The organism is Sphingomonas sp. Leaf20 (assembly GCF_001421535.1).
Classification (GTDB): Bacteria; Pseudomonadota; Alphaproteobacteria; order Sphingomonadales; family Sphingomonadaceae; genus Sphingomonas.
Genome location: NZ_LMKN01000013.1, coordinates 1 through 57,663, shown reverse-complemented (window position 1 = coordinate 57,663; position 57,663 = coordinate 1). Strand labels below are relative to the sequence as shown.

General features: G+C 61.3%; 51 protein-coding genes and 2 pseudogenes. 25 read left to right on the top strand and 28 right to left on the bottom strand.

What is annotated here, in order from left to right; all coding sequences use genetic code 11:
* The 9 genes and pseudogenes from ASE72_RS20470 to ASE72_RS18960 form a co-directional block, all read right to left on the bottom strand.
* A pseudogene (locus ASE72_RS20470) lies at positions 1 to 93 on the bottom strand (IS5/IS1182 family transposase); the annotation flags it as partial.
* Positions 94 to 167: 74 nt separating this feature from the next.
* Positions 168 to 665, bottom strand: coding sequence for a methyl-accepting chemotaxis protein (locus tag ASE72_RS18990; RefSeq protein ID WP_056025445.1), 498 nt, complete (start codon positions 663 to 665; stop codon positions 168 to 170).
* 18 nt (positions 666 to 683) lie between these two features.
* Positions 684 to 1,100 carry a globin family protein gene (locus ASE72_RS18985; RefSeq protein WP_056025441.1) on the bottom strand — a complete coding sequence of 139 codons (417 nt, stop codon included), beginning with the start codon at positions 1,098 to 1,100 and terminating at the stop codon, positions 684 to 686.
* A gap of 77 nt (positions 1,101 to 1,177) precedes the next feature.
* Positions 1,178 to 4,201, bottom strand: coding sequence for a MobF family relaxase (gene mobF / locus ASE72_RS18980; protein WP_056025439.1), 3,024 nt, complete (start codon positions 4,199 to 4,201; stop codon positions 1,178 to 1,180).
* On the bottom strand, positions 4,198 to 5,007 hold the full coding sequence (locus ASE72_RS18975) for a hypothetical protein (RefSeq protein WP_156350681.1): 810 nt from the start codon (positions 5,005 to 5,007) through the stop codon (positions 4,198 to 4,200). Before ASE72_RS18975 ends, mobF begins: the two co-directional genes overlap by 4 nt.
* Positions 5,004 to 5,321, bottom strand: coding sequence for a hypothetical protein (locus ASE72_RS18970; protein WP_056025433.1), 318 nt, complete (start codon positions 5,319 to 5,321; stop codon positions 5,004 to 5,006). The genes ASE72_RS18975 and ASE72_RS18970 overlap by 4 nt, the downstream gene beginning before the upstream one ends.
* 1,136 nt (positions 5,322 to 6,457) lie before the next feature.
* A complete protein-coding gene (locus ASE72_RS20465; RefSeq protein WP_156350680.1) occupies positions 6,458 to 6,631 on the bottom strand; it encodes a hypothetical protein in 174 nt (57 codons plus the stop codon).
* 345 nt (positions 6,632 to 6,976) lie between these two features.
* A complete protein-coding gene (locus ASE72_RS18965; protein WP_156350679.1) occupies positions 6,977 to 7,195 on the bottom strand; it encodes a hypothetical protein in 219 nt (72 codons plus the stop codon).
* Between the two features lie 273 nt (positions 7,196 to 7,468).
* A complete protein-coding gene (locus tag ASE72_RS18960; RefSeq protein WP_156350678.1) occupies positions 7,469 to 8,236 on the bottom strand; it encodes a hypothetical protein in 768 nt (255 codons plus the stop codon).
* Positions 8,237 to 8,677: 441 nt separating this feature from the next.
* On the opposite strand from ASE72_RS18960, the gene ASE72_RS20460 reads away from it, so the two are divergent.
* The 5 genes from ASE72_RS20460 to ASE72_RS18940 all read left to right on the top strand — a co-directional run bounded on the left by ASE72_RS20460 (position 8,678) and on the right by ASE72_RS18940 (position 13,985).
* Positions 8,678 to 8,869: a hypothetical protein gene (locus tag ASE72_RS20460; protein WP_156350677.1), complete on the top strand. Its 192-nt coding sequence runs from the start codon at positions 8,678 to 8,680 to the stop codon at positions 8,867 to 8,869.
* Between the two features lie 760 nt (positions 8,870 to 9,629).
* Entirely contained in the window at positions 9,630 to 10,778 is a 1,149-nt protein-coding gene (locus ASE72_RS18955) for a replication initiation protein (RefSeq protein WP_200916404.1), read from the top strand.
* Positions 10,779 to 10,940: 162 nt separating this feature from the next.
* On the top strand, positions 10,941 to 12,143 hold the full coding sequence (locus ASE72_RS18950; protein WP_056025422.1) for an AAA family ATPase: 1,203 nt from the start codon (positions 10,941 to 10,943) through the stop codon (positions 12,141 to 12,143).
* A 78-nt stretch (positions 12,144 to 12,221) separates the two neighbouring features.
* Entirely contained in the window at positions 12,222 to 13,235 is a 1,014-nt protein-coding gene (locus ASE72_RS18945; RefSeq protein ID WP_056025419.1) for a ParB/RepB/Spo0J family partition protein, read from the top strand.
* Between the two features lie 528 nt (positions 13,236 to 13,763).
* Entirely contained in the window at positions 13,764 to 13,985 is a 222-nt protein-coding gene (locus ASE72_RS18940) for a hypothetical protein (protein ID WP_056025416.1), read from the top strand.
* A 209-nt stretch (positions 13,986 to 14,194) separates the two neighbouring features.
* Here the strand turns inward: ASE72_RS18940 and ASE72_RS18935 are convergent, their stop codons facing one another.
* Positions 14,195 to 15,751 carry an MFS transporter gene (locus tag ASE72_RS18935; protein ID WP_056025413.1) on the bottom strand — a complete coding sequence of 519 codons (1,557 nt, stop codon included), beginning with the start codon at positions 15,749 to 15,751 and terminating at the stop codon, positions 14,195 to 14,197.
* A 638-nt stretch (positions 15,752 to 16,389) separates the two neighbouring features.
* On the opposite strand from ASE72_RS18935, the gene ASE72_RS18930 reads away from it, so the two are divergent.
* On the top strand, positions 16,390 to 17,367 hold the full coding sequence (locus ASE72_RS18930; protein ID WP_055876917.1) for a TerC family protein: 978 nt from the start codon (positions 16,390 to 16,392) through the stop codon (positions 17,365 to 17,367).
* Positions 17,368 to 17,528: 161 nt separating this feature from the next.
* Positions 17,529 to 18,362, top strand: a complete 834-nt coding sequence (locus ASE72_RS18925; RefSeq protein WP_268795919.1) for a MipA/OmpV family protein — start codon at positions 17,529 to 17,531, stop codon at positions 18,360 to 18,362.
* 346 nt (positions 18,363 to 18,708) lie between these two features.
* Here ASE72_RS18925 and ASE72_RS20980 read toward each other — a convergent pair whose 3' ends face one another.
* Positions 18,709 to 19,143 carry a hypothetical protein gene (locus ASE72_RS20980; protein ID WP_056025410.1) on the bottom strand — a complete coding sequence of 145 codons (435 nt, stop codon included), beginning with the start codon at positions 19,141 to 19,143 and terminating at the stop codon, positions 18,709 to 18,711.
* 190 nt (positions 19,144 to 19,333) lie between these two features.
* Positions 19,334 to 19,618, bottom strand: coding sequence for a hypothetical protein (locus ASE72_RS20455; protein ID WP_156350676.1), 285 nt, complete (start codon positions 19,616 to 19,618; stop codon positions 19,334 to 19,336).
* Positions 19,619 to 20,028: 410 nt separating this feature from the next.
* Between ASE72_RS20455 and ASE72_RS19920 the strand changes: the two genes are divergently transcribed.
* From ASE72_RS19920 to ASE72_RS18905, 4 genes are all read left to right on the top strand, one after another.
* On the top strand, positions 20,029 to 20,196 hold the full coding sequence (locus ASE72_RS19920) for a DUF465 domain-containing protein (RefSeq protein ID WP_082446302.1): 168 nt from the start codon (positions 20,029 to 20,031) through the stop codon (positions 20,194 to 20,196).
* A 92-nt stretch (positions 20,197 to 20,288) separates the two neighbouring features.
* Positions 20,289 to 20,738 (top strand): hypothetical protein, encoded by a 450-nt coding sequence (locus ASE72_RS18915; protein WP_056025407.1) that lies wholly within the window; start codon positions 20,289 to 20,291, stop codon positions 20,736 to 20,738.
* A complete protein-coding gene (locus ASE72_RS18910; protein WP_056025404.1) occupies positions 20,735 to 21,478 on the top strand; it encodes a TorF family putative porin in 744 nt (247 codons plus the stop codon). Before ASE72_RS18915 ends, ASE72_RS18910 begins: the two co-directional genes overlap by 4 nt.
* Positions 21,479 to 22,265: 787 nt before the next feature.
* Positions 22,266 to 23,195 (top strand): sensor domain-containing diguanylate cyclase, encoded by a 930-nt coding sequence (locus tag ASE72_RS18905; protein ID WP_162235506.1) that lies wholly within the window; start codon positions 22,266 to 22,268, stop codon positions 23,193 to 23,195.
* Between the two features lie 590 nt (positions 23,196 to 23,785).
* On the opposite strand, the gene ASE72_RS20730 is transcribed toward ASE72_RS18905, so the two are convergent.
* The 7 genes from ASE72_RS20730 to dctA all read right to left on the bottom strand — a co-directional run bounded on the left by ASE72_RS20730 (position 23,786) and on the right by dctA (position 32,907).
* The gene (locus tag ASE72_RS20730) at positions 23,786 to 24,091 is read right to left on the bottom strand and encodes a response regulator (RefSeq protein ID WP_235532460.1); all 306 of its coding nucleotides are present in this window, start codon (positions 24,089 to 24,091) and stop codon (positions 23,786 to 23,788) included.
* Positions 24,092 to 24,122: 31 nt separating this feature from the next.
* Positions 24,123 to 25,241, bottom strand: a complete 1,119-nt coding sequence (locus ASE72_RS19915; RefSeq protein ID WP_200916400.1) for a PAS domain-containing hybrid sensor histidine kinase/response regulator — start codon at positions 25,239 to 25,241, stop codon at positions 24,123 to 24,125.
* A gap of 432 nt (positions 25,242 to 25,673) precedes the next feature.
* On the bottom strand, positions 25,674 to 26,489 hold the full coding sequence (locus ASE72_RS18890; RefSeq protein ID WP_156350675.1) for a 2-keto-4-pentenoate hydratase: 816 nt from the start codon (positions 26,487 to 26,489) through the stop codon (positions 25,674 to 25,676).
* Positions 26,486 to 28,759, bottom strand: a complete 2,274-nt coding sequence (locus ASE72_RS18885) for an NADP-dependent malic enzyme (RefSeq protein ID WP_056025454.1) — start codon at positions 28,757 to 28,759, stop codon at positions 26,486 to 26,488. Before ASE72_RS18885 ends, ASE72_RS18890 begins: the two co-directional genes overlap by 4 nt.
* A gap of 36 nt (positions 28,760 to 28,795) precedes the next feature.
* Positions 28,796 to 30,073 carry an alginate export family protein gene (locus tag ASE72_RS18880; protein ID WP_235532459.1) on the bottom strand — a complete coding sequence of 426 codons (1,278 nt, stop codon included), beginning with the start codon at positions 30,071 to 30,073 and terminating at the stop codon, positions 28,796 to 28,798.
* A gap of 316 nt (positions 30,074 to 30,389) precedes the next feature.
* Entirely contained in the window at positions 30,390 to 31,553 is a 1,164-nt protein-coding gene (locus ASE72_RS18875; protein WP_055876890.1) for a mandelate racemase/muconate lactonizing enzyme family protein, read from the bottom strand.
* Positions 31,554 to 31,590: 37 nt separating this feature from the next.
* Positions 31,591 to 32,907: a C4-dicarboxylate transporter DctA gene (dctA, locus tag ASE72_RS18870; RefSeq protein WP_055876886.1), complete on the bottom strand. Its 1,317-nt coding sequence runs from the start codon at positions 32,905 to 32,907 to the stop codon at positions 31,591 to 31,593.
* Positions 32,908 to 33,068: 161 nt separating this feature from the next.
* On the opposite strand from dctA, the gene ASE72_RS18865 reads away from it, so the two are divergent.
* Positions 33,069 to 33,950, top strand: coding sequence for a LysR family transcriptional regulator (locus tag ASE72_RS18865; protein ID WP_056025394.1), 882 nt, complete (start codon positions 33,069 to 33,071; stop codon positions 33,948 to 33,950).
* Between the two features lie 46 nt (positions 33,951 to 33,996).
* Here ASE72_RS18865 and ASE72_RS18860 read toward each other — a convergent pair whose 3' ends face one another.
* The 3 genes from ASE72_RS18860 to ASE72_RS18850 form a co-directional block, all read right to left on the bottom strand.
* Positions 33,997 to 35,025 (bottom strand): alpha/beta hydrolase, encoded by a 1,029-nt coding sequence (locus tag ASE72_RS18860; protein WP_056025391.1) that lies wholly within the window; start codon positions 35,023 to 35,025, stop codon positions 33,997 to 33,999.
* A 622-nt stretch (positions 35,026 to 35,647) separates the two neighbouring features.
* Positions 35,648 to 36,352, bottom strand: coding sequence for a nitroreductase (locus tag ASE72_RS18855; RefSeq protein WP_056025388.1), 705 nt, complete (start codon positions 36,350 to 36,352; stop codon positions 35,648 to 35,650).
* Positions 36,353 to 36,378: 26 nt separating this feature from the next.
* Entirely contained in the window at positions 36,379 to 37,698 is a 1,320-nt protein-coding gene (locus ASE72_RS18850) for an NtaA/DmoA family FMN-dependent monooxygenase (RefSeq protein WP_055876875.1), read from the bottom strand.
* A gap of 52 nt (positions 37,699 to 37,750) precedes the next feature.
* Here ASE72_RS18850 and ASE72_RS18845 point away from each other — a divergent pair, with 52 nt between their 5' ends.
* From ASE72_RS18845 to ASE72_RS18830, 4 genes are all read left to right on the top strand, one after another.
* Complete coding sequence (locus ASE72_RS18845; protein WP_082446300.1) at positions 37,751 to 38,458, top strand: TetR/AcrR family transcriptional regulator; 708 nt, start codon at positions 37,751 to 37,753, stop codon at positions 38,456 to 38,458.
* A gap of 65 nt (positions 38,459 to 38,523) precedes the next feature.
* Positions 38,524 to 40,140 (top strand): MFS transporter, encoded by a 1,617-nt coding sequence (locus ASE72_RS18840; RefSeq protein ID WP_056025385.1) that lies wholly within the window; start codon positions 38,524 to 38,526, stop codon positions 40,138 to 40,140.
* 4 nt (positions 40,141 to 40,144) lie between these two features.
* On the top strand, positions 40,145 to 41,311 hold the full coding sequence (locus tag ASE72_RS18835; protein ID WP_056025382.1) for an HlyD family secretion protein: 1,167 nt from the start codon (positions 40,145 to 40,147) through the stop codon (positions 41,309 to 41,311).
* The gene (locus ASE72_RS18830) at positions 41,311 to 42,429 is read left to right on the top strand and encodes an efflux transporter outer membrane subunit (protein ID WP_235532458.1); all 1,119 of its coding nucleotides are present in this window, start codon (positions 41,311 to 41,313) and stop codon (positions 42,427 to 42,429) included. The genes ASE72_RS18835 and ASE72_RS18830 overlap by 1 nt, the downstream gene beginning before the upstream one ends.
* Before the next feature lie 1,038 nt (positions 42,430 to 43,467).
* On the opposite strand, the gene ASE72_RS18820 is transcribed toward ASE72_RS18830, so the two are convergent.
* On the bottom strand, positions 43,468 to 44,076 hold the full coding sequence (locus tag ASE72_RS18820) for a TetR/AcrR family transcriptional regulator (protein WP_200916396.1): 609 nt from the start codon (positions 44,074 to 44,076) through the stop codon (positions 43,468 to 43,470).
* Positions 44,077 to 44,199: 123 nt separating this feature from the next.
* Between ASE72_RS18820 and ASE72_RS18815 the strand changes: the two genes are divergently transcribed.
* Complete coding sequence (locus ASE72_RS18815; protein WP_162235505.1) at positions 44,200 to 45,342, top strand: FAD-dependent monooxygenase; 1,143 nt, start codon at positions 44,200 to 44,202, stop codon at positions 45,340 to 45,342.
* Positions 45,343 to 45,553: 211 nt separating this feature from the next.
* Here ASE72_RS18815 and ASE72_RS18810 read toward each other — a convergent pair whose 3' ends face one another.
* Positions 45,554 to 46,213, bottom strand: coding sequence for a TetR/AcrR family transcriptional regulator (locus ASE72_RS18810; RefSeq protein WP_082446298.1), 660 nt, complete (start codon positions 46,211 to 46,213; stop codon positions 45,554 to 45,556).
* Between the two features lie 91 nt (positions 46,214 to 46,304).
* On the opposite strand from ASE72_RS18810, the gene ASE72_RS18805 reads away from it, so the two are divergent.
* The 4 genes from ASE72_RS18805 to ASE72_RS21080 all read left to right on the top strand — a co-directional run bounded on the left by ASE72_RS18805 (position 46,305) and on the right by ASE72_RS21080 (position 49,925).
* Complete coding sequence (locus ASE72_RS18805; RefSeq protein ID WP_200910504.1) at positions 46,305 to 48,536, top strand: beta-glucosidase; 2,232 nt, start codon at positions 46,305 to 46,307, stop codon at positions 48,534 to 48,536.
* Positions 48,537 to 48,632: 96 nt separating this feature from the next.
* The gene (locus ASE72_RS18800; protein ID WP_055876845.1) at positions 48,633 to 48,824 is read left to right on the top strand and encodes a hypothetical protein; all 192 of its coding nucleotides are present in this window, start codon (positions 48,633 to 48,635) and stop codon (positions 48,822 to 48,824) included.
* Positions 48,825 to 48,896: 72 nt separating this feature from the next.
* Positions 48,897 to 49,751, top strand: a complete 855-nt coding sequence (locus tag ASE72_RS19905) for an SGNH/GDSL hydrolase family protein (RefSeq protein ID WP_156350674.1) — start codon at positions 48,897 to 48,899, stop codon at positions 49,749 to 49,751.
* 51 nt (positions 49,752 to 49,802) lie between these two features.
* Positions 49,803 to 49,925 (top strand): hypothetical protein, encoded by a 123-nt coding sequence (locus ASE72_RS21080; protein ID WP_268795092.1) that lies wholly within the window; start codon positions 49,803 to 49,805, stop codon positions 49,923 to 49,925.
* 232 nt (positions 49,926 to 50,157) lie between these two features.
* Here the strand turns inward: ASE72_RS21080 and ASE72_RS18795 are convergent, their stop codons facing one another.
* A complete protein-coding gene (locus ASE72_RS18795) occupies positions 50,158 to 51,039 on the bottom strand; it encodes a LysR substrate-binding domain-containing protein (protein ID WP_055876841.1) in 882 nt (293 codons plus the stop codon).
* Positions 51,040 to 51,287: 248 nt separating this feature from the next.
* On the opposite strand from ASE72_RS18795, the gene ASE72_RS18790 reads away from it, so the two are divergent.
* Positions 51,288 to 52,214: a DMT family transporter gene (locus ASE72_RS18790; protein ID WP_082446303.1), complete on the top strand. Its 927-nt coding sequence runs from the start codon at positions 51,288 to 51,290 to the stop codon at positions 52,212 to 52,214.
* A gap of 618 nt (positions 52,215 to 52,832) precedes the next feature.
* On the opposite strand, the gene ASE72_RS18785 is transcribed toward ASE72_RS18790, so the two are convergent.
* The gene (locus tag ASE72_RS18785) at positions 52,833 to 53,912 is read right to left on the bottom strand and encodes a site-specific integrase (protein ID WP_235532457.1); all 1,080 of its coding nucleotides are present in this window, start codon (positions 53,910 to 53,912) and stop codon (positions 52,833 to 52,835) included.
* A gap of 393 nt (positions 53,913 to 54,305) precedes the next feature.
* On the opposite strand from ASE72_RS18785, the gene ASE72_RS18780 reads away from it, so the two are divergent.
* Both ASE72_RS18780 and ASE72_RS18775 read left to right on the top strand, forming a co-directional pair.
* Entirely contained in the window at positions 54,306 to 54,587 is a 282-nt protein-coding gene (locus ASE72_RS18780) for a type II toxin-antitoxin system Phd/YefM family antitoxin (RefSeq protein ID WP_056025373.1), read from the top strand.
* Positions 54,496 to 54,981: a hypothetical protein gene (locus ASE72_RS18775; protein WP_235532456.1), complete on the top strand. Its 486-nt coding sequence runs from the start codon at positions 54,496 to 54,498 to the stop codon at positions 54,979 to 54,981. Before ASE72_RS18780 ends, ASE72_RS18775 begins: the two co-directional genes overlap by 92 nt.
* A 244-nt stretch (positions 54,982 to 55,225) precedes the next feature.
* Here the strand turns inward: ASE72_RS18775 and ASE72_RS18765 are convergent, their stop codons facing one another.
* A complete protein-coding gene (locus ASE72_RS18765) occupies positions 55,226 to 56,677 on the bottom strand; it encodes an argonaute/piwi family protein (RefSeq protein WP_056025367.1) in 1,452 nt (483 codons plus the stop codon).
* Complete coding sequence (locus tag ASE72_RS18760; RefSeq protein WP_200916394.1) at positions 56,674 to 57,318, bottom strand: hypothetical protein; 645 nt, start codon at positions 57,316 to 57,318, stop codon at positions 56,674 to 56,676. The genes ASE72_RS18765 and ASE72_RS18760 overlap by 4 nt, the downstream gene beginning before the upstream one ends.
* A 252-nt stretch (positions 57,319 to 57,570) precedes the next feature.
* Here ASE72_RS18760 and ASE72_RS20450 point away from each other — a divergent pair.
* Positions 57,571 to 57,663 (top strand): annotated as a pseudogene (locus ASE72_RS20450) (IS5/IS1182 family transposase); the annotation flags it as partial.

The following is a 57,663-nucleotide window of genomic DNA, read 5'->3' as shown; positions in this document are numbered from 1 at the left end:
CCGGTCATCAACCCGGGGCTTGCCGTGGCTCTTGGGAAAATACGGTTCGAGCCGCGCCATCTGCTCGTCAGTCAGCCAGTACAGGTCGCTCATCCTCGATCTACTCACGGAGCCTGAATCAGATTGAGCCGCTCAGATCAATGGGTCCTGACCCTAACATAATTGTTTCAATGGCAAAGGTAGTCCAAATCAGATTTTTGCTTCGATCTGATGTCATCGGTGGCAAGCTTTGTGCGACCGCTTAACGCCGACATCTCGGCCGCCACGACGGCGAAGGCTCCTCCTGCATCGCCCGATCGCGCCGCTTCAATCCGGGCATTGAGGCTGAGCATCTGACTTTCACGTGCAATATCCGACACGGTGACGCTGATCGACGCGACACCTTCCGCCGATCGGGTGAGGGCATCAATCACCGGCTTGTTGATCGCCAGGGTAGCGCGTGCGTGGGCCAACGTCTCCGTCTGGCGACGTGCCCCCTCCTCGATCGCAGCGGCTGCCTCGGCCAAAGCCGCGGCAAGCTGAGCAATGCGATGCGCTTGCTCGGTAGTTCCTCTCATGACCGCGGTCGCGGCCTCCGCTTCGGACGCCACGCACCCAGCGATGTCGGTAAGGCGCGCGGCGATGGCTCCAAGCTGTCCGCCCAGCTGATCGTCAGCATCTGCCATGTTCGCGCTCACGCGCGCTCAGACCTTCTCGCGAACGGCCGCCAGCATCGTGTCAGACAGGATCGTATAGGCAGCGATCCATGCTGCTTCGGTGTCGCGGTCGAAAGCTGGCCCAAGCCCTACGCGCAAGGTCTCTACCAGCGCCGAGCCCACTGCGGCATAATGCTGCTCGCGGGCGCCGTAGCCGATATGCCGGATCGCCAGCTCGCTCGCGACCGGTACGATCGTGTCGAGACGATCAAGCGCGTCGACCACCGTTGCGAGCGTTAGGAACAACTTACGCCCCTGCTCGGCCATGTCGTGCCGGAACAGCGCTCGGGTGTCGGGCGCGATTTCGAACAGCCGGCGGTAAAACTCCGCCGCTGCCGCATCGGTGATCGGCACCACCTCGGCGAAGCTGTCTTGAACTAAGTCGATCTGTCGGGAAGTAAGCATGGCCCATACGCTAACCGAGAATTAGACCCAAAATGGTTAATGCCGGTAAGCGTCGGCTTTGACCGTCGTGGTTAGAATTACATGTCCATGTCAAAGTCTCGAGACATCTCGATCTCGAGCTCCTTACGGCTTGGTCCGATCGGCTCGCCCCGCGCCACCGCGACCGGTTCGGGCACTGGCATGACAGGTGCCACGATGACCTCATCCTTCCCGATCGCCTGCAAGGCGGCGCTCATCGCATCCAGCAGGCGCGTGTCTCTGCTATCGGCACTTTCCACCACAATTCCTGCCGGGGCCAGTTCGCCCGTCGCCGGATCGAAGCGTTCCCCGCCCGACGGCGACAGTTCGGGTGCGAGGTCGAGCGCGTGCGGTACATCGCCGTGGTGGCTCTCGATCGCCGCCACCAAGGCAACCCGGTCGTCGGTGTGCAGCGACATGTCCTCGCGTGCCCGGGTCTGAAGAACATAGTACAGGCTTTGGCTGTTAAGCAGGCGGTCGTGGCTGTCCATGACCGTGATCGCGCGGTCCACGGTGATCCCCTGCGCCCGGTGCATGTTGAGCACCGCACCGTGCCCAAGCCGCTCACGCATCGGATCGTCCGGCGCGATGACATAGTCGCGGTCGCGGCCTGACAGATGCAGCATACCGCCCTCGAGGCGATCGAGGGTGACTGCGGTGCCGTTGGTCATACCGCGCGTCTTGTCCTCACCCGTGAAGATCAGGCGGTCGCCCTCCCGCACCTCGATCTCGCCTGGCACCGCCAGCGCGGCCCCCTGTCCGGCATGGTGAAGGCTGCGCGGATCAAAGTATCGGGTATGCCCGTCACGATCGAGCCGGACGATCCCGGTCGCCCACTCTGTCGCGCCGACCGTGTACGTGCCCGGCGCCAGTCCAGCCTGATGCCGGTAGATGTCGAGCCGCATGCCCTCGGCCCAGTGCCGCGGCTGGCGCAGTTCCTCGCGCGTCAGGTTGAGATTGTCCCAGACCCTGAGCGTGACGACATCGGGTCCGAGCAGACCTTCGGCGATCAGCCCGTCCCGCACCGCGCCGAGCACCGCCTCGCGCAGTACATGCCCCGAGGTCAGCAGCGCGGTGCGGTCACGCTCCCCGGGGGGCAGACCGAGATATTGCGCGACCGCAGCCGCAGCCGGATCGGCGCTCTCGCATACCCGCTCGCCGAGCAGCGCCACAGTATCGCTGATGCGGCCTTCACGGGCGAGCGAAGCGGCCTCGCGCAACGTGTCGTTCTGCTGGCGGCGGTTCTCGGCGAGGCGCACCGTCGGCATGCTGGCCTCCTGCAGTAACGCGAACGGTCGCCCCGCGGCCGGCGACGCGATCTGCCTCACGTCGCCTACCAGCACCAGCTTTGCCGCCTCCCCTACCCGCACCACGTCGATCAGCCCGGCCAGTTGACGCGATGACACCATCGACGCCTCCTCCAGTACGACGATCTTGCCCGCCATCAGCGTGGACAGCGTCTCGCTCGCACGGGCGCGACCATCGCTGCGACCATGCGCCTGAAGTACCGATGCGAGCGAACGCATCTCGAGCCCGCGCCCGGCCATCTCCTCCATCAGCTTGTTCTGCGGCACCAGCACCAGCAGCCCCACCCCGCCTTCCGCGCCCGCCCGGCCGACCGTCTCGAACAGGAAGGATTTGCCGCTGCCGGCATCGCCCTGGACCAGCTGGATGCGATCGGTGCCGGACAGCATCGCCAGCCCCGCCTGGCGCTGCTCGTCCGCCAGCGTCACGCCGCGCGCCTCCGCCACATGGGTCAGCGCCGCATCCGCCATGCCTGCCGCCATCGGCGAGGCCGCGGTGCCGACACCGGCGCGCACCGCGGCCAGGATCGCCTTCTCGGTCGCCAGTATATCCCGCGTCGTCAGCCGGTCGGCATGGAGACCGCCACGCGGACCCGCGATCAGGACGCCGGCCTGCCGCAAGGCATCGATCCGTACCTCTATGCCGCGCACCGTCGCCCCCTTTTCCGCCATGGAAAGGCTGGCGGCAAGGACATCGCGGTGTTCGAAGCTCGCCGTCCGCTCGCCGAGATGACGGACGCCCGCCGTGACCGCATAGGTGCTGGCGAGATCGCCGCCACGGCGGACATCGTCCAGACCGCGCAGCAGCGGCTCCGGCGTAGGCCCGAACCCGCGCGTGACCCGCTCGACTAGGGCAGCGCCCCAGTCACGCACCGCATCCAGCACCGAGCGGGGTCGCACCATGTCGTACGCAGCCTGCGTCACCCCGCGGATCGCCGGACCATGGACAACCGCCTTCTGGGCCCATAGCGCGCGCGCCGCCTGTGCATCGCCCGCCTGCTTGGCCTCGCGCGAGCGGGTCGCGATCTGCTCCATCGCGTGCGGCGAGGTCAGCCCGAGTTCGGCCGCCTTTCGCAGGATCTCCTCGCGCCGGACACTGAACGCCTCGATCACGTCGCGAGGGATACCGAGGATATCGAACTGGCCGTGCTTGCCGTTGATTTCGGTTTGATAGCCAAGCTTGCCCAGTTCAGATCGGAGCTCGGCATGATAGGCGGCACCGATCAGTGCCGACTGCTTCCACAGGGGCCGGTTGTTGAGGGCCACCCATGACCCGTCGGCACGTAAGGCTGCGTTGACCACCACGGTGTGGGTATGGAGGTGCGGATCGAGCTTGCGGCTGAGATCGTGCTGGAACAGCGCATAGACCATCCGTGCCGACTGCAGCGTTTCACCGGCCTTGCCCGAGCGCGCCTGTCCGAACCGCGCCTCCGCCCATTCCATCGTCGCCGATACCGCCCTGGCATGCGCTGCGACGACACGCGCATCGCCGCCAATCAGCGCCACCAGCGATACCGATTTCGGGGCGTTAAACGTGAGGTCGAACCCTGGGTTGCGCGTGCCGTCCCCACCGGCTGCGATGACCACGCCGCCCGGTAGCCGACCGTCCAGCACGGCGTTAAAGGTATCACCATCAACATGGCCAGCCAGTCCGAGTTCGGCTGCCCCCTCCCCGCCCCAGGCGGAGGGTCCTTCCTGCTCGCCAGTATAGTAGTTGTCGGCAGCGTAATAGGCCGCCGCGTTCCCGCCTCCGGCCAGACCGGCGGGGCGGACGGTCATGGCTTCCCCGGTACGTACGGCGGCATCGAAATTCGGCAGCTGAACCGGCGCTTCACCTCCCGCGTACGCGTCGTGCAACGCGTGTAGTCGGAGCGGAATTGCGCGTCGTCCAGCAGCGCCTTGGTCTGCGCCATGAGCTTACCCGTCGCCCGGTCGTCGCCGGCAAGTGCGTAGGCTGCACCGACGGTCGTGGTCTCGCCCACCAAGCGGATCGCCAGCCAGCGCGTTGGTTGAGTCCCGGCCAGCACGAAGGCCAGCGCCATAAGGCCTGCCAACGTGCTCAGCACCCCCCCCACAAAGGTCCAGCCCCGCCCTTTGTGCCAGGCACGTAGAACGACCACCTCGTTCTTCAAGGCATCGATCTGTCTGGCCAGTTCCCTGTTACCGTTTTCGAGCAGCAGCGTCTGCGCGTTCCGCCCTTTTTCGTGCGCGGTCTGCATCTCTTCGAGCCGCTGCATGTGCACCGCATTGTGCTTGCCGAGCATGTCGCGCAGATGCCCGGTTCCGCCGCTTTGCCGCACCGTCTCGATCGCTTTCGGTACCTCGTCCGTCACACGCCTGATGAGCGCGTCGATACGTTTGGCGTTGTCCTCCAGCGAGCTCGGTGCCGGCTCGTTCGAAAGGGTCGGATGCGTACTGCGCTGATGGCGAACCGCGGCGTCCGTCTGACCACGACGTTCGGTCATGTCGCGGACGATCTGTTCGATCAGATCACGCACTGTAATACCCTGTCGGCGTGCCTCGGTTTCGAGCTGCGCGTGAGCCTGGTTCGAGACGTCGATACGCGCGCGTTTAGGGTCGCTCATCGACCCACTCGCTCCCGTGCTTCGGCAAGCATGCGGGCGGCAAGATCGCGGCCACGTTGCCGGATTTCAGCCAGCCCCGCCTTGCCCTTCGGTCCATGCCCGGCCTGGCCTTCGACCAGCAGCTCGACGCTGGCGCGCATCTTGGTCAACTGGTCGAGCAGGATCTCATCGAGCGGCAGCAGTTCGTCGTCCAGCGCGCGCACCAGCGTGTCCGCCACCCAGGCGCTGCGCTGCTTGCCGACCTGCGCCGCGCGCCGCTCAATGCCCGCCAGCTGGTCCGGCTGGAGGTAGACCGTGATCGGTACGCGCGCCATCGAATGCCCCTTTTGCCCTTCGCATGAGTGTGCAGCGCATGATCCCGGCGCGCAATACCTTGGGCAGAGCAACAGCCTTTAAAACGTCCCAAAAATGGCGTTACTTGCTCTGTGCTACCTTCGGTCCATGTGGTCCATGCACAGAGCGGGGTATGGACCATCTATCTGTAGCCCTTGTTTTCCGCCGTTTTTCCCGCACCCTCAGGGTGCATCAGGTGTGCCCCTACCCTTTTGCAGAGTCTGATGCCGACTTTGGACCATCTAGGTGACTCCGATATCGTTTACGATTTTCCGTGGGGGTTACGGCCGGCGTGAGACCCGGCCAGGAGATAAAGCGATTTCGGTTGATACGAGGCCCCCCAGGACCGGCTGACTCAGGCGCCAGTATCACAGCGAGTTGTCTGTTATTTGTTGTCACTGCCACGAGTAGGCTTCGACTGCTCGGCACTCGCCTAGTCAGGCGAACAATCTGACGCGGATGGCTGTCTTGAGGCCATCACCGATCGTCAGCGCGGGATATCGTTTGCCAAGATGATCGTGACATAAAAATGGCGTCTAACGGTCCGTCGAAGCGGGGTCGGGTCGTTCGAAAAGTTCGATGCCGTTAGCGTACATGAGCAGCGTCGTTCGGTCCGCCGACAGGGTCTCTGGCACCGACCGAACAGCCCCATCGTTGTGATCACCATCAACACGAGCATCTATGCGCCAGTAACACGGCCCAGTCGGCCTGATCCTTGATCATTGCGACCTGCATCACACAGATCGCACCGCCAACATTCAGCACGATTTGCCAGGGCGGCATCGGCCAGTTAGCGATGCCGCTGCGAACGACGATAACTGTCCCCCGTGAGGGAGATATGGGGATCACTAATTGCTAGATTGCGGAATTTTTCTCTTGGTTATCTTGTAGCGATGGATGCGATTGGATCGTCCCTTCGGAGCAGGTTCGGGTCGCCTGGATTGCTCGATCACTTTGCACAGATCGGGAGCGTGGTTCAGTGCGATGGAGCGATCTGCGATACGGATTGCACATCCTCATGCTACTGCCCGGCTGAGGCATAACTGATCCTGAAATACAGCGGCCAGGACGGTTGATTATGGTTGCGGTTTGCTGGCTTCAGGTTGGCGAAAGTCGATCAAACGAATGACGCTGGCCGCGGGTGGCTGATCGGTCGCTCGAACGCGATATCGACGTCCTCGACGCCCGCCATATTCAGGGCGTCGAGGATCCCGCCGGACGGTCGACGATAAGGTTCGTCGTCATCAGCTGCCGGTGCTCGCGGCGTCCTGTCCTGCAAGTTGTCGGTCATGGGTTCAGCTGGCCTACTTTAACCCCTGTAGACGGCTGCAAGAGGTAGGGATGCCGATCGCACCATAACCGGGGGGCGATTACCAATTCCAGCCATGCCATCATCAGCACCATCAACGCGAGAACGGATGCGGCGAGCAACATTATCCATCGGGGCTGATGATCGATCAGCGCGATCGAAAATGCCGCTGCCGATGCCCGCTACGATAGGCCAAGGTGACGGCCTTGGGCAGCTGGCAAGGTCGCTGCAGACGACGATATACTGGGGCAGTTTCGTGAGTTCATGTCTCCTGCAAGCGACGACTCGCCGTCGACGTATAATCCATCAAAATCATTGCAGTCTGCGCTAACGCGATCGCATTGCTGCTGTGATCATCTCCCGGATATTTTCCCGCTCTTCGTCGCTCGCATATCTGTCGGATTTGGTGCCTGTAATGTCGTCCACCGTACCGTGTCCGGCCTTCACCAATGCTGCCCGGACGATGTTGCCAATTTGCCGTGATTGCGCTTCCGCTTCAAGACTGGCGAGCATCGCATAAGGTAGATCGACGATGACCGGAATCATCCAGTCTCCTGAGGTGGTGCGCATCGGATAGCCAGGGTATCCCGGTGCCATGCCGTCGCTGCCGGTACAGAGTATGCGGTGAAGGTCTAAGGGGTTGATCGATGAGTAAAATAACCGATCGGACAGGGTAGTTGTAACCGACTTACCGGGGTCAAGAGGTAACGACACAAGCGTCTCCTTTGGATGACGGGGATGACATTAGATTGGGAGATGAAATCAAAGACTGTAGGTACAGGGGGCTATCCCGGGCAGCGCCAGAACATCGCACTTTGATCAAAAGGTTGACTGGCCATTGGGTGTCAGCCGGACCAGCGGCACGGCGATCTGGGCCATTGGTTCACGGATCTGAATCACGGTGTCACAGTTGGTTTCCGTGCCGACGGCGAGGTCACGACGGAACGCTTCTTGGGTCCGCTGCTCAGCGACATTATCGGCACGCCGGGCGGCCTGTTGCGCTTGGAACGACGCGGGCGACCGAATGCGTTCTGGTCGATAGGCGTAGACGGCGGTGCGGGTAGGCATGGACGAGATCCGGCTGAACAACCGTGCACCGAGATCGCTCTTGGTCGCCAGCTCGGGATTGTCGAAGGTGATGGCAACATAGCCGCCCATGATCTCGCAGGGACTACGGACACACACTGCCAACACTCCGGACCAAAAATGCTTGAATTTTCCCCGGGGCGGTAGTGCGCGGCCATGGAAGCTGCGGGCGACCTCGCCGTCATCCGGCTCGATACGGCCGCCCTTGGCAGCGCATTTTCGCGCGAACACTCCACCGACCCGTTCGGCCGTGACGGAGCCGTTAGCGGTAGGCTTCTCGGCAAAAAAACGATAGTCGATGATCTCGCTCTCATCGCGCACCAGCGGATAGATCTGCGGGAGCGGATCGGATGGCATCGACCTGCTGGTCTTCATTGCGGTGTCCCCGCCTAAGCTGGTCAGGAAGTCAGCGATTGCAGGCGCCGACGTCACATCGTCGGGCGACGCAACCAGCAAAGCTGTGACGATCATCCTGACCGTGGCTGCAGAGACTAAAACCATACCCACCCCCCGTATCGTCTGGAGGCGGTCCCCGGCCTGTGGAGCCGGGTGTTAGGAACCCTGCATATCACAAGGCGCCGCCACCTTTAGGCGAGCCTTGGACATGCGTGACGGCCACCCGACCGACATCTATTGTCGACCGGCTGATATGACCCGAGGTTCCTACGCCTCACCCCCCGGGACTGACCGGACGGCAAGGCCCAGTTAACACGGCTGATCATGTGTGAGAATGGCAGTTTGCAAAATCCTGATGTTGAAGGGTGAGCTTTACCCCGTTCCGTCCGCTGCGGCATATAGTTGGGGGTTGGCGCCGGGATCGACCCCGTCGCGAAGGATTCGATCAGCGCGCTCGGGTGCTCGCCGCTTTGTCGAAGACGACCTGGTTCGAACGGTACGGCAGGTAGACGTCGGTCTGGTCACACAAAGGTAGGGGCCGCGTGGGTGAAAGCGCACGTCCGGCGGGGACCGAAGAAAATTGCGGTGCGCGCGCTAGCGCTCGGCAAGGCTGTTGGCGATTTCGAAAGCCTGATTCTAAGTACGCTCGACATCCGCCGAACGCCCGAGCTGCTCGAGCGCTGGATACGCATGGCGTTGCCCAGGTTTGATGCGGCCATGCCTTGCGACACGACGTAACGTGCGCAGCTCGCAAGCGCGTTCCGAGAACGAGTCTGTCGCCCTGTCGGATAGAAAGGCTTGCATCGCTGTCGGCATAAGCTGGGCATCGCCACACCGCCACTCTAGATGCTTCGGAGTACTCCGAAGATGTTGACCGGTGCTTGGAAAGGCCCTTTGGCTGTAGGTAGCTTGTTGCACTTCGTGCTTACCAGCTGAGCCCCCTCCCCTTTCGCGGTTGATTGACCACTCGGTTGAATGGCGAGCCTTAGACTCGTCCCAGTTGATCACGCGAATCGGCGACCCTCTTCCAAAATATCTATTTAAAAACGCCGCTGCGCGCAGCGGAAGGATTCCTAATTCAGTTGATTCAGATTCAGAGCGAAAGAGTCGAGTGATTTCAATGAATTAGTCGGGTTTGCCTGACCTGATGGGGGAGTTTACCTGACCGGGCGGGGGCTTAGTCCTGTCCTCCCGGGGGAGGGTACCTGACCCCTTGGGGTACCCTGACCTGGTGGGGGAAGGACGCGCCACGCACCATCACGCGATACTTTTGGTCGAATAAATCCGTAGGACGGGACAGAATGCCAGACTTGTGTCGCTTTTGAACCGCAGTTTGCGACTCAGTGGATATTCTTGATTTTACACCTCTTGGATCTACGATTCTGTCCTGACCGCATGGGGGCGCAACAGCGACAGCATATCCTGACCTGCCTTGACGCAGGAGGTCAGGTCAGGCAGCAAATAGTTTCCGCAGACTCAGTTTCGATCGTACGATGGCATGGAACCCGAAGCAGGCAAAATAGCCGAAGAAGTCGAACCAGTAGCAGACGAAGTCTCGCCTGGTCGAGCGATGCGCGTAGCTGCGGCCTTGCGGGCTAAAGGCGGCGATGAGTTCGCTAAGCCTGGCAATATCATTGAGGTTAAGTTTGTCAAAGGCGAGTCGCTGAGCCTTACGGCGTCGCGTTTGCTCGCCCTCATGATTCTAACGGCTGGAGGCGATGCGTGGGAAGACAAGCCGCATCGAATTAGAAAGGCTGACATCAGGCGAGGCCATAAGGGTAACGAACGAATCACTGACATGTTGGAGGAGCTTCATCGGACACTGTTCGCCGTCGATGATAAATCCTGGCGGGGTAAGAAGGCGACGCTTCGCTTCTCGCTCATCTCGCGATCGCGCGAAGAGACCGAAGAGGATGGAGGCGAAGCCGGCTGGATCGAATGGGAGTTCACGCCAGACGCTCGCAAGATGATCCAGGCATCGGAAACCTATGCCGTGCTGAACCGGCAAGCGGTGCTCGGTTTCAGGTCCAACTATGCATTGCGGTTGTATGAGCTCGGGGCGCTACGTCTACATCGGAGGCAGGCGACTTGGCGGGGCGACATGGCAGCGCTGCGCGCGGCGCTGGGGATACCACCTGAAGTTTACACCGACTTCGCGCAGTTGCGCCGCAAGGTGCTCGAAAAGGCGAAGGCCGAGATCGATCAGCTTGCCCATTTTCGTGTCGAGTGGCGCGAGATTCGCCAGGGGCGGACGGTGGCCGAGATCGAGTTTCGGTTTGAGCCGAAGAGCCCGCCGGAGGTTATCGAAACGGTTGATGAGCTTGATCGCCATTCCCGTGGTCGCCGGGAACGACGCGATGGTACGGCCGAGACTTTAATGGTAGGGCAGGGGGCTGTCGCTGCGACGACGAACGCGCTCACTAAACCGGAAGAGAAAACCTTCCCTCGCGGGTCGATCCGCTTCGGTCATGATGATCTACTGAAAATCGGTCGGACACATGGGGGCGGTTGGGACATCGATATGATCGCAAGCGGATTTCGGGAGCATATGGGCGAGCGGCTCGAGAAGCTCCGCGGGGTGAAGCTCGCCGCGGCTTGGAAAGGGTTTTGCGAGAGCTGGGTGACAAGGCGAGGTCGTGCGATTTGAGGAGAATTGCACGCGTGCAATTTGCCTCCCCCATAGGGTCAGGTTAGCGCCTGGACCGTCTGAGATCCGCCAAAGCGGCCGCTCAACTTTCGAAACTTGCAAACTCGTTGACCAAAATCCGCAAGTTTGTATACCATGCCTTGAATTTCGAAAGGCAGAAGTATGTCTAATAGCCTGGAGCTAGAGGAGGCCGATCGCCTCGTGTCCGTTGCGACCTTGGCGAACCGCACATCTTCGGTCTTAGAGCGACTTCGGGATTCGGCACGGAGCGCCAGAAGCGACGATCGTCGCGAACCGACCTTCACAATCGGCAAAGCGGCTCAGCTTGTCGGCCGGACCGCGGCGGCGATTCGTGATGCGGAGAAGGACGGACGCCTGCCGGAGCCGACGCGGACCGACAACAATCGGCGCGAAAAATATACGCTTGCGCAACTTAATGACATGCGGGGTGTGTTTGGGACCCGACCGTATCGCAGCCCCGAAGATCCATGCTGCGTTGTCGCCGTGCAAAACTTCAAGGGTGGCGTTGGAAAGTCGACGCTCGCGGTGCATCTCGCGCAATATCTCGCAATCCGCGGCTACCGGGTAGCACTCATTGACTGCGACAGTCAGGCGTCGGCGACGACGTTGTTCGGCTACGTGCCCGACCTCGACCTTGACGAAGACGACACACTCTACCCCTTCCTTCGCGAGGGGGAGCGAACATCGCTCGATTATGCGCTCCGAAAGACGCATTTCGACGGCCTGGAGCTTATCCCGGCGAACTTGAGATTGTTCCAATCCGAATATGAACTGGCGGCACGCATGGCACGCGGAAGTGGGGGCCTGCTGGATCGGTTGAGAGACGGGATCGAAAGCATCGCGGACCGCTTCGACGTGATCGTGATGGATCCCCCACCCGCCTTGGGTGCGATTTCTCTGTCAGTGTTGCGCGCGGCAAATTCATTGGTCGTGCCCGTCCCGCCAACAGTCATGGATTTCTCCTCGACAGCTGCTTTTCTTTCAATGCTGGACGAGACGATCGAGCAGCTTGCTGAACGTGGTTTAGCGCCTGAACTGCGGTTCCTGCGGTTTGTCGCGTCGAAGGTCGACGAGAACAAGTCGATGCAGAAGGAGCTGTTAAACCTGATGCGGACGCTGTTCGGCCATGCGATGGTGCGCACGCCGCTCAAGGATTCTGCGGAGATCGATAACGCGACTGCTCGGTTGATGACGGTTTATGAACTCGATGGGCCGGCAACCAGCTCTGCAGTTCGTAACCGCTGCCTTGCGTATCTGGACGGCGTGAACGGCGAAATCGAGGTCGACATACGGTCGATGTGGCCAAGCCATCAGAAGCGCTTGCGCGAGGCGGCGCTCGCGTGAGCGAGGAAAATTGCACGCGTGCAATTTTCAGTAGAACGCGACTTGCACGCGTGCAATTGCGAGCGAAGGGAGGCTCACATGAGCAGGAAAAACAGCAGCTTCGCCGCTGATCTCGCGGCTGGAATTGACCTTACGAGCGAGGCGGCACCGCGACGGTCCGGCATTGCAACGAACGTTTTGACCGGCAGGGCCAATCGGCTAGCTGACCTGGCATCAGGTGCGGTGGTGACGCGTACCCATGAACTGGTCGATCCGGCCCGATGCCGCATGTGGGCCGGGCACAACCGTGAGTACGGTCTGCTCAATGAGCAGCGCTGCGAGGACCTGATTGAAAGCATCAAGGCGCAAGGCCGGCAGGAAATTCCAGCTATCGTTCGTCGTGTTGTGGGCGATCCAAACTACGACTTCGAAGTGATATGCGGCGCCCGCCGACATTGGACTATCAGCTGGCTGCGGTCCCACAACTATCCGGAATTCAAGTTCCTCATTGACGTCCGCGAGATCGGCGACGAGGAAGCATTTCGCCTTGCGGATATTGAAAACCGTGCGCGCGACGATCTTACCGATCTAGAGCGAGCTCGGGACTATCTACGAGCGCTCGACGCCTATTATGAGGGGCGTCAGAAGACGATGGCTGAACGCCTCAAAGTCTCTGAGAGCTGGTTGACGCGTTACTTGGATCTGGCACGGCTGCCGACGGAGCTGACGAAAGCCTTTACCGAGCCTCAAGAATTGGGAGTCCGAAACGCGATCGCGCTTAAGTCTCTATTGAAGCCAGAGGATCGTAGGGAGCGTGCGTTCAAGGAAGCGGAGCGTCTTGCAAAGGCCCAAGAAGAGAGCGGGCAGCCTATGCCGGTGCTTGAAGTACTCAAAGCCCTGACATTAGCTGTTGACCCCCCCAAAAGGTCAGGATCCCCCAAGAAGTCAGGATCAACGACGACGACCGTTTCGAGCGAGGGAGGGAAAGCGGTCCTTAGGGTCGAAGGTGCCGACCGGAAGGGCGTGCGGCTTACGCTCTTGAACAAGGGCGGCGCATCGCGTGAGGACGCTGAGCGCGCAATCCGCGAGGTACTGGATCTCTATTGGGCGTAAGCGAGTGGCCGACGAGGCGGGCGCCGTTCATTGGGTTCGGAACGCCACCGGCCTTCCGTCCTGGATGGAGGCAATTGAGTGGATGCGCCAAAAGTGACATCCCCCGCCACTCCGCCATCCGGGACCGGCGCATCGGGATGTTTGCTTCGCTAAAGGCAAGCCTGTGCGGATGGTGCGGATCTGAGGGCCACACACAGTTATCGGGGGGGGCTATGCGCGGGCATCTGTGCCAACTCGAGTTCAGTAGGCCGTCAAAGCAACCGGGCGGCTTTCGCACTCCCACGCAACTACGACAGCGGTCAGGGTGCGTACGAGATCGGGCGATTGATAGCTACGGGTATGAGGCTGGCATACGAGGGCGGCAGGAGTCCGTTGAAATGCCGCCGTAGTGGTACCCCATCATTGGATCAGCATCGTGGACGTCCGACATTGGGCGCCAGCGGTTATTCGACGCGATCGTCCTCGAATCGTTCGGAATGGTGGAAAGCGGACATTGCTGCCGAGCCACGGAAGCGCCATCATGCTCCCATGAGCGAGTATCAATGTTGGTTTTGCGGGGAAGGCATCGACCGGACTCCCGACGCCCACGCCGTGATGATCGCGGTCGAGAATCTTTGGCGCTGGGACGCGGGATCAAAGAGCGACGATGACCCGTGGCAGGCGATCTATGCCCACGCAGGCTGCGCCCAGGACCGCTTGAAAGGTGCGACCATGGAGATCGAGCCTCATATTCTTGGCGAGAGGGGCTGAACGTCCGCACTTGGGCGCTAGCGACCTAGCCGCTTTGAAGGTTTGCTGTTCGGGGGCGGTACATAGAACGGACCCAGATATACGCTAAGCGCCGGCAGGCCTGCTCAAGCGTCGCAAAACACCTGTTTGTCGTGCAGTCGTGATTGCGACTGGGTTTTTCACATATCTGACCGCTGAGGACACTCCGGAGGCGTATGTCGAGCCGACAGCTAAGCCGTTGCTTCCAGCTCGCGTAAGCTGCGTCCGCGCGTCTCTCTTCCTGCGCGTCCGATCAGTACCGCTGACAGCGTCATTGGTACAATTAGCGCGATTGCCGCGCCCCCCATCGTCGGGATCAGCCCAGCGAAGGCGCCCAGCTGGACAGCAACGCCACCAAATTTGCTACTCCCCGCGATAAGCCCGGTGGCACGTCCACGGACGCGTAATGCGTAGTTTTCGGCTGCATAGGGAAGTAGCACGGCGATCAATCCGTTTGTGCCAACAACCAACAACGCGATCACAGCGATGAGCAGGGGTGGCCAAGCCAGCGTAGGTGCCGGCAGTAGGGCTCCGGCAAGCCCGGCGAGTGTGAGAAGCACAGTGCCGATCAGGGTGCGCTTGCTGCTCCACCGGCTGTAAAGGAAGGCCGCGATCATGATCGTGGGCAGGGCAACAAGTGCTGAGCTGGCGATGATGCCGCTCGCAATCTCGGCACTGAAGCCTCGATCCTGGAGATCGGAAGGCAACCATAGCAGCAAGCCAAAGTTGACGAAGCTCCAGGAAAGAGCCGTGATCACCAAGGCGATGGTCAACTCGCGGTGGTGAGCCGCGGCGCTGCCAGCGTCCGCTGGCGCTGCCTGTGGCGCACGCCTGACGATGCCGAACTTGCGAACCATGTCAGCTAGCTCGGCGTCCATGCCCCGTTCCAACAGAAATCGTGGAGACTCAGGTATCCACCTTGCCATCGCAAGCAGCAGCAAACCGGTGGGAAAGCCCTGCAGCCACAAGCTACGCCAGCCGAACAGGGGCTCGAACAGATGCGCTGCACCGCTAGCTGCGAGGTAGCCACCGACCAGTCCCGTGCCACCAACCAGCACAAGGACCCAGCTTCTGTGCCGCGGAGGCATGATCTCTGCCAACAGGGTGTAGACGACGGGCAGCATGCCGCCAGCCGAGCACCCCATCAGAAAACACATGATCAGGTTCCAGCTGTAGGAAGGCATAGCTCCGCAGATCGAAGTCGAGACGAACAGGATGGTCGACAACAGGATCGACACACGCCGACCATAGATGTCCGCAAGCCACCCCCACAGAAACGAGCCAACCGTCGTTCCCGTAAGGGCAACGAACGGCAACAAGGCAACGGTCGATTTGGCGAGCCCATACTCGCCACGCATACCTGGGAGCACGAAGCCGAGCGTTGCTGGCTTCATAGTGTCGATGATGAGCCCGAGGGTAAGCACCAGCAGAACGGCAGCATGTGAGCGCGTCAGAGGGGTATCATCGGGCGCTTCATATGCGACGCCAGCGCCCGCCCTGTGATCAGGCCGTTTCTTGGGTAAAGCGCCAAATATAGCTGCTGGCACGCCGATACCGATCAGCGCCATGCCCAGGTACATCCATCCGTCCATAGGCATACCCGACAGGTGATTGCCCATCGTATGAGCCATCGCGAGCATCGGTAAGTGAAGGGCCACGCCAACGCTGATCGCCGCACAGCCTGCCCAGAAGAGCGGCCAGCGCTCGCCGACAACCGAGTTTCCGCGGCTGCTACTGCCATTTGCCATTTATTTCCCCCCACCAGCAGTAGAGACATACGCCGCACGGCTTGCCTGCCGCAAGCAGAGCACCTGCCGGCGGGGCACGTTGCGGCTCATGGCTTGGCGAATGGCTTTCAGGCTTGCGGCTCGCCAAACTGAGCGTCCAGAAGTGGGCGTTTTCGACCAATTCATCTCCCGATCGGCGTGATGTTTTGGGATGAGAAGTGCGGCAGATTGAGCGCAGACTACGATCGTTATCAAATAGTGAAACCGCTTGATCACCGCGAACCGTGTCCTATCTAGAACGAGCGGGCCGGGCCCCTCTGACAATTTCTCGCGGGTTATTGTGATGTCGGACCGCATCGGGTTATCTCGATATAGGCCTGGCCGCTTTGCCTCCTGTCGCCGTTGATGATCCGATCTTTCGATCACCGATTGAAAAGAGGCTCTGAGCATGGAAACGAACAGACCGGCACAGCTCCATCAGCAGTTGGACGAGCGCGCGCGTATCGCGATGGCGCGCCGAACCCCGACTTCTCCAATTCTGCTGCAGTTGTAGCGCTTTGAGTTGGGCCTGAAAGGCCGCTTGTGCGAGCCACTCGCGAGATACCTGCCCTCTTGACCGCTAATCCCGCCCCACGTCATCACGTTTGTTAGAGGTCCCCATGCCTGAGCTGCTTTCCCTGTTATTCCTCGGTACGCCTGTCTGGATGTGGCTGGCATTTCTCGGCATCGTCGCAACGTTGCTGATCCTCGATCTGGGTGTCTTGCACCGCGGACAACGGGAAATCGGGGTACGCGAGAGTCTTGCACTGTCAGCAGGTTACATCACGCTGGGACTGGCGTTCGGCGGGTGGATTTGGTGGTATATCGGGCCTACTGCCGGCCTCAACTACGTGACGGGCTTCGTCATCGAGAAGAGTCTCGCGATGGATAACGTGTTCATCATCGCCATGATCTTCGGCTACTTCGCCATCCCTCGCATCCATCAGCACCGCGTACTGTTCTGGGGCATCCTGGGTGTCATTGTCCTGCGTGCAGTGATGATCGGTTTTGGTGCGGCATTGGTCGATCGGTTCGAATGGGTATTATACGTCTTTGCGGCTTTCCTGGTTTTCACCGGTATCAAGATGTGGCTGACTGCAGACACGGAATATGACGTAGCCAGTTCGCCCGTTTTACGCTGGGTTCGCCAGCGCATGCCGGTTACCGACCAGCTTCACGGGGAACGTTTCTGGGTGAAAGAGCAGGACCCAGCGACTGGGCGCATGCGCCGGATCGCCACGCCGTTACTACTGGCTCTGGTCATGATCGAATGCGCTGACGTCATCTTCGCGGTCGATTCGGTGCCAGCCATCTTCGCGATCACAACGGATCCATTTATCGTCTACACGTCGAACATCTTTGCTATTCTTGGGTTACGCGCGCTCTATTTTGCGCTCGCCGCAATGGTCGACCGGTTCCATTACCTTAAATACGCCTTGGCCGCGTTGCTGGTGTTTATCGGCTCGAAAATTTTCGTTGCCGATATGTTCGGGCTTGCCAAATTCCCGCCCGCAGCGTCGTTGGCGGTCACCTTTGCAATACTGGGTTGCGGCGTCGGCTGGTCCCTGTGGAAAACGCGAGCGGCTGTCTCGGCCTGAGTTTGAACGCGTCCGCCGGCATTGAAAGCGGGCCGGTCATACGCTGTGATATAGCCGTACTCTACTTACCGGGACTGGCGTTTAAGACGCACAGGGATAAGGTGGCTGCTGATTATGACCGTCCGGCCGTCCACCAACATGGTCAAAAAATAGGGATCAAGATGCGCGCCGTTTTAGCCTTCATCGCGCTAGTCTCCGCTCAACCTGGCTTCGCGCAAACTGACCCGAAGCCAGGCCCGCCTGCAGGTCGGCCTTTGGAGGCAGGCACTGCCGGATGGAGCATTACCGTTGGCGTCGCGCCAGTCCTCAGCCCTGCATGGCAAGGCTCGCGAGACATGGCCTTGGCGATTTTCCCCGACTTGCGGATCAACTACAAGGACGTGATCTTTGCCTCAATTCCTGACGGTTTGGGTTGGAACGTGGTGAACCAGGACGGGTGGAAGGCAGGACCTCTGGCCAAACTCCGCTTCGGGCGGGATGAGGAGCGCGGGGGATCGCCGTTCCTCATTACAGGCGGGAGTGACGCGCTACGCGGCCTCGGCGACGTAGATGCAGCTGTTGAGGTGGGAGGCTTTGTCGAGAAACGGGCTGGGCCATGGCGTGGACGTATTGAGGTTCGTCGCGGCTTCGGCGGGCATGACGGCGTTGTCGCCGACGGATCAGTTGCTTACCAGCCGCGCCGGGGACGGACCATCATCAACGTCGGGCCTCGCGCAACACTGGCAAGCCGCGAGTATATCGAGACGTATTTCGGCATCGATGCGCTCCAGTCGCAACGCTCCGGACTCAGACCGTATTCTGCGTCAGGCGGATTATTGTCCTACGGTGTAGGCGGTACCGTAATTCGTCCCCTGAACCGGCGAAGCGCCATCACGCTTTTCACTGGCCTGGATCGACTAGGTCAGAACGCAGGCGATTCACCTCTCGTCCGCGAACGTGGGCGCCGGACCCAATTCACCCTGGGTCTCGGCTACGGATTTAGGTTCAACCTCTAATCGAACCAGATGCATATTCCCTGCGCCGGTAGCCAGCGACCAAGCCTGAAATAACGAGGATCGCGGCAGCGCCGGTTGCTACGGCAATAGGTCCTGCAGCTTGGCCACCTGCAGCGAAGATAGCAGCAAGCGCCCAAAGGAAAACAGCTGCGTACGGCAGATTGCCACGTCCTCGGACCAGCACGGTAGCCGCGATGAGTCCAGCAATCACGATCACCGCGGCACCGATCCCAGGAGCGGCTGCACCGCCCTCCACGCCGTGATACCTCAGGCTAGCCGCGATGTTGACGGTGGTAGCGACGGTCAACCATGCGGCGAGCGCGCTCAACGGAAGGTACGCACACCACTACGCGGTTTTCGACACCGTCGCATTCGACAGGGCATGATAGGCAACGATCAGGCACGTCAGCGTGAAGGTAATGATCAGAACCGATACGAAGCTTAACCCGTAAAGCTGCGTATAAGCAGCCCAGAATGCGTTCCCCAAAAATGCGCCAGCTGCCGGCCAGCGCAGGTGATGAAGCAACGCAGCTTGGCGCTGTGCCGGCAGGGCCTGATAAACGGCAAACACCGTGGCTCCGAGGTAGAGCGCGCCCCAGATCGAGAATGCCCAGCCTACCGGGGTTATCAAGGTTCGGACCGCTAGAGACCGGGATCCGATAGGCTCACCGATCCCAATCTGCGGTAGAAGAGGCGTCAGAATTTGTAGCGCTGCTGTCAGCAGCACCGCGAGATGCGCCAGATTTAACGCGGTCCGTTGGGGTAAGGTATTCGTTGCCATTTTTCCACAACGGCCGATCGGCCTACGCGTTGCAATGTCACAAAGGAACTCGCTCGCATTCAGCGCTATCGTATCTAAACGGTCCTCGGGCGCCTGACATATTGTCACTTACCCGAGGCTTCAGTGGGACGACCCAGAGACCTTTATCCATAATCCTGTTTGCGACGCGAAGGCGCTATCTTATCGTGTTCTAAAGTGCGGAGGATAAGACGCAATATACCAGCACCGGTACGCCAACCAAAACGATCAAAAGTAACAGGTTGAGCTCCATAAGTCGGCTCAGCCAGTCCTTACCTTCATTCTGCCGGGCTTCGGCATCAGCCTTGGAATAGCCTTCTACGATTTCCAGATCGAATTTGTTCGAGAAAAAGCTTTGTGGTCGCATCCGCAGGAAAGACTGAGGTGCTGGATTGGCAGCTTGATGCTGACGGTCATCCTGACACAAATCATCGGATTTCGAGACTTGGTTTTCCACTACACGGTTTCCACTTATTCGAGATCATGAAACGCAGAACGCGTTCCAAAGGTCAGATCGAATAAAGCCCGAACTCGAACGGCAATGGCCGCGAGCTCGGGCTAAGCGCGTGCGGCGAGTTGGCCGGCGTGGTCGCGGAAACGCTTATGTGTCGCAGGAGCGTACATGTCAGTAACATCGGGGACCCGTGTCCTAATGTCAACTCGCGCAAATCCATTCGCTCTCCTATTGACCTTGACCGGCGAAACCCTAGCTTGAGGGAGCGGGCCGGGCCCCTCTGGCGATCGTCTCAGGACGAACGTGATGTCGGACCGCATCGGGTTATCTCGATGTCTAGGCCTGGCCTGAATGCCTGCTTTCATCGCGACTGATCCGATCGTTCAATCGTTGGTTGGAGAGCGGCTTTGCCTATGTTTTCTCACAAGTTGACTCAGTTGCATGCCCGTCTGGATGAGCAGATTCGCGTCGAGATGAAGCGACGCATGCCCGATACCTTGCGGCTATTTCGGCTGAAGCGGTTGCGTCTCGACGTGAAGGACCGCCTGCACGCACGCGCCTTGCGGCCGCAGTTCAGCTGAACCGACACGCTGAGCCATCGTTGTAGAATCATCGTCCGTAAGGATTGGCTTCACCGATCAGAATGGATCGGGATGGCAAAAGGAGAGCGAAAATGGCCTATTTTTTAACCGCCGGTCTGGTGCTTGCCGCCACCGGTGCCGCCCTCGGCATGACTGTCGATCATCAGAACCAGGTGGATCACCGCAGCGGTCCGGTCGCCGTCAAATATCACGGTGACGTCGTCATCACGCACAAGCAGGTGGGCGCGGTTGCACCCGGCGGAAGACCGTCGTCGCTACGCTGCGACTGGGCGGCGAGCATGTCGGTCGCGCGGCACGCGGTCGCGGCGTCGGGTACCAGGCTGGTGCGCAGCATGAATAGCGAACCGGTGATTTCGGGCACCCGGCCCGGCTGGTGCGTTGCGAGCCATGGCGCGATCAAGAAGGAGGTCACGACGAAGTCCGCGGACATGCAGCAGCATCTGGTAAAGCTGGCGCAGGAAGACGAGCAGATGCTGCGCGTCGAGCTCGACCGGATCCACAGTCCGCAGCGTGCTGGATGATCCGCCGCGTTCAATTGGCGGGCGTGCTCGGCGCCGTGAGCTGCGGCCTGATCACGCCCGCGCTTGCACAGGATGCCAGGTCGGTAACCTTGGAGGTAATGAGCGAGGAGGAACGGCGCGGGCTGAGCTGGAGTGAGGGACGTGCCGCGCTGGCAGGCGATATTCGCGTCTCGCGCGGCCGGCTCGATGCATCGGCGCGCGCAGTAACGCTTCGGAACAGCGTGCGACACGGTGGCGCCGACGCGGTCGTCGACCTTTCGGTGGGAACCGACTGGGATCTGGGTGCGGTGCGTATCCGTACCGACGCCACCGGCCACGCATTCGCGGGCGCGCGGGGCCGCATGGACTATGTCGAGGCCGGCGTATCGGCAAGCTATGCCTATGGTCCGCTTTACGCCACGGTCGGCGTGATCGGCGCGCCGTCGCAGCGCGCGATCGGTGGCAGCAACGTGTATGTCTATGCGAACGCCAATGCCGGTATTCCTGGTACGCCGCTGACGATGCTGGCCGAGGTCGGCCACTCGTCCGGCAGCGTCCGCGACCCCAGTCGGGTGCAGCGTCTTCGTCCGGGCGGCAGTTACACCAACTGGCGGCTGGGTCTCGAGCATCGTCGTGACCGTCTGACGATCGGCGTCGATTATATTGGGACTGACGTCTCCCGCACCGCCACTGCCAGCAGGTTTGCCGATCAATGCAACGCCGGAGACAGAATCGTAGGGCGCGTACAGGTTTCGTTCTGACGATTACCGCGGTCATCGAGTGCCCATTAACGCTGATGTGTATACGAACTTCCTGGGCAGAACCGTCTGTATATGTTTAACAAACGGCCGGTGCGGTTGAAAAATAGCCTGACGTCGCGCTCCTGATCGTATCGACCGGGATCGAGTCCGAGAACGCCCTATCCGTCTCGATCATCGTTCGTTTGCGGGATTAGAAGTCGCGGATGGTAAGTTTTGCTGGCGAGCGATCTTGTTTGCTGCTGCCTTCAAGATATCGGGCTGATTGCTATTGAAAGGGCCGTGACAAACTATCGGGAATAGCACGCAACGCGATTGCCGTTCGAAGGCAGCTATAAAGATGCGCGCCTACCAACGGTTGGTCACCAGCATCCGCGACTGCCAAAGCCTGATCGATAACCGTTATTAGACGTTCGAGGTGCTGAGCGGTTGTTTCGCCGTCCATCATGGCTTCAAAGCCTTGATCATTTTGGCGTACCCGGCAGCACGAGCCAGATGAGCGATGCGAGCTGAAACGTCGTTACTGGCTTCGGCCTGTTCCCGCGCGCGCGCTTCGTTACGAACAAGAGTGCTCAGATCGCTCGAGTTGGACACGTTTATGCTCCTATCAAGCGAGAGCGCTCCAGCGTCTCTCAGTCGCCGCCATGCCATTAGCGAGTCGCGGCGATGTACCGACCCTGTACATGCCGTTAACCCGATGCCAACTTCACTTATGCTACCGTCCCCCATGGTAAACATAACCGGCATAGTCGACGAGATAGCGCGGCTGGACGCGCTTCGTGCTCTCGATATGCTCGACACTCCCCCTGAAGCCGAGTTCGACGCCATCGCTGCAGGGGCGCGGCACCTCTTTGGCTGCAAGTTCGCTTTCGTTTCGTTAGTTGACGCGGACCGGCAGTGGTTCAAGGCAGCGTGCGGCCTTGAGGCTAGCGAGACACCACGAGATGTGTCTTTTTGCACCCATACAATCGCGGCCGACGATCTGCTCGTCATCGCGGACACGCGCAAAGACCTGCGCTTTGCAACCAATCCTATGGTCGTGGAAACACCCTTTGTGCGTTTCTATGCAGGCGTGCCGTTGCGAGTGACACCACCAGGAGGAGGTGCCGCGCTGCCGATCGGCACCTTGTGCGTGGCTGACGACAAACCGCAGGATCCGACTCGCGAAAAGCTGGAGATACTCGCCGGTATGGCGCGGGTCGTCGAAGCGCTGCTTGAGGCGCGCCGGACCAGCAAAGAGAACCTACAGCTGGCGCTTGATCGCGCCCGGGAAGGTGCACCGCTTGCCATCGCAATCATCGATCTGAATCGGTTCAAGGAGGTCAACGACCGGCTTGGCCATGCGACAGGGGACAAGGTTTTGCAGGTGATGGCCGCCAAGCTGCAAGCAGTACAGTATCTGGGCGATCACTTCATCGGCCGACTGGGCGGGGACGAGTTCGTTCTGATCCTACGTGGACGGCGTACGCAGGAAGAACTCGTCCAAGACATTGCGCGATTGCTCGCAGACCTACGCTACGCCGTGCCTGACGACTGTAGCGTTATAACGGTGTCCGCGACAATCGGAGCGTGTGTCTATGGCGCAAGTTATGTCGATCGGGCTTCGTTGCTCAAGGAGGCAGACGAGGCTCTGTACCGCGCGAAGCGGATGCAGCGAGGCACGGCCGCTATTGCAGGCAACAGTGCCCATATCCAAAGTTTGGTTGGTGAGCCGCGATAATCTGCTTTGACCCCGGCACCTGGTTGGCGCGAATAGGATTCAGGCATTTTGCATGTGACAATTGGCCGATCACCACCGGACTGATGAAGATACCCGTCTTGCTAGTATCCGGTGTCCTGTACTGGCTTTTCGTCTGCTGGGTGACAGGCGCGGCGGAACCATGGGATGCCGACGCCTACTGGCGTCTCTGGTACCCCGTCTCGTTGGGCTTAGCTGCGCTAACAGGAGCAGCGTTCAAGACGAGGGGATGGATGGCAGGAGTCATCCTGACGTTTGCCCAGCTTCCTGTGATATGGCTCAACGCCGGGACTAGCTCGCTCTGGGTAATCGGCCTGGCAATGACATGCGTCCTCGCTGTGCCGGCTGTCGCAATCTCAGCTTTTACCGGCTGGTTTGCGGCTCGCTCACGACCGTTGTGACAGTCCGCGAATGGGATCCTTCCGCCTGTTGGCCGGACGCGTTGTAACAACTTCAATTTGGCATCCTGAGCAACCGGATTTCCGATCGTAACGTTTAACGGCCCCCATTAAGTCGGTGGGAATGAAGTTAGAAAAAGGCGAGGTCAGTTACGGGTGCTCGGCCAGCACCTATTAAGACGTTCGCGAACGACTGGTCGTAATGGCGGCCAAGCTTGCTTCCAGTTCCGCGCTTCTAAATGGCTTAGTGAGACGGGGCAGGTTTGGTGCAATACCTTCTGCTTCCGCGTATCCCGACACGATCAGCACCGAAAGGTCCGGATTCGTTTCTCGCAAAGCACAGGCAAGGTCCACCCCAGTCATCCCCGGCATAAGATGATCGGTGATCAACAGGTCAGGCACCAGGCCTTCGGCAACTCGCCTCATCGCCTCTTCACCCGACTCCGCCTGCCGCACCTCATAACCGAGTTCTTCGAGCATATCGGCAGTGCTGGCTCGTACCACCTCTTCGTCATCGACAAGGAGTACAACTCCGGACGCCTGACCGAGTGCGGAAGGAAATTGGGCGCCCCCCCCCGTCGACGAGAACGGCCGCACTGATAGGCAACCAAAGCTCAATGTTCGTACCCGCTCCCTGCCGACTTTGGATGGTAAGAGCGCCTCCCAGCTGCGCTGCCAAACCATGTGCCATCGACAGTCCAAGACCGGTGCCCTTACCGACGCCCTTTGTCGAAAAGAACGGCTCGGCAGCCCGCGCGAGCGTTGCTTCATCCATCCCGAAACCAGTATCTGCAACCGAAAGCCGGACATAGTGTCCGAGCTTTAGTGTGCCGCGCGGAGCACGAACGCTATCACGTGTGGCACTGATCCGTAGCGTGCCGCCATCCGGCATCGCGTCGCGGGCATTTACGCCGAGGTTCAACAGCGCCATCTCTAGTTGGTTCGGATCAGCGTTCGCTGGCGGTAAGTCCTTTGCCACGTCTACGACGACGTGGACCTGTGGCCCGGTCGTGCTTGCGAGAAGCTCCGCCATTCCTTCGACAAGACCCGCGATGTCGACTGCGACCGGTTGGAGCGGCTGACGCCGCGCAAATGCGAGAAGTCGCTGGACGAGCGTCTTGGCGCGGTCGGCGGAGTGGATCGCGCCGGCGATTAGCCGTTGCGCCCGCTCCCCTCCCACCCCTTTGCGCTGGAGCAGATCGAGCGCACCGACGATCGGCGTCAGCAGATTGTTGAAGTCATGGGCAACACCACCTGTGAGGCTTCCCATCGCCTCCATTTTTTGACTTTGACGCAAAGCGTCTTCAGCTTCCTGCAGTTTCGCCGTGCGTTCGGCTACACGGGTTTCGAGCGTCTCGTTCAGTTCGCGGAGCTGTTCTTCAACCCGCTTGCGTTCGGTGATATCGATGGCTGTGCCAATTACCCGGGTGCAATCCCCATCAGCGTTGAACAGGCCGCGGCCTTTGGCGGCAACCCAACGGATAATGCCGTCTTCCTTGCCGACCGTCCGATATTCAACGTCATAGAACGCGCGCGATTTAGGATTGCTCGCGTCTTCATAGGCCTCACGAGTTGCTATCTGGTCATCGGGATGGAAGGAATGGCGCAAGTCGCCAGGTGGGGAAACCATTGTGGACGCCCGCTCGTCGCACGCAAATAACTAGGTTCGCTAGGCAATAACAAAGATGAATGTCCGCACCTGGTCGTAAGCGGTCCGACCGCCTTCAATATACGCGTCACGCTCTGTCGGAAAACAGACGGTAGTCGCCAATCAGGGTTGGCGACGACGTTTTGCGACGATCGAGAAGCTAGTGTCCGAAATCACCTGTTTGTCGCACAACAGTGATTACGATCCGGTTTGCCACACATCGGGCCGCTAAATGGCAACATTGAAGAGGAAAGCTGACAATCAGCTTTTGGAAAGGTGAGGGACGATAGCAGACATTGGGCCGCTACCGGCTTCCCAAAAGGAATGCGATTTCGAGAAGCTTTAGGTTTGCCAGGTGTCCGATTTAAGCTGGAGGTAGAGTACCGCCACGGCCGGGCTCTTTGTAATCGCGATTTATTGGTTCGCTGGCCGTGATGTTACAACGCAGTCGATCGTAGCGAGGTTGCCAAATCGGGCCGAGCACATCTGACCGATGACTACCCTATGGACACCGGTCAACGCGCCAGTGCTGACAATCTGGCCCCGCTTCAACGGATAGCCAAGTGAAGCCGCACGTTCGAGCGCGAAAACGAATGCCGGTAGCGGTCCATCAGGATCGCCCCAAAGCGGCGATCGGCCGACGGACATACCATCGATGGTCACCTCCGCAAACCCACCTGGTAGCGAATTGAGATCGACAGATGGTCCCCGGATCAGTCCGCTGTTGTTCCCGAACGCAGTAATGGCGGCGAGGGGGCCAAGCGTAGCAATCGAGGCGAGGGGGCTGCTTGCCGCCTCGATCACGAGACGCGCGTCGGTGATCAGCGATCGTGCATCTTCGAGCGACCATGACAGCCGTTCGGGATCAGTATCGCTGCCTACGACAAGCGCGATTTCCGCCTCGAACGCTGCACTTCCGCCTTCGTATGCCGGGACCTTGGAGACGAAACCGGCATCGACGATCGTCCGGGCGAATATCGGGCCGATATACCGGTCGGCGTGCAACCGCTCCCGCCAGGGATCATTGATCCGAGCGACCTTCCACCCGCCGATCGCGTCTGACCATCGATCGATAGCGAGCGCCTGAATAGCGTAGGCGTCGGCCAGCGTTTGCGGTAGCCCGCCGGGATAGGCCGACATAGCCGTGCCATCGCGACGAGCCGCGACGAAGGCGTCGGCGATGCCTGAAGCCGCATATTGCATCCGAAGACGTTCCTGTTCCTGCCTCAAGCGTCCACCTGCACGCTGTCGCTGGCAACCAAGGCCGTCATGTTGACGATGCCGCGCGTTGTCGTCGAAGAAACGAGGACGTGCACAGGTTTTGACATGCCGAGCAGCATTGGGCCGACTGGCAGCCCACGGGTGATCGACGTCGCGAGCGTCAGTGCAACGTTGGCGGTGTCGAGCGACGACATGACCAGAAGATTGGCTGCCCCGTCGAGCGTCGATCGACTGACGCTTCTTGCCCGGATCGCGGCGTTGAGCGCACTGTCGGCATGCATCTCGCCATCGATGGCGAGATCGGGCGCCTGTTGCCGCACAATCGCCAGAGCATCGCGCATCTTGCGGGCGCTAGGCGAGCCCGACGCCCCGAAATTGGAATGCGACAGCAATGCCGCTGCGGGCACGATCCCGAAGCGGCGGATCTGGTCAGCCGCCATCAACGTCAGCTCCGCGATCTGCTCGGCGGTCGGATCGGGATTGAGATGCGTGTCGGCGAAAAACAACGTGCCGCCATCGTGGATCAGCCCGGTCAGCGCATAGGCGCGGGTCGCGCTCGGCAATCGGGGGATTATCTCCAGAACCTGCCGGGTTTCCTCCCACCAGTCGGCCGGCGTGCCACACAGCGCAGCATCGACCAGCCCCAGGCGTAGCAACATCGCTGCGGTAACGCTGGGTTGTTGCCGGACACGCTTGCGTGCAGCAGCGGGAGGTACGCCGCGGCGCTCGACCAAGTCGCAATACGCGTCGCCCAGCCGTGCATGCACGTCCTCGACACCGGTTGGATCGAATATCTCGACATCGACGCCGGGGCGGATGCGCAGACCCAGACGCGTGATGGCCGGTTCGATGATGCCGGGTCGCCCGACCAGGACGGGGTGGGCCAACCGCTCGTCGACGACGATCTGCGCCGCGCGCAGGACGGCATCGGCCTCGCCTGCAGCATAGGCGACCCGTTGCGACCGCGTGCGCGCTGCCTCGAAGACCGGCATCATCAATTGCGTCGAACGATAGGCGTGTCGGGCGAGACTGCTGCGATAGGCGGTCATGTCGGTGATCGGCGCGAGCGCGACGCCGGTTCGCGCCGCGGCTTCGGCAACCGCCGGCGCGACCTCCAGGATGAGCCGGGGATCGAACGGCTTTGGAATGATATGATCCGGCCCGAACAACAGCGGTTCGCCGCCATAGGCGTTCGCCACCACCTCATCCGGCTCCATGCGCGCCAGACCGGCTATTGCCTCGACCGCGGCGACCTTCATCGCCTCGTTGATCTCGGTCGCCTGGCAGTCGAGCGCACCGCGGAAGATGTAGGGGAAGCACAACAGGTTGTTGACCTGATTGGGAAAGTCCGAGCGGCCGGTGGCGATGATGGCATCCGGTCGCTGGGCACGTACCAAATCCGGCCGGATTTCGGGTTCGGGGTTGGCCATAGCGAGGATAATCGGCCTGGGCGCTAGAAGCGGCAACCACTCCGGGCGAAAGACGCCGGGCGCAGAAAGGCCAAGGAAGATATCCGCGCCGGCGATGACGTCGGCCAGCAGACGGGCATCGGTCTGCCGGGCATAGCGCGCCATGTTGGGCAGCATGCCGCTGCGCCCAGCGTGGATGACGCCCTCGATGTCGGTGAGCGTGACGTTCTCGACCGGCAGCCCGAGTGCGACAAGCAGATCCACGCAGGCAAGGGCCGCAGCGCCCGCGCCGGAGGTTACCAGCTTTGCATCCTCGATCGCCTTGTCCTGGAGCAGCAAAGCATTGCGAACGGCTGCCGCCACGACGATCGCGGTGCCGTGCTGGTCGTCGTGGAACACAGGGATGTTCATGCGGCGCCGGAGTTCGGCTTCGATCGCGAAGCACTCGGGCGCTTTGATGTCCTCGAGGTTGATTCCGCCGAATGTCGGCTCGAGCGCGGCCACAGCATCGCAGAATGCCTTGGGATCGGTCGCATCGACCTCGATGTCGAAAGAGTCGATGCCCGCGAACTTACGGAACAGGACGGACTTACCCTCCATCACCGGCTTGGATGCGAGGGGGCCGATGTTGCCCAGTCCAAGCACCGCCGTGCCGTTGGTCACCACGCCGACGAGGTTGCCGCGCGCGGTACAGTCGCGCGCGGTAATCGGGTCGGCGGCGATTGCCTCGCAGGCAGCGGCGACGCCAGGCGAGTAGGCCAGCGCGAGATCACGCTGCGTTTCCATGCGCTTGGTGGCGTGAACGCCGAGCTTCCCCGGAACGGGAAAGCGGTGGTAATCGAGCGCTGCCTGCCGGAAGTCGTCGTCGATGCTCATAAGGTCAATTTCCTGCGTTCTGCTGGCCGGTTAGAAGCGAAAGCTCGCCCACAAGGCGGCGTAGGACGAGTCCCGGTATCCCGCCGCGGTCAGACCGTTTTTGGCAAAAGCGTGCTCAAGACGGCCGGTCAATGACAGCCGCGGACTGACGGTCCAGATCGTTTGTAGCCGTGCGACATCGACAGTCCGTCGACCGCCCATGCCGGCCGTGCCCGCAAAGGGGGTCCCGTTCGACCGGTAGACGGCATCGCTCGTCGTCTCGCGCCAGGTGAACTGGTACTCGCCCGTCACGCGCACGGTCTTGGCAGGCGTGACGGTTATACTAGGCGCGATAGCGACCAGGTTGGTTGGGGTCAGATAGCCCTGATAGCTATAGTAGATATTGTTGCCGTAGGGCGCGAACGCGTTCCTTAGCTTCCCCTGCCCATTGGCACCGCCACCCGTTGCATAGTCGAAGTGAAGACCCAGACGGGGAGCAGTGTTCGCTTTGCCAAGGCGGTACGTCCCGGCCAAGAGCACCTGCCACGCATCGAGATCCCGGCCGCCATAGCTGCCGCCCTGATGGTTGGCGGTCCAGTCGATCGTGACCGGTCCAGCTTCCCCCCAGAGATGCGCGCCGACATAGGTCCGCTCTTCGCGTGCCGTCTCGGCGCCCCATGTAACCGCCCGGTTGCGCAGACGCCAGACGAACGGGTCGAGATACAGCTTCGAGCCACCGAACAGATGCTTTGGAAGGACGATGCCCGCGGTAACCCCGCTGAAGCGGCGTCCCCAATCGACAGGGTCATCGCCGAGGCCGCCATTGCCGTAGGTTGTGTAGTAAAGGTCGAACACGTCGGCGCGCAGCGTCGATCCGCGCGCCCATGCCCGCACACCGGTCAGGCTGGTCTGCACCGTGTTATTGTCGCGGTTCGCCAGCAGCAGGTTCGAGCCATCGATGAAGACCTGTCGGCCGACACGCGCGCCGACATCGGTCTGGCCGACTTGCCACGTGCCATCGACGAACGCCTGCTGGACGAGCAGCTTGTTCGACAACGTGCCCGAGGGCGAACCGATGTTCTTGCCATCCATCGGCCCGCGCGCGAGTTCGCCGTACGCACGGAAATGTTCGCCCAGATGGAGGTCGGCGCCGAGGAAGATGCGGTAGCTGTCCTGGCGTTGATGCTCGGACTTGCGGCCTTGCGGGTTGGAGAAGTAGTTTACGCGCGTGCGCAGTTCGCCCGACAGGGTCAGGTACACGTCGTCCGAACCAATCGGGATGTATTTCAAACGGTCGAAGACGTCGTCGCGCTTGGCTGGATCGCGCATGCTGCGCCAATCTTCAGCCCAACGCAGTGGATTGTAGCCCTGCTGCGTATTGCCGTCGCCGGCAGCTGCGTCAGGATATGGGGTGGCGACCGGTGTCGCCGGCACCTGCGTGTTCTGCGCCTCGACCTGAGACGGAGGCTGCTCCTGTGCGGAAGCGTGGTGCGTGGCGCTCAAGCCTACGATCGCAAGGCCGCAGCCCTGCAGTAGCGATAGCCGGTTCATGCCGTACCTCTCCGCCGACCGGTCAATGCCAAGCCGGTCATATGTCTGCTGGAAGATCGGCAGGGCGGAGTCGTGCCGCCCTGCCGAGCCCACGTCATTCCGCGAGTTCGCGCATCACCTTGATGAGGTCGGACTTGCCCTCGAAGCCAATGCCGGGAAGTTCTGGCATCGTGATGTGGCCGTCGATCACCTTCACGCCGTCCGGGAACCCACCATAGGGCTGGAACAGGTCCGGATAGCTCTCATTGCCACCAAGCCCGAGGCCGGCTGCGATGTTGAGCGACATCTGGTGACCGCCATGCGGAATGCACCGCGACGGCGACCAGCCGAACTGCTTCAGCACCTCAAGCGTGCGCAGATACTCGACCAGCCCGTAAGACAGAGCGCAGTCGAACTGCAGCCAGTCGCGATCCGGACGCATACCACCATGACGCAGCAGGTTGCGGGCGTCCTGATGCGAGAACAGGTTTTCGCCGGTCGCCATTGGGCCAGGGTAATATTCCGAGATCGCCGCCTGCAGCGAGTAATCGAGCGGATCGCCGATCTCCTCGTACCAGAACAGCGGGTATTCGCGGAGCATCTTGGCGTAGGCGATGCCGGTCTCGAGGTCGAAGCGCCCGTTGGCGTCCACGGCGAGCTGTGCTTCCGAACCAATCTCCTTCAAGACCGCTTCGATACGGCCACGGTCTTCGTCGATCGAAGCGCCGCCAATCTTCATTTTCACGACGTTGTAGCCGCGATCCAGATAACCGCGCATCTCCGCACACAGCTGGCTGTTGTCCTTGCCAGGGTAGTAATAGCCGCCAGCCGCGTAGACGAAGACGCGTGGGTTTGCCTCGCGGTCGTGGCGCTCGGCCAGCAGGCGGAACAGCGGCTTGCCCTCGATCTTCGCGACCGCATCCCAGATCGCCATGTCGAGCGTCCCGACCGCGACCGAGCGTTCGCCGTGGCCGCCGGGCTTCTCGTTGGTCATCATTGCCGCCCAAATCTTGTGCGGATCGAGATTGTCGCGATTGTCGTCCAGCAGGCTTTCCGGAGCCGCTTCGAGTATCCGGTCACGGAAGCGCTCGCGGATCAGTCCGCCCTGGCCATAGCGACCGTTCGAATTGAACCCGTAGCCAACGACGCGCTTGCCGTCGCGAACCACGTCGGTGACGACCGCGACGAGGCTGGCGGTCATCTTGCTGAAGTCGATATAGGCGTTGCGGATGGGGGACGAGATGGGCTGCGTGATTTCGCAGACGTCGATGATGCGCATGTTTTGCTCCTCTTGGATCTATGGTTGTGGGTGGTAATCAGGAATGGGTTTCGGTGGGGCCGGCGGGATGGAGGGTGATGCTGCGCGGTACTTCGCCCTTCTGTTCCGCGATCACGGTCCGCACCGTCTCGGCGTCGAGTGCACCCTCCCACTTCGCGATCGCGATGGTGGCGACACCGTTGCCGATGAGATTGGTGACGGCGCGCGCCTCGTTCATGAAGCGGTCGACGCCGAGTAGCAGGACGAGCCCCGCTGCCGGGATGTCGGGAAAGGTCGACAACGTGGCCGCCAGCGTGACGAAGCCTCCGCCCGCAACGCCCGCCGACCCCTTGGACGTCAGCAACAGCACGCCGAGGATGACGATCTGATGCCACAGGGTCAGCGGCGTGTTGGTTGCTTGCGCAATGAAGATCGCCGCCATCGTCAGGTAGATGCAGGTGCCGTCTGCGTTGAACGTGTAGCCGGTCGGCAGGACCAGGCCGACGACAGGCTTGGCGACGCCGAGGCGCTCCAGCTTCGTCATCATCCGCGGCAGCACGGCTTCCGTCGAGCAGGTGGCGAAGGTGACGAGCAGCTCGTCCTTGAAGTAGCGGAAGAACTGAAGAAGTGGGAAGCCAGCCCAGCGCGCGACGCTGCCGATCACGAAGACGACGAAGATGATCGAGGTGAGGTAGACCGCTAGCATCAGGTGGCCGAGGCCCCAAAGTGAGCCGAGCCCGTGCTTGCCGATGGTATACGCGACACCGGCACCAGCGCCGATAGGCGCCAGCTTCATGACCATCCCAACGATACGGAACAGCGTCTGAAGCAGGGACTCGATCACCGCCATGAGTGGCTCGCCGCGCTTACCGATCGAAACCAGTGCGTAGCCGATGAGCACCGCGATCAGGATGATCTGCAGCATCGCACCCTGCGCGAAGGCATCAGCCATCGTCTTGGGAATGATGTTCATGAAGAAATCGACGACGCCGTGCTGCTCGCCGGCAGCAGGTTGGTATTTCGCGATACCGCTGGCATCCAGTGTCGAAACGTCGATGTTCATGCCAACGCCTGGCTTCATCACGTTGACGACCACCAGGCCGATCACCAGCGCCAGCGTCGAGACGATCTCGAAGTAGATCAGCGCCCGGACGCCGATGCGGCCGACTTCCTTGACGTTCCCCATCTTCGCGATCCCGAGCACCACGGTGCCGAAGATGATCGGTGCAAGGAGCATCTTGATGAGCTTGATGAACGCATCGGCAAGCGGCTGAAGCATTACTGCTACGTCGGGGAATATGACCCCGATGAGCGCACCGATGGCAATGCCAATCAGTACCTGTACGTATAACTGGCCTAGAAGGCGTCGCGCCATGGCTTCTCTCCGGCTCTCTCGCTAAAACGATTTTTCTTATTGTGTGCCGGTCTTGTCGGCTCTGCGAGCACCGGGATCAAATGCCGATACGGTTGCCGTTTATGCTCGTTCGGCATAAAGCACCTTTCTGATCCGGTTCCGGGACAGCAGCGAGGTAAGCCGTGCATTTAGACTGGCTGGAAGATTTCCTGACCCTCGCGGAGGAGCGCAATTTCTCGCGCGCGGCGCAGCGTCGCAATATCACACAGCCCGCGTTCGGCCGGCGAATCCGGTCATTGGAGCAATGGGTGGGTGCTACATTGTTCACCCGAACGACGGCTGGAACCGCTCTCAGTCCTGCTGGCGAGACGTTCTTAGGCTATGTTCAGGTGTCCGTACGCGATCTGTACCGTGCCCGCACTTCGGCGCTGGAAGTGGCAGACCAAACGGGAGCCGTTCTGACCGTGGCTGCAACCCACGCATTGTCGTTCTCGTTTTTCCCGCACTGGATTGTGGAACATGCGCCGCATGAGCCGATCAATTTGAAGTCCGATAGCCTTCAGGCGTGTGAGCGGATGATGCAACGCGGCGAGGCTTCCTTTCTGCTGTCCCACCATCACCAGCTCCTTCAGACCTCGCTCGACACGCGAGATTTCCTGCGTGTCGAGATCGGAAGCGATCTGCTGGTGCCGATCTGTCAGCCGGATGGGGCGGGGCAGCCGCGATGGACGCTGGATCAGGCCGAAGTCCCCTATTTGGCCTACAGCCCAGAATCGGGGCTCGGCCGGATCCTCCATGCAGATTGGGCAGCGCGAGGCGTGAAGCCCCCGCTGGCGACAGTTCTGCAGTCCCGGCTCGCCGCAGCGCTGCTGTCGATGGCGATCGACGGGGCTGGAGTGGCGTGGGTGCCGCTATCGCTTGCGTCGTCGGCACTGGCGGCGGGCAAGATCACCTATGCCGCAGACGAAACCTACCGGACAGAGATCGCCATCACGCTGGCGCGGCCCACCACGTCATTGTCGAAGATTTCGGAGGCTCTCTGGTCGGTCGCCTGCGGGAACTGAAATCCCCCGCAGGCGGACGGGGCGCGGCGGGGGCTGCTGTTCAGGTTTACAGGTTGGCGTCACGCGCCTTTGGCTTCGCTGCTCCTTTGATCGGGCCACCCAGTGTGTTTTTGAACCATGTCACGACCCGATCGATGATCGGTGTCTGATACCAGTAGATGTCACCGTGCCCCGCACCATCGACCAGAATAAGCTCGGCCTTGTTTCCGCCGGCCTTGAGAGCGTCGTACAGGTGCCTGCTTTGCATGGGCGATACCAGCGTGTCGGCCGTACCATGCATGATGAGGAAGGGTGGCTTCTTGCCCTGCATATGCCCCATCGAACTCGCCGCGAGAGCCTTTTCGGGATTGCTGTTGATCGTTGCACCTGGAAACGTTCCGAAGGCCGTGCCGTTGACCAACAGCGCTTCTGTGACTGCGGGTGATTGGTGGACCTTCTGCACGGCCTTGGGAAAGCCTTCGCCGATACTGCGCAGATCGGAGATCCCGTACAACGATACGGCCGCCTGAACGTCGGAGGATTTGTCGGTGAAGTCGCCCTTGTCAAAGGTGCGTTCGCCATTGGTCGTCCCGAGCATCTGGGCGACATAGCCGCCGGCGGAGTCACCAATCACGCCGATGCGCGCCGGGTCGATGCCGTATTCCTCCGCGTGTTCGCGCAGGTAACGGACCGCCGCTTTGCCATCCTGGACCAGCGCCGGGAATTTGTCCGGCACGACGCGATATTCCGCTGCGGCGACGACGAAACCCGCGCGCGCCAGCGCCGTCCTCATCTCGCTGTATTTCTCATAGTCCGCAGAGATGAAGCCACCGCCGGGGAAATAAATGATCGCCGGCTTCAGATCTTCGGTGCGCGGCACCAGTACGGTCATCCGGAGCTGACGCATCGCACGCGTTGATTTCACCTGCGAATAGATCACCCCCCCAATCGTATCGACCTGCCCGGTCGTCACCTCGACCCGGATCGTTTGTGGACCCGCAACTTGGCCAGCTGGGACTGTTCTCGCCAATACGGTACTGCTCCCGGCTAATCCCATCACCAGAAATCCTGTTGTCGTCAACCATGCCCGGTTCATCTGCTACTCCTTTCGAGAAAATAAGACTAAAACAAGTTCAATAAGAATCTTCCTAAAGTGCTTCGCTCATCAATCGAGGTAATCTGGAAAGAGAATGGATCGGATTAGGCATGGCGCATGTTTTCTAATTTTCCTGTCATCTTGCCCGTGATACTTTTGACATCCGCACACGAGGCTATAGTATCGCACATCGCGATTTTGTTTATCTTGTCGGTCACTGGAATGCCCCCACGACATGTATCTGCGTGAGCGCTTTATGATGCGCGATCTGGCTACGGCACCACTCTCGAAGCACCTTGCGTCGATCACGCTGCAAACTTGGTCCTCGCGCATACCTGTTTGCCGAAACGTCGTCCGGAATGCCAAACGCCGTGGCCGGCGGTGTTTGGCTGAGGGAGGGGGAGCGTGTCGACCTCGCGGAGGCAAACGTATTCACCGCCGCGAATGATCATGTCCTAGCGATTATCTTTTCGTCTTCGCTTCTGCTTTGACCGTAGCCTTAATAGCTGTCCCTGCCGCGCGCGTCTCGTTGGGCCAAGTCCGGCTGGTAACTGTTCAATTATAGCGGCCTGCCTAGTGTTTGCTAACAGCCTAAAAACCATAGGCGAGCCGCCCAACCGGATCAGTCGTGAAAATGTACACTCTCGGCGACTGGCACGCGGCCCATCCGCATCCGGTTGCCCGGCGCATCATCGTCGGGGTAGCCGAATGACATGCCGAATAGCATCTTCATGTCAGGCGAGATCCCCAGAAACTCACGGATCGTGCCCGCATAGAACCCTAGCGACGTCTGCGGGATACCGCCTAGACCCCGCGCCGCGAGCGACAGAAGGAACGTCTGGCCGTACATGCCGATGTCACCCGCGGTGCGCACGTCATCGCCGAACGAGGGCATGAACATCAACGCGACTTGCGGTGCACCGAAGAAGGACAGGTTTTTAGCTGCGGCACGACGGCGACCATCCTTGTCCTCGCGCATAACGTTCATTGCCTCGTAATAGGCCTTGCCCTGCGCGTTCTTGCGATCGCCATAGCAGCCGTAGAACGCCCCCATGTCGAACGAGAAGTCGCCGGTAAACTCGCCCGCATCGTTCTTCGCGTGCAGGATGCGCGACAGATCAGTCAGCTTCCCGCCTCGGACGATATGCACGTCCCATGGCTGGGTATTGCAGTTCGATGGCGCGCATTGCGCATCCTGCAGCACTGCGGCCAAGACGTCGTCGGGGACGACGCGATCGAGGAAACCGCGATAGGATCGCCGGCCCCGAACTGTCTGCTGGAATGACTGGGTGTCGTCGGGGGTAGTAATGGATAGAGTGTCAGTCATAGATACCTCGCTGTAACATCAAGCATTCAGTTCAGGCGCGGGTCGCGGCCATATTGCGCGGGCGCGCCGAGATGATCGCGCAGCGTCGTCCCTTCGTAGTCGTCGTGGAACAGGCCTCGCTGCTGAAGAATCGGCACCAGTTCGTCGACCAGCTTCGGCAGGCCGTCTTCAAAGACGTCCGGACACAGCCAGAAGCCGTCACAGGCATCCGCTTCGAACCATGTCTGCATGTGGTCGGCCGCCTCGACCGCGGGCCCGACGATCATTGGATGATAATCGATGACGCCGTGCGCCAGCACGTCGCGGAGCGACCAGCCCTCGCTAGCGATCTTTAGCGCATTTCCGGCACGCGGGTCCTGCGGCGACGGTCGAGCGGCGGAGAGCTGCGCGGCGCTGAGTGGCTGATCAAGTTGCGACGGTTCAAGCGCCAGCCCGATCATCTGACCGAGGTACCCAATACGTTGCTCGAAGCTGGCGCCCGACATCGCGATCCGGCGGTCCAGCGCTGCCCGCCGGTCGGGTGCGATTGTCGTCATCAGCCCGGCGAAGAACTTGATCTCGTCCGGATCGCGACCTGCGCGTTCGGCCGCGCCGCGCAGCGCGTCGCGTTGTGCCTTGGCGTCTTCCATCGAGAACACCGCGCCGATCACGCCGCTGGCATAGCGTCCGGCGACTTCCAGCCCCTGATCGCCACCGCCCGCCTGAAAGATCACCGGCTGGCCCTGTTCGGACGCCGGCAACGCCAGCGGGCCGCTGGTCGCCAGATGCCGGCCGCGCAAATTGACTGGCTGAATCTGCGCCATGTCGGCGAAGCGCCCTGACGCCTGATCGTGCAGCCACGCATCACGGCCCCAACTTCCCCACAGCGCCTGCACGATTTGGACGAATTCGTGCAGGCGCTCGTATTTTTCGCCGCGTGGCGGCAGGGCGCGGCCGTAATTGGCGGCGATCGCGGGGTCGCTGGTCGGCACCGCGTTCCAGCCGGTCCGACCATGGTTCATCAGGTCGAGCGCCTTGAACTGCCGCGCCAGATTGAACGGCTCGTTGAACGTCGTGGAGCCGGTCGCGACCATGCCGATCCGCTCCGTTCCGCGCGCGACGGCGGCAAGAGTCATCATCGGCTCGATGTTCAATTGCTGTGCATCGGTACCGGTATTGGGCTTCAGGGTCGGGAAGTCGGGCATGAAGAGGAACTGGAACTTCCCCCGCTCAGCCGTCTGCGCATAGCGAACCAGCGTGTCGAAATTGGTGAAGCCCGTCGGATCGACACCGGGCATCCGCCATGCCCCAGGTTGTGCGCCATAGCCGTTTCCAAACACCATCCCGAGAAGCAGTTTCTTGGACATTGGAGGTTCCGATCCTGCCGGCCACGCCTCGCCGGGCAGCCGATAAAGTTTAATGGGGACTACCCCCGTTTCGAAAAATCAGATATGGGGAGACTCCCTGTTTATCAAGGAGAATGTCGTGACGTTGTCGCCCAGCACGCGAATGCCCCGCAAGGATGCGTTGCAGAACCGCGCGCACATTCTCGAGGTAGCCGGTCGTGCGATCGCGGAGGGCGGCGTCGATGTGTCGATTGACGCGATCGCAAAGCTTGCGGGCGTGGGCAACGCGACGCTGTACCGTCATTTTCCGACGCGCGACACGTTGTTGCTTGCGCTGCTTGCACCACATCATGAGCGCCTCGATCGGGAAAAGGCAGCGATTGTGGCGACGGGCGGCGACAGCGGAAAGGTGCTGGAACGATGGATTGACGCGCTGGGCGAATGGATGCGCGCCTATGACGGCCTGCCAGAACCCCTGCGTGCGGGCTGGTCTGTGACAGCGTCGCCGTTCAAATCGACTTGCGACGGGATCATCGAAAGCACTGATACTTTCCTGCGTGCCGCGCAACGTGACGGCTTTGCCCAAGCAACGGCTTCGGCAACGGATATCTTCCTTGGATCACTCGCAGTCGCGTGGGCGAGCGGGCGAACGTCGGCGCGTACCGACACGCAGGACCGGCTGCGAAACCTTTTCCGCAATGGGTGGTCTGCAGACGATGTCGGGAGCTCTGGCAACATCGGCGAGCACCACCCCGCGCACCCGCTGACCGATGGCCGCTGATCTTTACCATGCAACTTCAGCCGCTCGAACCGATCCCCGCGTGGGAGGAGGATGAGAAGCCTTCAATGCCTGGGTCGCCATCGACCCCGCGGCATCGCCCCGCTCTGCGCGCGTCATATTTGTTGGTCGGCGTGCTGGTCAGCGCGACCGGGGGCCTTGGCAATGCCCTGATTTCTGCGAACCTACCGCAGATCCAGGGGGCGCTGGGCCTGACCCCGGTCGAGGGGACGTGGCTGCCCGCCGCCTATGTCATGACGAACGTCTCGTCGAACCTGATCCTGTTCAAATGCCGCCAGCAATTCGGCATTCGCCGCTACGCCGAGTGCAGCCTGCTGGCGTATATCGCCATCACGATCTTGTATCTGATGATCCGAAGTTACGAGATGGCGATCCTCGTCCGCGCGGTGGCGGGGTTCGCTGCCGCGCCGATGAGCGTCCTTGGCTTCTTCTATGTGTTGCAGGCGTTTCCAAAGGCGAAGCTGGGCAAGGGATTATGCGTCGCGCTGGGATTGTCGCAGGTGTGGACGCCGGTCGCGTGGCTGATCTCGCCCGCACTCCTCGATCTGGGCGAATGGCAGACGCTGTACCTGTTCGAGTTCGGACTCGCGCTATGTTCGCTGGCCGCGTGCGTGACACTGAAGCTGCCACCGGGCATCCGCATCGCCTCGTTCGAGCGCCTCGACTTCCTAACCTTCGCGCTGATGGCGCCCGCCTTCGCGCTGGTCGGTGCGGTGTTGGCGCAGGGGCGAACGCAATGGTGGACGGAGCAGCCTTGGATGGCGTTCGCGCTGATCGCAGCGCTGGTGCTGTTCATCGTGGCGTTCATGATCGAGCATCATCGCCGCAACCCGCTGGTCAAGACGCGCTGGCTCGGCACCGCCGACACGCTGCGCTTCGCGATTGGTGCCCTGACCATGCGGCTGCTGCTGTCCGAACAGACCTATGCCGCGACCGGCCTGCTCCGCACGCTGGGAATGGGACCGGACCAGTTGCAACTGTTCTACGCCGTCATGCTCGCGGGCCTGCTGCTTGGGATGACGGTATCGGCGGTGACGTTCGGGCCGAAGACAATGCCTGTCCAGTTCGTCGGCGCGATCCTGCTCATCATCATTGGATCGCTGATCGACAGCGACGCGACCAGCGATACCCGGCCGCAGACGATGATGGTCAGCCAGTTGCTGCTGGCGATCGCATCCGGCCTCTTCATCGGGCCGCTGCTGCTGACCGGCGTGATGAAGGCACTGTCGAAGGGGGCGGATCATATCGTCACCTTCTCGGTGCTGTTCGCCGTGACGCAGTCGATCGGCGGTCTCGCCGGCCCAGCGTTGTACGGCACGTTCGAGCAGGTGCGGCAGCACGAATATTCGGCGCAGATCACTGCCAATCTCGACCCCGGCGACCCGGTGGTGGCGCAGCGGCTCGCCCAGCAGGGGCAGGTGTATGCCGCGCAGATCACCGATCCGGTGCGTCGTCAGGCACAGGGCGTCGGCCTTCTGGCGCAGACCGCGACGCGCGAAGCGCATGTCCGCGCATTCAACGACGTGTTCACGCTGAACGCCATCGTCGCCACGATCTTCCTCCTCTGGTCGCTGTACCGCGTCGCCGTCACGACACGTGCGGCGCGCAAGACAACCCAACCCGCGGCCGGTACTTCCGCCTCCGCCAGCTCCGCAACGGTATGATCCGATGACCGATCCCCGCACCACGCTCGACCGTGAAACCACCGATGCTGCCACACCGGCCGAGCCGATGACGGACGCAACCTCGTCCGCGCCGGACGATCCGCCGAAGACAATCCGCCCGACCCGGCGCGCCGTCATCGCAATGGCGATCGTGTTCGTCATCGGGACGCTTGTCGTGCTGTACGCCTGGCGGCTGTGGCCGTTCACCAGCGACGACCGGACGACCGAGAACGCCTATGTCCGCGGCCAGATCACGGCGATGGCGCCACAGGTCAACGGTTATGTCACCGATGTGCTGGTGCGCGACTTCGCGCCGGTAAAGCGCGGGCAGCTATTGTTGCGGATCGACGACCGCATCTATCGCCAGCAGCTCGACCAGGCGCAGGCGCAGTTGAAGATCGCCACGGCCGAACTCGCAAACTGGGACCAGACGGTCGCGCAGAATGCTGCGACGCTTCGGACCCGGATCGCCGACCGGCAACAGGCGCAATCCGAATTGGTCCGCGCCGATGCCGACCTGTTGCGGGTCAGCGAGCTGGCGGATCGTGGCTCCGTGTCGCTGCGCGAGCGCGATCAGGTGCGTGCGACCCGATTGGCCGCAGCGGCGGGCGTGATCCGCAGTGAGGCAAACATCGACAGCCAGCGCCAAACGATACGGTCGACCCAGGTTTCGCGCGCCGCGTTGGAAGGCGCGTTGCAACAGGCGCAGGCGCAGGTCGATCTTGCCAGGATCAACCTGTCGAACACACTGATCCGCGCGCCGCGCGACGGCCAGATCAGCGAGGCGTCCGTACGCGTCGGCCAATATGTCGCCGCGGGATCGCAGCTCATGTTCCTCGTGCCTGAGCAATTGTGGGTGGTCGGCAATTTCAAGGAGACGCAGACCGCGCGGATGCGGATCGGCCAGCCTGCCAGCTTCCGCGTCGATGCGCTCGACGGTGCGCGCCTGCGCGGCCACGTCGAACAGATCGCGCCCGCCACCGGGTCGGAGTTCAGTGTGCTGCGTCCGGACAACGCTAGCGGCAACTTCACCAAGATCGTCCAGCGCATTCCGGTGCGGATCCGCATCGATCCCGGCCAGCCACTCGCCCGTCGTCTGCGGCCGGGCATGTCGGTGGTTGCGCAGGTCGATACCGGCGGGGCGGTGTCGCCGCGCGAGCAGGAACGATGATGCGCGCGTCGATCCTTGCGGGCGTCGCCACGATCATACTGTCCGGATGTGCGCCCACGATCCGGCCAGCCCCGATCTCGGCCGCAGTGGTTCCTCCGCCAGCGTGGCGCGACACACCGACCGCGGCGACCGTGGTGGCCGATCGGGGCTGGTGGCGGCTGCTCGGCGACCCGGCCATCCCCCCGCTGGTAGATCGCGCCATTGCCAACAACACCGACGTGTTGGCCGCGGTCGCCCGCGTCGAGGAGGCGGAGGCGTTAACCCGGCAGGCGCGGTCAGCGCGCCTGCCGTCGCTCGACGCCAGCGCTGGCGTCGTGGTGCAGCAGGCACCCGGCCAGACAGGCGGGTCGGCCCGCAGCGTTTCGGTACAGCCGGGTCTTGCGGGCGCGTGGACCCTCGACCTGTTCGGGCGGGTACGTAATTTGGAAGGGGCTGCGCGCGCTCGCTATATCGCCAGCCGGGCAGACCGCGACGCAGCGCGCCTCGCGGTGATCTCCGCGACCGTGCGCGGCTATGTGACCCTGCTGTCACTCGCAGCACAAGTGGAGGTTAGCCGGAACACGCTGACCAGCCGCGACGAAGCGCTGCGCATCGCCAGCGACCGCGCCCGGCTGGGTTACAGTTCGCAGTTCGAGCTGACGCAGGCACAGTCGGAATATGAGGCGGTGGCGCAGACCATCCCCGTGCTCGAACAGGCGATGCGGGTGCAGGAGAATGCGCTGCGCCGGCTGACTGGCGACCTGCCCGGTCCGATCGTACGGGGGGCATTGGCGCGCGTCGCCCTGCCAGCCACGCCCGCCGGTCTTTCCTCGACCCTGCTGCGTCGACGGCCGGATCTGGTTAGCGCCGAATATGCGCTGGTCGCCGCTGACCACGTGCTGGCATCGCGCCGCGCCGAGTTCCTGCCCGACGTGCAGCTGACCGGATCGGCGGGTGCGTTGTTCAGCGACGCCCTCGGCTGGAACCCGGTGACGTTGTGGAATGCAGGGGCCAGTGTGCTGGCGCCGCTCTTTGCCGGGGGGCGGCTGACCGCAGATTTCGACGTGGCGACCGCACAACGCGATCAGGCGGCGTTCGCCTATCGCGGTGCGGTCCTGACCGCGTTCGGCGAGGTGTAGGACGCCCTGTCCGGCGAACGCCGGCTGCGCGAGCAGGCGGACCGCGTCAACCGGCGTCGTGCAATCCTGCAACGCTCGCTTGTCCTCGCCCGAGATCGCTATCGCGGCGGTTATGCCGCCTATATCGAGGAACTCGATGCCCAGCGTAACCTGTTCCAGGCCGATCTGGACGCCATCGCGGTCCGGGAACAGCAACTGACCAATTTGATCCAGCTATGGGCGGCGCTGGGCGGCGGGTGGGCGGACGGAGCGTCGCCCCCGCCCGCCGCGACGGTCAGTCGGTGAAGGATGCGGCCGGCAGCTCTTGCTGGTATTAAGCGCATCATCAGCGACGCCGAGCACGCAGGTCCCCGCTTCCCGCGCCCAGCGCCGCACGGTGGCGTCAAACATGGCGCGCATGCGTGCGTGACGTCACGTCCCGGATCTTCCTGGCGCCAGCAACAGGGGCAATCCGCTACGGTCGGTAATGAGCATGCAACTCGGTAGTTGCTGTGATGGCGACTGGCATCTGCCGGTCCAGGACCGGCTGCGAGCGTCGGGCTATAGTCGGCTCGAGCATCAGTTGATGCCATACGCGGCCGCCCTGATGCGCGTCTTCGTCACCATTGCACCGGGATGCCTCATCTTGCCCGGTTGGTGGACCGGATCGGCCGCGATGGCGGCATCGCGTGCGTTGCATAGGCGATTGTCGGGTAAGACGCTGCGCCATACCGGATCTATCAGGCGTCGGAGATTGCGGATCGGTTCATCGACATGGTGTTTGTCCCCCACCAAATGCGTGCATCGATCGGTGACGAGAGCGAACAACTGGATGCAGCATCATCGCGGCGCATCAACAACGCTGTCGATCTGGTCACCAAGGCGGGACGGTCACGCACAACCGAGGCGCCATAGGCTGCCTCGGTCTGCTTTTCCGATACACCATTTTTCGGGAACGGCGCGATCGTCCGGCGCGTGCGCGGCACTACAGCCGCTATCGATATGACGAATGGCCGGAGTTAGGAAGTGGGTCTCAGGCTAGGAACAGTGGGTTAAGCGTCAAGATCCTGCGGCGTAAGGTGTATCAGACAGAGCAGCATGCGTCCCGCGCACTCCTCGGTCGACTAAAGCCAGGAAAGTGCCCTTCGCTGCATCAAGGTCGCCCGTTTCGCTCATTTTAGCATGCGAACGTACGAAAGCGGTGCTCCACGCCGAGGTAATAAGCCCGGCAGCAAGGTAGGCATCGGCATCATCGCTAGAGCGATCCGCAGCTTCGGCCAAGACAACCGCCAGAGCGCGGATAAAGTCGTCCCGCATCTGCCGTGCCCGAGCTTTCAGCGCCTCGCTTGCCTGTGCCGTCTCAACAAAGGCTTTGGTATCCGCAAATAGTGGGAAGGCCGGTTCACGCTGGTCGGCCATGCGATGGGCAAGCTCGCCAAGGGCCCCGATTGGCGACGTGCCCGGTGAGCGCGACCTGATGGCCTCGAAAGCGACATCATGAGCCTCCTGCTCGCGGTCGAAGAACATGTCTTCCTTTCGCGGGAAGTGATTGAAGACCGTCATGCGTCCGACATCGGCCGCCTCCGCGATCTCGTCGATCGTCACCCGGTCAAAGCCGCGCTCCATGAACAGGCGCGTGGCGGCATCGGATATCGCCTGTCGGGTCACGAGCCTCTTGCGCGTTCGCCGGTCTGAAGTCGGTCCAGTCATGGCTTGAACATAAGTATATACCCAGTATAGTATTGTAGCGTATCCAATTCTGAGGCCGTTCCTATGCACTCGTCAACCGTCATGCCAGCAACGATCAAAGCAGACCACAAATCCGCGCTCGTCAGTGGCGCGAGCTTTGCCGGCCTCGCTACTGCCTACTGGCTGCACCGGCTCGGGCACAACGTCACGATCGTCGAAACGGCATCTGAACTGCGGCGGGGCGGCACGCCCGTGGATATCGAAGGAGAGACGATCGAAATCCTGGGTCGCATGGGACTTGCAGATGCGGTGCGCGCTAAGGCGCTGCCCCCGGGGGGCTTCGAGTTCAAGGACGCGGATGACGCCACCTTGGGATCGATCGGTATCGGCACCGAACCAGCGGCGTACGAACGATACGAGATCCACCGTGATGATCTGCTCGATATCCTGTCTGCCGCGGTGGAGGACAGGGTCGAAATCCTGTTCGGCCAATCGATCGTCAAGCTCGACCAGGGCACAGACGGCGTGTCGGTGAGCTTCAGCAACGGCGACCGGCGCGACTATGCTCTGGTCTTCGGGTGCGACGGCAACCGGTCCAACACGCGCAAGCTCGTTTTTGGCGAGGGCGAGCAGTTCACCTACTTCATGGGCGGCTATTTCTTCCTGAAGGTGGTGCCGCACATCGGGTTGCTTCCTGCCAATATGTCACAGCTCTTCAACGTGCCCGGTCGCATGGCGATGCTCAACGGCTATGACGATCGAACTGATATCGGCTTCGGTTTTCGAACGGTCGGCGAGATCGACTACGATTACCGCGATCGGAGCCAGCTACGTCGGTTGATCCACGATCAGTTTGACGGCTTGGGATGGAAGGTGCCGGCAATGCTCGCCAGCGTGGACGGGGACGACGACTTCTATTTCGACAGGATCAATCAGATCAGGATGCCCTGCTGGTCGCGCAGTCGTGTGACCCTGGTCGGCGACGCGGGCTACTGCGTCTCGCCGCTTGCAGGATTTGGCGGCTCGATGGCGATCATTGGCGCGGGCCGGCTAGCGGACGCGCTCGAGCGGTATCCCGACGATCACGGTGCGGCCTTTCGCCATTACGAAAACGAGTTGCGGCCGTTCGTCGAAGAGGTTCAGGAGCGCGCCGCCACTAAAGGCTTGGCCATGATGCTTCCTGCCGACGAGACCGAGCTTGCAGAGCGTGATCGCAAGCTCTTGACGGGTGAGATGGACATGTAGGCTTGCCGCACGGCGCGGCGCCACCTACCGGCTAGCGTCGTCGCTGTCGCATGAGATGGTGAGGTCGCGCTCGAGGAGAAAAGGGCTAAGGCCGAAGATCTCGACCTCTTTAGACGCGTCTGGACTAGCGACGACCTGACGTACGTAATCTAGCTCGTGCCTTTGGGGTGCGCGCATGTATGAGTCACCACGAATAACACGGCAAAAGCACTCAGGTATCAACTCGCAAGAGCCCTTTTTCGAGGACGCTCCAGCGCTGGAGAAAGACGCGGCGTTGGTCGTCAACTGACGAATAACCGTGCAACGGCAGCGACGCAGCGTCGTTGACAAGCAGGTCGAACAGAATTTCGCGCAGTTCCTCCGTCGGCAGACGAGGCAATGTGCCGCATGCCTTTGCAGCGTCGACTAGCACATCAACCGGCGCGACATAGCGGGCGCGTACGTCAGCCAGGGCTCTGCGGACCGAGGCGTCCGGCAACGCTGTTAACGCAAGTCGTTGAAGAGCGAGCATTTTGTCAGCGCCGATCCGTTCCCTATAGGTCCACATCAGTACCTTGATACCGGCGATAGGGTCGGCAATCGCTTTCGGTAGTGGGATGTCGATTTGCAATTGCGCCGACTGGCGCTCGATCACTTCGGCCAGCAGTTCGCCTTTGCCGGGAAAGCGCCGATACAGCGACATTTTGGTGATACCGGCTGCAGCGGCCACCTTGTCCATTCTCGTAGCGTCAAACCCTTGCGCACGGAATATCGCAAAGGCGGCATCGATGACATGCTCATCGATCGCGCGGCGTTCGGCCTCGCTCGGCCGGCCTCGCTTCCGCTTCGATCCTTCCATTGATTGCGTCGATCGATCTTCAGTCATGATCATCGATTACACGACGAGGTACGAACTATCGACCTAGTAGCGGAACTAAAGATACCCATGGTATCTTTTAGCGGCGTACTTGCTGGAGTCTATCATGCCTGCCGAGATCCGTTCTTCCTCATCTTGCGTTGCACTACCGTCGATGCCACCGCACGCGTCCGCAAAATCCAGCGCTGACGTACAGTTGACGACAGGCGCGAAAGGGTCGCCCGAAGAGCGCGCGGCCAAAACGGTCGCGCAGATGACGCAGGACGAGAAGTTTGCGTGGATATCTGGTCCGATGGCAATTCCCGTCGGTGACGTGCAGAAGCCGGCAGGAGCGTTGGGTTCGGCCGCATATTATCCGGCTATTCCTCGCCTCGGCATTCCAGCTCAGCAACAGACCGACGCCAGTCTCGGGATCAGCAATCTGGGCGGGGTACGGCCGGGCGACAACGCAACCGCTTTACCGTCCTCGCTGCTGCTGGGGGCCGCCTTCGATCCCGAGGGTGCCTATGAGACAGGGGCGCTGGTCGGACAGGAAGCGCGTGCGAAGGGCTTTAACGTCCAGCTAGCAGGCGGCGCGAACCTGATCCGCGAGCCGCGCGGCGGGCGCAACTTCGAATATGTCTCCGAAGATCCTTTATTGACCGGCGTCATCGCGGGCAGCTCGGTCGCCGGCATCCAGTCTCAGGGTGTCGTCGCCACCGTCAAACATTTCGCGGTAAACGCGCAGGAGACCGGGCGGGTCTTGGTCAGCTCCGACCTGTCCCCGGCCGCCATGCACGAGTCTGATCTGCTTGCCTTCAAGATTGCGATCGAGATCGGAAAGCCGGGATCGGTGATGCCGGGCTACAACCTCGTCAATGGCGATTGGGCGTCGGAAAATGCCTACCTCATCAACACGGTCCTCAAAGGCGAGTGGCAGTATCCAGGTTGGGTGATGTCCGACTGGGGTGCCACCCATTCCACGGTCAAGGCGGCGCTTGCCGGACTTGACGTGCAGTCGGGCGCCAGCCTCGATCCCGAACCCTACTTTGGCGCTCCGCTCCGTGCGGCCGTTGAAGCGGGCAAGGTGCCGCAGGCGCGGATCGATGACATGGTTCGGCGCCAGTTACGCAGCCTTTACGCGATCGGCGTCATTGATCGCCCACCCCAGCCGGGAGCGCCGATCGACTATATGGCGCACCGTCTGGTCGCCCAGCGCGCGGCCGAACGCGGTCTGGTGCTACTGAAGAACGAAGGCGATGCCTTGCCACTCGCAAAAGGGGCAAAGCGCCTGCTGGTTATCGGCCGGCATGCCGATGTCGGTGTGCTGGCTGGTGGAGGATCCTCCACGGTGGCGCCGGTCGGCAGTCTGTCGACCGACGGCCTGTCGTTCATGGGCACAGAGATGGAGAAGGTCTACCACCCCTCCTCGCCGCTGACTGCAATCAGAGCGGAGGGCAATGCGGCCGTCGTCGACTTTCTCGACGGTAACGATCTTGCTACTGCCATCACCGCAGCGCGCGAGGCTGATGCGGTCATCGTCCTCGCCGAGGAATGGCGCTCGGAAGGGCTCGATATGCGGGGACTCGATCTGCCGGATGACCAGAACGCACTTATCGACGGCGTAGCGGACGCCAACCCAAGGACGATCGTCGTCGTGGAATCGGGTGGTCCCGTCGCGATGCCGTGGCTGGAAAAAGTGTCCGCCGTCATCGCCGCGTTCTATCCAGGGTCGGGTGGTGGCGAAGCGATCGCGGGCGTGTTGTTCGGACGGATCAACCCATCGGGACACCTGCCCGTGACATTCCCCGCCAGCGTCAATCAGCTGCCGCACCCCGAGCAACGCGATCCCGAGACAACGACATCGAACCCAGGCATGGAACCAAAGGGCGGCGTGTTCCATGTCGATTATAATGTCGAAGGGTCCGACGTCGGTTACCGCTGGTATGCGCGGCAGGAGCTGAAGCCGTTGTTCCCGTTCGGACACGGCCTGTCTTACACCAGCTTCCGAACTAGCGACCTGTCCGTTCACGCCTACAAAGGCAGCCTCACCGCTGCCTTCTCGGTAACGAATATCGGGGACCGTGAGGGTACTGCCGTGCCTCAGGTTTATGTCGCGCTCCCCGGCACGGACGGATTCGTTTCGCGCCTGGTCGGCTTCCACCGCGTCCATCTTGCCCCGGCCGCAAGCGAGCAGATCGAGGTGCAGATCGACCTTCGTCTTCTGGCACGGTATGACGCTGACGCGTCCATGTGGCGGATCGCGGCAGGCACCTACGAAGTGCGGCTGGCGAGCACCGCAATCGATCCGGGTATCCGGGCGACACTTGAACTTCCTGCAACGACATTAGCGCCCTGACGCCTGTCTGCCGGTCCCGAAGGACTGCCTAACGCCACGGCATCAACCTGATCATCGTACCCACGATCGATAACGACCAACCAAAGGATATTGACCATGAAGACCATCATCTCTCTTGCCGCCCTGACCCTTGCGGTGAGCGGCCTGTCGGCCTGCTCAACCTTGAAGGGCGCGGGCGTCGGCGCGGCGGGTGGCGCCGGTGTGGCCGCTGCCACTGGAGGTAGCGTTGAAAAAGGCGCGGCTGTGGGTGGTGCCGGTGGTGCCGTCGTAGGCACGGTCGCAGACTAAAATCATGCCGGCGGTTGTGTAAAAGCCAACCGCCGGCTTTTGTCTCTCTTCATCTTGTTCGGATACGAAAGCATGCAATTGCTCATCGTCGGGGCAATGGGGATGGCCGTTGTCATCGCCGGTTCGACTAGCGTCCAGACGTCCTCAACGCCCTTGCCGCCTAAAGCACGGTACGTGGCAATGGGCAGCTCATATGCCGCAGGACCCGGTATACCCGATCCGGTCGACGCCAACACCCGCTGCGCCCGCTCGACCAACAATTACGCGCATCAGTTTGCCCGCAAACGGGGGTTAACGTTGATCGACGTGTCGTGCAGCGGCGCAACCACGAACGATATACTTACCGCGTCGAGCGACACGCCGGCTCAGATCGATGCCATCACTCCCGAGACAAGCCTAGTGACCGTCACGATCGGCGGTAACGACGTCGGCTTCGTTACTTTGCTGGGATCGGCGTCATGCCGCCAGTTGGGTATCGGGAAGCAGCTGCTTGGCGGCAAGTGCCCTAAACCGCCAAAGCTTACCGAGCATACGTGGCGCAATCTTGCCGTATCGATGGAACGCATCGCAGCCGAAGTACGTGTTCGCGCACCTCGGGCGCGGCTTGTCTTCATCGATTACCCCATTGTGCTTCCCTCGAGCGGACGATGCGCCGCAACGCCAATGTCGACCGGAAAGGCAGATGCTGCCCGGAATATCGCAAATCGGCTAGCAGTTGCGACCGCTGCTGCTGCCCGTTCGAGCGGCGCAACTTTGGTGCGGGCGTCGTCGCTATCGAGCGGCCACGACGCATGCAGTGCTACGCCATGGATTAACGGTTTCCCTTTGCCCGGCCAGCCCCGGTTCGTGCCTTACCACCCGAACCTTGACGGGATGGCAGCCGTCGCTCGGGCTCTAGACGCAACGATAACACAGATACGTTCATAGGCTCTTGGTGGATCGGCTTGGCTGACCTCCAAGAGCCTGAACGCGGATCGATTGAAGCAGAATCTGGCGCTCGATGGCTTCACCATCGATGATGCGGACATGGAGACGCTGGCCGCACTTGATCGTGGTCCCGGGCTCGCCTGGTCGGTCGGCGATCCGGTCGCGACCCAGTAACGACCGTGACACCCGATCGCGGTTCGGAGATCGGGTGTCGCCTCGCATTATCTCCGTCCGCTCGATCGGCGTGTCATGCCATGGCCTAATAGACAAGGCTCTCCGTAACCGGTTCAGGCCGCAGGGTGTCACCGCCCCCCAATTGGGAACGGCCAGCGAGACGGCACGGGCATTCCCGAAATCGATCGAATTTCGGGAATGTCCGAGTTGGGCAGGAAAGCGGACATCCCGCTTAAGCAAGATTGATGCTGTCCAATATCCAGCGTCTAAACCGCGCGATCTTCCGGGTGTTGCGGCGTCCGGCTGCGCAGACAATCCAATAGGCTTCGCCCTCGGTCGCGAGATGGTCGAACGGCATGACTAGTTGACCATCGGCTAACTCCCTCCGCCAGAGAGCCGGCGTCAGCATCGCCAGACCATGTCCGGCAAGCGCCGCCTGACCCTCGGCGTTCTGAGAGTCCAACTGTATGCCGGCCACGGGAATGGTGTGCGCCGTCAAGCCTTGCGCCCTCAGCCAAACGTCCCACCAGTGATCGCCTGGATTTAGCCGCCTCAGGCGCAGCACATGGGAAGGCGCGATCGGTTTTGAGAGGTGCGCGACTAGCGATGGGTGGCACGCCGGCGCAAAATCCAGATCGAACAAGCGGTCCGCGGCTAATCCCGGCCAATTGCCGCGGCCTGAGCGGATCGCGATGTCGATATCCTCGGCGGCGAAGTCGACAAGGCGGTCGGTCGCGTCCAATCGGATGTCCAGTCCGGGCTGCTCAGCCTGAAAGCGACCGAGATGGCGCGCGAGCCAGCCATTCGCCATGGTGGCTGTTGCGGTAAGCCGAAGGATGGCATCGTCATCGCCGCGCAACTCCTGGAACGCCGCGTCGATCTCGTCCAAGGCCAAGGTCAATCGGCCAGCAGCGCGCGCGCCAGGAGGCGTCAACGACACCCGCCGTCCGGCCCTGATGAATAAGGGCGCACCGAGCCGCTCCTCGAGCACTTTAACCTGGTAGCTGACCGCCGCTTGGGTGATGCCGAGCTCACCCGCGGCGGCGCTGAACGTGCCATGCCGGGCCGCCGCTTCGAACGCCCTTACAGCTGGTAATGGGGGCAGTCGTCTCATTCTTGTTGAATAAGACGGCTTATAAGCGGCGTCCACTATTCGGTTAGTCGGGCCGCTGCCACGACCCTAGTTGCGTTCCAAGACACAGCATTGGAGCAGACCATGGACGACTGGCTTTCGAAGGAGTGGGCTGACCATCAAGCGCAATTCAGCGCCGATTTGTCGACCGGCATAGCTCGTATTGTGATCCGCCTGAGGAACATGGGATCGGCGGGATTTTGGCGCCGCAGAACGCGGACCCGCGGCTGATGCCGACCTTCCAAGCGGCTTCCTACTCTCCAATGCGTACCTCCCTAGGCTTGCCCATCCTTGCCGCCTGCCTCGGAGTCAGCATGTACGCCGGGATGGATACGTTAATGAAGGAATTGGGGCTGGCGATTGGTGCCTACTCAGCCTTATTCTGGCGTATGGCGGCGGGTGTCTTCATCACGAGCTCGCTATATTTTCCGCAACGGAATGAATGGCCGACCAGATCAGTCTTTAAGTTGCACGCGGCAAGAAGCTTGGTCGTTGCCGTCATGGGAGTCGCTTTCTTCTGGGGTATCACGCAGTTACCTCTTGCAGAGGCTGTAGCTTTATCGTTTGTTGCCCCGCTGATTGCTTTGGGCTTGGCTGCCTTCTTTCTGAGGGAGCCGGTCGGATTACGCGCCGTCGCCGGATCGGTACTTGGCCTGCTCGGCGTTGCCGTAATTCTTTCCGGTCGCCTTGGGGAAGGCGTCCAAGAGCAGGCATGGTGGGGCGCGGGAGCTATTCTAGGGTCGGCCGTACTCTATGCAATCAATCTGGTCATGGCTCGCCACCAAGCGCAGTTGGCAAAGCCGCTTGAGATCGCGGCGTTTCAGAACGCCTTTGTGCTTGCGTTTCTGTCACTTGGTGCCCCTTTTTTCGTGACGCTGCCTGAAGGGGTCGGGCAATGGAGCGCAATCGTGGCAGCGGCCGGCTTCGCGGTCGTATCGCTGTTGCTAACGTCGTGGGCTTACGCTCGAGCAGAAGCGCAAGTACTGCTACCGATGGAATACACTATATTCATCTGGGCAGCTATGGCCGGATGGTTGTTCTTCGACGAAACGCTAACGGTGACAACGCTGGCGGGAACGGTCCTAATTGTCAGCGGCTGTCTGATCGCTGTACTGCGCGGCGATCCATTGCTCCCCGAAGGTGAAGCGTCGATCTGACCACTCAAACATATCTGTCGCACACCGGCCAATGTCCGGCTCTGGGCGTTTCTGCCAATATCTGCGTTCCCAAAAAGGAACGTGGGGCGGGGGAAGCGGCACTGCCAATCGAGCTGACGGCCACAGGCGGGTTTCCCTTTCCCAAAATCTGTTCCCGAATCGAATTTCTCGAAATCGCGAATTTTGATGGGGAAACGGGAAATTTGGAGTGACGTAAAACACATGATTTCCGATGGCACCCCCGTGGCCACTGACGCGGTCATTAATTGAGGCTCAGCCTAGGCGACAAACCCTGCCGCTTTGCCCGAGTAGGCGGAAACCCGATCTTGGCAGTTTTCCGTCACTATCGATCGTTAGCGTGTAACTGGCTCCGTTCTGTGCGCCGACCCCTGTCTCCGAATCGACATCAATTTTATTTTGCACGACGAAACAACCGGCGACACGAAGGTCGTTCAGCGGGCCGCGGCATCGACTGGGATGGCGCTACCTGATTTTTGAATCGTCAGTTTAACCCGGACGTATTTTGAGATGACGAAGCGGTGAGCAGCCGGAGTGTTGTCGAAAGCACGAACTTTTGGTGCCACTCGCGCTTTTCCCCCAGCCCAGCGACTGACGGAATCACAAAAACCCCTCTCCAGCGTGTTCGCGAAATCGCTCATGATCGCGGACATACTCGGCGACCATATCGATCGAGGCATGCCGGCTATGCTCACGCATCTTGAACAGATTGGCATTTTGTCGCCCCGCCTCCGTCAGGAACCCAGCCCGCAGCGAGTGACCGGAGAATAAGGTCTCCGGATAGCCCGCGGATCGGGCAGCGGCTTTCACGACAAGCGCCACACCCTGCGCGCTCATCGGCTGCTCGGTGAGCCGCCCTTGCGGGGTCAGCTTACGAAACACCGGACCGCTGTCGATCGCGGCTTTCTCCAGCCAGGCACGATAATGCCGGACGGGCTCGAGGCGCCGACCATCGGGGATGGCGACACTATGCCCCCTGCCCTCCTGGTCGGTCTTTGACGTTGGAACACGGACCAGCAACCCGCGCGTATCGTCCGACACCCGACCGACGGTAATCGCTACCAGCTCGGAGCGACGAAACGCACCCGCCATCCCGATCGCCAATAAGGCCCGATCCCGATACGATCGCAGATCCTCGCCATCGATCGTTCGCAACATGTCACGCAACACGTCACCATCCGCGGGGCGCTTCTTACCCGACGGATCGTCGCGCTTATCGCGCCGGATGGCACGCATGGCTTTTTCCAACCGCGCGCCGTCTGGCTGCTGCGTCGGTGGATCGAACCCCGCTGCACGGTGGGCAAAGACGATTGCCGACAGCCGTCGACCGATGGTCGAACGCCCTAACGGCTTGGCCAAAGCCTCGCGCCCTCCCCGCGCCCGATGCGGCGTCCGTGGCGCGAAGCCGCGCTCCGCCAGTAACGTCAGGAAGGCAGCGACGATCGCCGGCGTGGCGGGCAGCGAGCGATATCCGCTTTCCTCGCACCAGGCGCAAAACAGCCGCCAGTCGGATTGGTAGGCGCGCAACGTCGCTTCGGCCGAGGCGCGAGCGACATAGCCATCGACCCGCTCGCGATCGTCCGGTGCGAGATCGGGTAGGTATGCAACGAGTGCGCTGACCTGATCGGCCCCGACGACCTCAGTGTCCAGGCTCATGTCAATCTCGGCGTCGTCTGACACGTCGGTTCGCTCGATTACCAAAATAGGTCGGAAGCCACATTTTGTGGCCCCGGATAGGTACGCGACGAGCCAATTTCGCGCCAGCATCTTTCTAGTAGGAATCAGGCTTATCGCTAGAATGGTTTGCCGGATATCCCGCTCCTACGCCCTAGCCCTGGTTATCCAGGTGCCACGAGTTCTCCTACTACTACGCATCTTGACGGTTATCCGCACTTTCCTTATTTGATGGATATCGGCTTTAAGCCGGTCGTGCTTCTACCACGATCCGCGCGTGCAGGCTGAGCCCGTACGCGCGACCGAGCCCCCCGCGTGCCGGCAGCAGCCTGCATGCGATCGAGATCCCGCCGCGCGAGGCAGCAGCCCGCAACGCATCCAGCACAGGAACACCCGCTCATGGCGACGAGCATGGAAATCGTACCCTCGGGCGAATTGCAAAAGCAGTTCGGCCGCTATTCCGACGAGGCGATGATCCGCCCTGTTGGCGTTAGCCGGAACGGCCGCGTGCGCTTCGTCATGGTCCCCGTCGATGAATATGAGCGCCTGCGCCGTCGTGAACGGATCGCTGGCCGCGTGGAGGATCTTGATGACGAAATCCTCGAAGCCATCCGCGGCGTTGAACCCGGCCGCGGCGCCCAAGACGCCGAAAAAAGGCTCAACGCTGCCGCAGCCGGGTGAAGTCCTCAACTACAGCTACTTGTGGGAATACGAGTACGTTAAAGGCCGCGATGAAGGTATAAAGGACCGGCCTGTCGCGGTCGTACTGGTGACCCGTCCGAAGGACGGGATCGATCAGGTGCACGTCGTGCCGCTGACCACCAAAGCCCCTACCCGCGATCAGTTCGCGATCGAGGTGCCGGAAGCGGTTCGCCGCGACTTGGGTCTGTCGGGCGATCGTTCGTGGATCATCATCACCGAGTGGAATCGGTTTGCGTGGCCAGGCTATGACATTCGACCCATCGCAGGTCGCGAGCCGGCGGTGAGCTATGGTTATTTGCCGGCCAGTTTCTTTCGGCGCGTCCGGGATGCGATTGTGGCCGCGAGTATTGGTCGCCCTGTAGATCGCGACTAATGCGGCGGGCGGCCGCCAAACTAAAATGTACATCACTCTTCAAGTTCGTGCTTTTGACGACACTCCCCCTGATAGTTGCGGATATCGGTCAGGACCTGGAGGCCGACGTTCACATAGGGGTCTATGCGGCGCGCGCGGTGCCGCCTGAGGAAATGGACGAGGCAACGCTTTGGTGTCTTCGTGCCGGCCTAGCTCCTCTCTAAGCCCCCGCTTGGCGTCAGGGTGTCGGCCACGATGTTCTCCCTTACATGTAGAAGCTGTACCGAGGTGCAATTATTTGCCCCTCGTCGACGTACTTCAGCACCTCGCCCACGTGTTTCGCGGCAGCGATCGTGATCGGCAGGCCGTTGTCGAACTGCGTGTTGTTCCAATTCATCTTCGTCAAGGCCAGCATCTCTTCCGCGATGTGCTGGAGCGGTTGGCCAAGGGCCTGACACCGCAGCATCAGCGGTCGAGGCACGTACATTCCTGGATAGGTGCGGAAGAACTCGACGCTTCCTCGCGTGTAGAGAAGTGCCTGATCTTTGTCGAAGCGCAGGAGACTTCCGCGAAGGGGCGGATACACTCCTATTCGATACAGGCGGGTCATCGACTTTTGGATCCAGACGAAATCAGCGTAGTCGATGTCCCGCTCGTCGATGGCCTTGTGGAAGCCGTTCAGCTCGTTCCGATCGAACCGGGACGTCTTGTGCAGCACGACACGAGCGGGCCAGTGCCCATGTTGATCCTTGAAGACCCGCAAAGAGTTACGAAGCAGGTCGTACGCGTCTTCGGCCGTCAGGTGCGGCTTCCGGTCCTCTTCGCTCTCGACCATGCGGCCACCCCGCAGGATCAGACCTTCACCACGTTCGTCGAACATCTGAGCGGTGCTGGTGTGGATCCGCTCGCCATCCAAGGAACGGTAAAAGCTTAAGCCGACGAAGGAGGTGCGCAACTGCCGAGCGTCGCGAGCGAGCCGCCAAGGAAGACCTCCCGCCTTGTAGTAGATCGCGGTCAGTAGGTTCCAGGCGATCGTCGCCGGGTCCTGCGTACGTCGATCGCTGCTCTCCTTCAGCTTACGAGGGATCTTATAGCTCGGATCGAACGTGGTGGGCCACAGCAGCTGGATCGGCAGGTGAAGACGCATGCAGGCTGCCTTCAACATGCCGCGGAAGTCGAGATCGGGTCCTGCCTCCCCTTCGTCAGCGTCCTCCCCGCCGGCTACATCTCTCGCATTGTAGGTCCGCTGGATGATCTCGACCGGCAACGCGACCAAGACCACGTCGGGTTTGGAACTTCGCTCGGACAGGACAGCAATCTCGTTCGCGATCGTCTCGACAACCGCCCTCGTCATGTCGCGCTGGCCGGGGATAGCCACCAGTCGGGCGACCTCCTTAGGAGGCAGCACACGCTGCAGCTCGTCAGCGGTGACGAATTCGCAACGGAACGACTCTTCGGCGGAGATTCCAGGGAAGGGCGGGAACAGGTTCGGCTGTCGACTATCCTTAGCTCGAAAACCGGTCGTGCATGTCTCTATCCATCGCGCGACGCCTTCCACGGTCTCTGCGCTGCCGACGATGCCGAGCCTGATCCGCTTGGGAGCGCTCTCCATGCCAAAGTCGAGCGGGCCGTAGTCCATCAAGCCGAACCTGATATCCGGGTGACGCATCGCACCACCGAACTCTAGCGGAGGTTCTTTGAGGTGGGTCAGTTTCATTCCGGCGGTTCCTCGATCGTCTCACCTGCGAGTGCGAACTCGAACAGTGGCGACGACGGATCGGACTCCTGCGATGTCCACAGACCGTCCGGTACGCCTACGTCCAATTCTAGTGCACCAACCTCGTCGAAGGAGATGAAGGGATAGGACTCTTTCAGCAGATCGCCACGGCCATGCGTGACGAGGAAGTCCCGCCACATCACGAACTGTCCCATCACGGCGGCGTTGTTCTCGATTTCCTTGATCTTCTTCAACCGCTCGCCGGCAAATCCGTCCAAATTACGTCCATCGTGCGTGAAATGATAGGTGGGCGTTACCTCGACAAACCACGTTCCGCCGAGCCGCACAAACCGGTGCAGAAACGCGGAATGCCGCCAGTACGACGCTTGGGTGGGGTCCTTGCGCTTCTTGCCGTACCTGCCCACGACCCGCCTCGTGGTTGTGTTCTGCAGGCTCCGATACGCGTGGTTCAGATTGTCACGGTCGCGGGGCTTGCTGAAGAAGAAGACGCCGGAGTCGCGATCGTGGTATAATTCCGGACGAACGAACTCGCCGATAGCGCGGTTCAGCAGCGCCACGAAGTCCCGCTGCCGATCCTCGTCGTCGCTGTCGGACCACTCGTCGACGTCGAACTCTTCCATCGCCTCCGCTTCGCAGAGCTGATTCCATGGCCACTGGTCCAAGTCGTGGAAGGAGAGGACCGACTTAGCGCGCACGATCCATTCGGAACCAGCTCGACGATCGAGATCCCGGAGTGCCGCGCCGAAGGACTTGTCCGACCCATGCCTGGTCGGCGCCCAGTATATCCTCTTCGCGACGCTGACGCCAACTAGGGTCAGGACCCATTGATCTGAGCGGCTCAATCTGATTCAGGCTCCGTGAGKAGATCGAGGATGAGCGACCTGTACTGGCTGACTGACGAGCAGATGGCGCGGCTCGAACCGTATTTTCCCAAGAGCCACGGCAAGCCCCGGGTTGATGACCGG

Bases quoted from the DNA above. Each gene is read 5' to 3' on its own strand.
- ASE72_RS18800 (WP_055876845.1), top strand. From the start codon at position 48,633: ATGAAGACCATCATCTCTCTTGCCGCCCTGACCCTTGCGGTGAGCGGC.
- ASE72_RS19905 (WP_156350674.1), top strand. From the start codon at position 48,897: ATGCAATTGCTCATCGTCGGGGCAATGGGGATGGCCGTTGTCATCGCC.
- ASE72_RS18940 (WP_056025416.1), top strand. From the start codon at position 13,764: ATGAGCGAGTATCAATGTTGGTTTTGCGGGGAAGGCATCGACCGGACT.
- ASE72_RS18925 (WP_268795919.1), top strand. From the start codon at position 17,529: ATGCGCGCCGTTTTAGCCTTCATCGCGCTAGTCTCCGCTCAACCTGGC.
- ASE72_RS18850 (WP_055876875.1), bottom strand. From the start codon at position 37,698: ATGTCCAAGAAACTGCTTCTCGGGATGGTGTTTGGAAACGGCTATGGC.
- ASE72_RS18880 (WP_235532459.1), bottom strand. From the start codon at position 30,073: ATGCGCGATCCAGCCAAGCGCGACGACGTCTTCGACCGTTTGAAATAC.
- ASE72_RS18855 (WP_056025388.1), bottom strand. From the start codon at position 36,352: ATGACTGACACTCTATCCATTACTACCCCCGACGACACCCAGTCATTC.
- ASE72_RS18810 (WP_082446298.1), bottom strand. From the start codon at position 46,213: ATGATCATGACTGAAGATCGATCGACGCAATCAATGGAAGGATCGAAG.
- ASE72_RS18795 (WP_055876841.1), bottom strand. From the start codon at position 51,039: ATGAGACGACTGCCCCCATTACCAGCTGTAAGGGCGTTCGAAGCGGCG.
- ASE72_RS18860 (WP_056025391.1), bottom strand. From the start codon at position 35,025: ATGAACCGGGCATGGTTGACGACAACAGGATTTCTGGTGATGGGATTA.
- ASE72_RS18965 (WP_156350679.1), bottom strand. From the start codon at position 7,195: ATGATTCCGGTCATCGTCGATCTACCTTATGCGATGCTCGCCAGTCTT.
- ASE72_RS18875 (WP_055876890.1), bottom strand. From the start codon at position 31,553: ATGCGCATCATCGACGTCTGCGAAATCACGCAGCCCATCTCGTCCCCC.
- ASE72_RS19920 (WP_082446302.1), top strand. From the start codon at position 20,029: ATGTTTTCTCACAAGTTGACTCAGTTGCATGCCCGTCTGGATGAGCAG.
- ASE72_RS18765 (WP_056025367.1), bottom strand. From the start codon at position 56,677: ATGAAACTGACCCACCTCAAAGAACCTCCGCTAGAGTTCGGTGGTGCG.
- ASE72_RS18945 (WP_056025419.1), top strand. From the start codon at position 12,222: ATGAGCAGGAAAAACAGCAGCTTCGCCGCTGATCTCGCGGCTGGAATT.
- ASE72_RS18840 (WP_056025385.1), top strand. From the start codon at position 38,524: ATGCCTGGGTCGCCATCGACCCCGCGGCATCGCCCCGCTCTGCGCGCG.
- ASE72_RS18815 (WP_162235505.1), top strand. From the start codon at position 44,200: ATGCCAGCAACGATCAAAGCAGACCACAAATCCGCGCTCGTCAGTGGC.
- ASE72_RS18935 (WP_056025413.1), bottom strand. From the start codon at position 15,751: ATGGCAAATGGCAGTAGCAGCCGCGGAAACTCGGTTGTCGGCGAGCGC.
- ASE72_RS18830 (WP_235532458.1), top strand. From the start codon at position 41,311: ATGCGCGCGTCGATCCTTGCGGGCGTCGCCACGATCATACTGTCCGGA.
- ASE72_RS18910 (WP_056025404.1), top strand. From the start codon at position 20,735: ATGATCCGCCGCGTTCAATTGGCGGGCGTGCTCGGCGCCGTGAGCTGC.
- ASE72_RS18835 (WP_056025382.1), top strand. From the start codon at position 40,145: ATGACCGATCCCCGCACCACGCTCGACCGTGAAACCACCGATGCTGCC.
- ASE72_RS18915 (WP_056025407.1), top strand. From the start codon at position 20,289: ATGGCCTATTTTTTAACCGCCGGTCTGGTGCTTGCCGCCACCGGTGCC.
- ASE72_RS19915 (WP_200916400.1), bottom strand. From the start codon at position 25,241: ATGGTTTCCCCACCTGGCGACTTGCGCCATTCCTTCCATCCCGATGAC.
- ASE72_RS18970 (WP_056025433.1), bottom strand. From the start codon at position 5,321: ATGGCGCGCGTACCGATCACGGTCTACCTCCAGCCGGACCAGCTGGCG.
- ASE72_RS18845 (WP_082446300.1), top strand. From the start codon at position 37,751: ATGGGGACTACCCCCGTTTCGAAAAATCAGATATGGGGAGACTCCCTG.
- ASE72_RS18780 (WP_056025373.1), top strand. From the start codon at position 54,306: ATGGCGACGAGCATGGAAATCGTACCCTCGGGCGAATTGCAAAAGCAG.
- dctA (WP_055876886.1), bottom strand. From the start codon at position 32,907: ATGGCGCGACGCCTTCTAGGCCAGTTATACGTACAGGTACTGATTGGC.
- ASE72_RS18760 (WP_200916394.1), bottom strand. From the start codon at position 57,318: ATGGAAGAGTTCGACGTCGACGAGTGGTCCGACAGCGACGACGAGGAT.
- ASE72_RS18990 (WP_056025445.1), bottom strand. From the start codon at position 665: ATGGCAGATGCTGACGATCAGCTGGGCGGACAGCTTGGAGCCATCGCC.
- ASE72_RS18975 (WP_156350681.1), bottom strand. From the start codon at position 5,007: ATGAGCGACCCTAAACGCGCGCGTATCGACGTCTCGAACCAGGCTCAC.
- ASE72_RS20465 (WP_156350680.1), bottom strand. From the start codon at position 6,631: ATGACCGACAACTTGCAGGACAGGACGCCGCGAGCACCGGCAGCTGAT.
- ASE72_RS18930 (WP_055876917.1), top strand. From the start codon at position 16,390: ATGCCTGAGCTGCTTTCCCTGTTATTCCTCGGTACGCCTGTCTGGATG.
- mobF (WP_056025439.1), bottom strand. From the start codon at position 4,201: ATGACCGTCCGCCCCGCCGGTCTGGCCGGAGGCGGGAACGCGGCGGCC.
- ASE72_RS18950 (WP_056025422.1), top strand. From the start codon at position 10,941: ATGTCTAATAGCCTGGAGCTAGAGGAGGCCGATCGCCTCGTGTCCGTT.
- ASE72_RS18775 (WP_235532456.1), top strand. From the start codon at position 54,496: ATGACGAAATCCTCGAAGCCATCCGCGGCGTTGAACCCGGCCGCGGCG.
- ASE72_RS18790 (WP_082446303.1), top strand. From the start codon at position 51,288: ATGCCGACCTTCCAAGCGGCTTCCTACTCTCCAATGCGTACCTCCCTA.
- ASE72_RS18955 (WP_200916404.1), top strand. From the start codon at position 9,630: ATGGAACCCGAAGCAGGCAAAATAGCCGAAGAAGTCGAACCAGTAGCA.
- ASE72_RS20730 (WP_235532460.1), bottom strand. From the start codon at position 24,091: ATGCTCGAAGAACTCGGTTATGAGGTGCGGCAGGCGGAGTCGGGTGAA.
- ASE72_RS18985 (WP_056025441.1), bottom strand. From the start codon at position 1,100: ATGCTTACTTCCCGACAGATCGACTTAGTTCAAGACAGCTTCGCCGAG.
- ASE72_RS18805 (WP_200910504.1), top strand. From the start codon at position 46,305: ATGCCTGCCGAGATCCGTTCTTCCTCATCTTGCGTTGCACTACCGTCG.
- ASE72_RS20980 (WP_056025410.1), bottom strand. From the start codon at position 19,143: ATGGCAACGAATACCTTACCCCAACGGACCGCGTTAAATCTGGCGCAT.
- ASE72_RS18960 (WP_156350678.1), bottom strand. From the start codon at position 8,236: ATGGTTTTAGTCTCTGCAGCCACGGTCAGGATGATCGTCACAGCTTTG.
- ASE72_RS18905 (WP_162235506.1), top strand. From the start codon at position 22,266: ATGCTCGACACTCCCCCTGAAGCCGAGTTCGACGCCATCGCTGCAGGG.